Below are 57,671 nucleotides of genomic sequence, written 5' to 3' on the forward strand. Positions count from 1 at the left end.
TTCTTTAAGGTAAGGAGGTGATCCAACCGCAGGTTCCCCTACGGTTACCTTGTTACGACTTCACCCCAGTCATGAATCACAAAGTGGTAAGCGCCCTCCCGAAGGTTAAGCTACCTACTTCTTTTGCAACCCACTCCCATGGTGTGACGGGCGGTGTGTACAAGGCCCGGGAACGTATTCACCGTGGCATTCTGATCCACGATTACTAGCGATTCCGACTTCATGGAGTCGAGTTGCAGACTCCAATCCGGACTACGACATACTTTATGAGGTCCGCTTGCTCTCGCGAGGTCGCTTCTCTTTGTATATGCCATTGTAGCACGTGTGTAGCCCTACTCGTAAGGGCCATGATGACTTGACGTCATCCCCACCTTCCTCCAGTTTATCACTGGCAGTCTCCTTTGAGTTCCCGGCCGAACCGCTGGCAACAAAGGATAAGGGTTGCGCTCGTTGCGGGACTTAACCCAACATTTCACAACACGAGCTGACGACAGCCATGCAGCACCTGTCTCAGAGTTCCCGAAGGCACCAAAGCATCTCTGCTAAGTTCTCTGGATGTCAAGAGTAGGTAAGGTTCTTCGCGTTGCATCGAATTAAACCACATGCTCCACCGCTTGTGCGGGCCCCCGTCAATTCATTTGAGTTTTAACCTTGCGGCCGTACTCCCCAGGCGGTCGACTTAACGCGTTAGCTCCGGAAGCCACGCCTCAAGGGCACAACCTCCAAGTCGACATCGTTTACGGCGTGGACTACCAGGGTATCTAATCCTGTTTGCTCCCCACGCTTTCGCACCTGAGCGTCAGTCTTTGTCCAGGGGGCCGCCTTCGCCACCGGTATTCCTCCAGATCTCTACGCATTTCACCGCTACACCTGGAATTCTACCCCCCTCTACAAGACTCTAGCCTGCCAGTTTCGGATGCAGTTCCCAGGTTGAGCCCGGGGATTTCACATCCGACTTGACAGACCGCCTGCGTGCGCTTTACGCCCAGTAATTCCGATTAACGCTTGCACCCTCCGTATTACCGCGGCTGCTGGCACGGAGTTAGCCGGTGCTTCTTCTGCGAGTAACGTCAATTGCTGCGGTTATTAACCACAACACCTTCCTCCTCGCTGAAAGTACTTTACAACCCGAAGGCCTTCTTCATACACGCGGCATGGCTGCATCAGGCTTGCGCCCATTGTGCAATATTCCCCACTGCTGCCTCCCGTAGGAGTCTGGACCGTGTCTCAGTTCCAGTGTGGCTGGTCATCCTCTCAGACCAGCTAGGGATCGTCGCCTAGGTGAGCCGTTACCCCACCTACTAGCTAATCCCATCTGGGCACATCCGATGGCAAGAGGCCCGAAGGTCCCCCTCTTTGGTCTTGCGACGTTATGCGGTATTAGCTACCGTTTCCAGTAGTTATCCCCCTCCATCGGGCAGTTTCCCAGACATTACTCACCCGTCCGCCACTCGTCACCCAAGGAGCAAGCTCCTCTGTGCTACCGTTCGACTTGCATGTGTTAGGCCTGCCGCCAGCGTTCAATCTGAGCCATGATCAAACTCTTCAATTTAAGTTTGATGCTCGTGAATTAAACTTCGTAATGAATTACGTATGTTCACTCAGAGACTTGGTATTCATTTTTCGTCTTGCGACGTTAAGAATCCGTATCTTCGAGTGCCCACACAGATTGTCTGATAAATTGTTAAAGAGCAGTTGCGACGCGCTTTAGCGCTCTGTCGCGAGGTGGCGTATATTACGCTTTCCTCTTTCAGAGTCAACCCTCATTTTCAGGTTTTTCTCTTCAACCGAACCGGCTGTTTGTGTGAAGTGATTCACATCCGCCGTGTCGATGGAGGCGCATTATAGGGAGTCGACTCAGGAAGACAAGCGGAAAAATGCAATTTTGTTTCAACCGCTCACCTTTTATCCACAACGCTTACTTTTGCTGCTTTTTTATCGCCATTGGCAGGTCTGCCAGACTATTTATGACCAAATCTGCCGCATTTTCTGCTTCTGGCGTGACGGGTTTGCCCGTGCGCACCAATACCTTCGTGCCAACATTCGCTGCTGCCGCCGCCTGCATATCTTCAATTTTGTCGCCTACCATATAAGAAGCGGCCATATCGATGTGCAAGAAGTCCCGGGCGGAGATAAACATGCCTGGATGCGGTTTACGACAGTCGCAGACCTGACGATACTCTTCTACAGTACCCTGCGGGTGATGCGGGCAGTAGTAGATGCCATCCAGCTCAACGTCGCGATCGGCCAGCGACCAGTCCATCCATTCGGTCAACGTTTCAAACTGTGCCTCAGTAAATTTACCACGCGCGATACCAGACTGGTTCGTCACGATAATGAGCGCGTAACCCATCTTTTTAAGTTCACGCATGGCATCAATAACGCCGTCGATAAACTCAAACTCGTCGATCTCATGTACATAACCGTGGTCCACATTAATGGTACCGTCACGGTCGAGGAAAATTGCGGGTACAGACTTTGCCACCTTTTATAGCTCCTGAATAAGGCATGTGGCTCTAGTATCGCATGTTTCAGCGGGCAAGAAAGTGCTCATCGTGCAAAGCCCGATTGATTTAGACGTCTGGATGCCTTAACATCCATCTTGTTGACGGCTTCGACCGTACCTGACAGACGAAAATGCCACGGCTAACTTAATTACGATAATAAATAACCAATGATTAAACTTTCGAATATCACCAAAGTGTTCCAGCAGGGGACTCGCACCATTCAGGCGCTAAATAATGTCAGCCTGCATGTTCCTGCCGGGCAGATTTATGGCGTTATTGGTGCCTCCGGTGCCGGTAAAAGTACGCTCATCCGCTGCGTTAACTTACTTGAACGCCCTACTGAAGGCAGCGTTCAGGTCGGCGGTCAGGAGCTGACGACGCTTTCTGAGTCAGAACTGACTAAAGCTCGCCGTCAAATCGGCATGATTTTTCAGCACTTTAACCTGCTCTCTTCCCGTACGGTGTTCGGCAACGTCGCGCTACCGCTGGAACTGGATAACACGCCAAAAGAAGAGATCAAACGCCGCGTAACAGAACTGTTGGATTTGGTTGGTCTTGGCGACAAGCACGATAGCTACCCAGCCAACCTTTCTGGTGGACAAAAACAGCGTGTGGCGATCGCCCGAGCGCTGGCAAGTAATCCCAAAGTGTTGCTGTGCGATGAAGCCACCAGCGCACTCGATCCGGCAACGACCCGCTCGATTCTGGAATTATTGAAAGACATTAATCGTCGTCTGGGACTCACCATTCTGCTGATTACTCACGAGATGGACGTTGTAAAACGTATTTGCGACTGCGTGGCGGTCATCAGTAATGGTGAACTGATTGAGCAAGACACCGTCAGCGAAGTTTTCTCTCATCCGAAAACGCCGCTGGCACAGAAATTTATCCAGTCCACGCTGCACCTGGATATCCCGGAAGATTATCTGGAACGTTTAAAAACAGAGCCGGAAGCCGACAGCGTACCGATGCTGCGTATGGAATTCACCGGTCATTCGGTCGATGCGCCATTGCTCTCTGAGACGGCCCGTCGCTTCAATGTGAATAACAACATTATTAGCGCGCAGATGGATTACGCCGGCGGCGTGAAGTTCGGCATCATGCTGACTGAAATGCACGGCACACAGGAAGATACACAAGCAGCCATCAGTTGGTTGCAGGAACACCATGTAAAAGTAGAGGTACTGGGTTATGTCTGAGCCGATGATGTGGCTGCTGGTTCGCGGCGTATGGGAAACGCTGGCAATGACCTTTGTGTCCGGTTTTTTTGGCTTTGTGATCGGTCTGCCGGTTGGCGTGCTGCTGTACGTAACGCGTCCGGGGCAAATCATTGAGAACGCGAAGCTCTACCGTACGCTCTCTGCGCTGGTGAACATTTTCCGTTCCATCCCGTTCATCATCTTACTGGTGTGGATGATTCCGTTCACCCGCATGATCGTCGGCACCTCTATCGGACTGCAGGCAGCTATCGTTCCGCTGACCGTCGGTGCCGCGCCGTTTATCGCCCGTATGGTGGAAAACGCGCTGCTCGAAATCCCGACCGGACTGATAGAAGCCTCTCGTGCGATGGGCGCCACGCCGCTGCAAATTGTACGTAAGGTATTACTGCCAGAAGCGCTGCCAGGACTGGTTAATGCGGCCACCATCACCCTTATCACGCTGGTTGGTTACTCCGCGATGGGCGGTGCCGTCGGTGCCGGTGGTCTTGGGCAGATTGGTTATCAGTACGGCTATATTGGTTACAACGCTACCGTAATGAATACAGTACTGGTATTGCTCGTCGTTCTGGTTTATTTAATTCAGTTATCCGGCGATCGCATCGTCCGGGCTGTCACGCACAAATAACGTTGCACACAACACTAAAAACTCATTAAGAAAAGGAAATAAGCATGGCGTTCAAATTCAAAACCTTTGCGGCAGTTGGAGCCCTGATCGGTTCTCTGGCACTTGTGGGTTGCGGTCAGGATGAAAAAGATCCTAATCATATCAAAGTGGGCGTTATTGTTGGCGCAGAGCAGCAGGTTGCAGAAGTCGCGCAGAAAGTGGCGAAAGAAAAATACGGTCTGGACGTTGAGCTGGTCACTTTCAACGATTACGTCCTGCCTAACGAAGCGCTGAGCAAAGGCGATATCGATGCTAACGCCTTCCAGCACAAACCGTACCTGGACCAGCAGATCAAAGATCGCGGTTACAAGCTGGTTGCCGCAGGCAATACTTTTGTTTACCCGATTGCGGGCTATTCCAAAAAAATCAAATCACTGGATGAGCTGCAGGACGGTTCACAGGTCGCGATTCCAAACGACCCGACTAACCTTGGCCGTTCCTTGCTGCTGCTGCAAAAAGTGGGCTTAATCAAACTGAAAGACGGTGTTGGCCTGCTGCCGACCGCGCTGGACGTAATTGAAAACCCGAAAAACCTGAAGCTGGTTGAGCTGGAAGCGCCGCAGCTGCCGCGTTCCCTGGACGATGCACAAATCGCGCTGGCGGTCATCAACACCACCTACGCCAGCCAGATCGGCCTGACTCCGGCAAAAGACGGTATCTTTGTTGAAGATAAAGATTCCCCGTACGTAAACCTGATTGTGACTCGTGAAGACAATAAAGATGCTGAGAACGTGAAGAAATTCGTTGAAGCATACCAGTCTGACGAAGTGTACGAAGCAGCAAACAAAGTCTTCAACGGCGGTGCTGTTAAGGGCTGGTAATTTTAGGCTGTTTACAGAATCTGTAATATCATCAGGACGGGCGCTTGCCCGTCTTGTCATTTATGCAAGCACCTGATTCAATATCTGACGTTTAGATCATTCATTGAGGAAATATTATGCGTGCTTTACCGATCTGTTTAGTAGCACTCTTGCTGAGCGGCTGTTCTATGTTAAGCAGATCCCCTGTTGAACCCGTTCAAAGCACCGCAACCCCGCCGAAAGCGGAGCCGGAAAAACCGAAAGCACCGCGCGCAACGCCGGTAAGAATCATTACTAACGCTGAAGATTTAGTAGGCAAACCGTTCCGCGATCTCGGTGAAGTCAGCGGTGAATCCTGCCAGGCTTCAAACCAGGATTCCCCTCCGAGCATTCCAACCGCGCGCAAACGCATGCAGATTAACGCATCAAAAATGAAAGCTAATGCGGTATTGCTGCACAGTTGCGAAGTGACCAGCGGAACGCCGGGTTGCTATCGTCAGGCGGTTTGCATCGGTTCTGCACTGAACATTTCGGCGAAATGAGCCATTTTCAGTTCGAGCAAATAGGCGTTATCCGCTCACCTTATAAAGAAAAGTTCGCCGTTCCACGCCAGCCAGGTCTGGTGAAAAGCGCCAGCGGTGAACTGCATTTGCTCGCACCTTATAACCAGGCCGATGCCGTTCGCGGCCTGGAAGCCTTCAGTCATTTGTGGGTAATTTTTGTTTTTCACCAGACAATGGAAGGTGGATGGCGTCCAACCGTGCGCCCTCCCCGTCTTGGCGGCAACGCCAGAATGGGTGTCTTCGCCACGCGTTCAACGTTTCGACCTAACCCTGTTGGCATGTCGTTGGTTGAGCTGCGGGGCATCCGCTGCCATAAAGAGCACGTAATCCTCGAACTCGGCGGACTGGACCTTGTTGACGGAACGCCAGTAGTAGATATTAAGCCGTATCTGCCGTTTGCCGAATCGCTGCCTGACGCTCGCGCCAGCTATGCCCAGGATGCGCCGCAGGCCAGCGTAGAGGTGACGTTCAGTGAAGATCTCGCAGAGCAGCTACCGAAGCTCGAACAACGTTACCCGCATCTTCGTCAGTTTATTGCCGAAGTGCTGGCGCAGGATCCGCGTCCTGCCTACCGTAAAAATGAGGAAGAAGGCAAAACCTACGCCGTCTGGCTGCTGGACTTTAACGTCCGCTGGCGCGTCACGCCGTCAGGATTTGAGGTCTTTGCTCTGGAAGCCCGCTAAATTGCGTCGCGTACTCTTTTGACATCCCTTTCTCGCTGGTAAACTAAACCACTTTTGTTTTGTGCCAGGCTCGTTTTGAGCCTGTTCGATCGTTCAACTGGAACCGTAACAACATGCGTACTAGCCAATATCTGCTCTCCACTCTGAAGGAGACACCTGCCGACGCCGAAGTCATCAGCCACCAGCTGATGCTGCGCGCCGGGATGATCCGCAAGCTGGCCTCCGGGTTATATACCTGGCTGCCGACCGGCGTGCGCGTCCTGAAAAAAGTCGAAAACATCGTGCGTGAAGAGATGAACAACGCCGGTGCGATCGAGGTGTTGATGCCGGTCGTTCAGCCTTCTGAACTGTGGGAAGAGAGCGGCCGTTGGGAACAATACGGCCCTGAACTACTGCGTATTGCTGACCGTGGCGATCGTTCGTTCGTACTCGGCCCAACGCATGAAGAAGTGATCACCGACCTGATCCGTAACGAGCTGAGCTCTTACAAACAGCTGCCGCTGAACTTCTATCAGATCCAGACCAAATTCCGTGACGAAGTCCGTCCGCGCTTCGGCGTAATGCGTTCCCGCGAATTCCTGATGAAAGATGCCTACTCTTTCCACACCTCTCAGGAATCCCTGCAGGAAACCTACGACGCGATGTACGCTGCGTACAGCAAAATCTTCAGCCGTATGGGGCTGGATTTCCGTGCAGTACAAGCGGATACCGGTTCTATCGGCGGTAGCGCCTCTCACGAATTCCAGGTGCTGGCGCAGAGCGGCGAAGACGATGTGATCTTCTCCGACTCCTCTGACTATGCGGCGAACATCGAATTTGCCGAAGCCGTTGCGCCGAAAGAGCCGCGCGCGGCAGCAACCCAGGAAATGACGCTGGTAGATACGCCGAACGCTAAAACCATCGCCGAACTGGTTGAGCAGTTCAACCTGCCTATCGAGAAAACCGTGAAAACCCTGCTGGTGAAAGCGGTTGAAGGCAGCAGCTACCCGCTGGTTGCACTGCTGGTTCGCGGCGATCACGAGCTGAACGAAGTCAAAGCGGAAAAACTGCCACAGGTTGCCAGCCCGCTGACCTTTGCCACCGAAGAAGAAATTCGTGCGCTGGTGAAAGCAGGTCCTGGCTCGCTTGGTCCGGTGAATATGCCAATTCCGGTGGTTATCGACCGTACCGTTGCAGTAATGAGCGATTTCGCTGCTGGTGCCAACATCGACGGTAAACACTATTTCGGTATCAACTGGGATCGCGACGTGGCCACCCCGGAAGTTGCTGACATCCGTAACGTGGTCGCCGGCGACCCTAGCCCGGACGGCAAAGGTACGCTGATGATCAAACGCGGTATCGAAGTGGGTCACATCTTCCAGTTGGGTACCAAGTACTCTGAAGCGATGAAAGCGTCCGTTCAAGGCGAAGATGGTCGTAACCAGATCCTGACTATGGGCTGTTACGGTATCGGGGTCACTCGCGTGGTTGCCGCCGCCATTGAACAGAACTACGACGATCGTGGCATCGTATGGCCAGATGCCATTGCCCCGTTCCAGGTTGCCATTCTGCCAATGAACATGCACAAATCCTACCGTGTGCAGGAGCTGGCTGAGAAGCTGTACGCTGAGCTGCGCGCGCAGGGCATTGAAGTACTGATGGACGACCGTAAAGAACGTCCGGGCGTGATGTTTGCCGATATGGAACTGATCGGTATTCCGCACACCATCGTGCTGGGCGACCGTAACCTCGATAACGACGATATCGAATACAAATACCGTCGTAACGGCGAGAAAGAGCTAATTAAAACCGGCGACATCGTCGACTTCCTGGTCAAAGCCATTAAAGGCTAATACCAACAAAAAGGCCCTGATTATCAGGGCCTTTTTTCTATCGATTAATTACATGCTTTACCGGGGATAAATTTCGCATCTTTATCCGCCATCAACGTTTTCACTTTCTCACCCGTATCCGGGTTTGACTCCAGCGTGAAATGCGCCTCAAGCGTAAGCAGTACGGACTGTCCGTTTTCGGCACGCGCGGCTAAATAGTCACGTTCAAGCTGAGCGTTATTCGCCACCGGCATCCGTTTACCCGTTGCGCAGTCGGTAAAGATTGCCGCGTCTGCCATATAGAAATACATGCCTCGCATCGGCATTGGCGTCACCGGTAAGCTGGCGGAAACCGGCTGGAGCGTGTAGTTAAACTGTGACTCAATCGGGTTACCTTCACGATCGAGCATTTCCAGCGCCTCGCCTTTAGCCCGGTAGTACGACTTTTCACCTTTGCTGTCGGTCAGCACCAGTTTGTCGGCTGTACGCGCCCATGTACCATAAGAGGCAAACGAAGACGGTTCATCCCGCACGCCCTGATAGCGTTCGTTCATCACCCATGTACCGTCTTTTTCCAGAAACAGCGAGGTTTCAATCCCTTCGCAGTCCGCGCAAGGTAAGATGCCACGCCAGCTTTGCTGCATCGGTTTTAATTCTGCCGCCCGCGTCGGCTGTAGTACTTCAACTTCAGTACGGTTATTACAGCCGATCAAGGAAAAAAGCGTGCATGCAGCGACCACGGACAATATTGCTGTTTTCACTATCAATTCCTTATTAATTTTTATTCCCGCTCGTCAGTCTTGCGTTCGACGAACTCTCCCGCGCAGTGCTTTCACTGTGGATTTTTGCGCCTTCGATGACAACCTGCGCTCTTTCGAGGCGCGCGTAGGGCGAGTTGCCTGTCGGCTTTTTTGCACTGCGGTTAATTCTTTTATCACCGCCACCAGCCGGGAGATTGCCGCTTCCCGATTGAGTTCCTGGCTACGGTATTCCTGCGCCTTAATGATGATCACGCCATCACCGCTGATCAGATGATGGCTGGCAGCCAGCAGACGTTCCTTGTAATACTCTGGCAGGCCAGAGGCCCGAATGTCAAAGCGCAAATGGATAGCCGTCGAGGTCTTGTTAACGTGCTGACCACCCGCGCCCTGCGCCCGAATCGCCGTGATTTCCAGCTCATTATCAGGGATAGAGACGTTTCGGGAGATAACAATCATCAACGCGGCTGCCACGCAGTCAGATGAATTTCCAGATTGTTCTGAGAGTCGGACAGCCAGATAGCACCGTCCTGGATAGTTGCCTGCAACACCATTGTACGACCTGCAAAATCACTCAGTTGTGCCAGTTGTTCATCATCCAGATACCACACGGTCAGATTTTTAAACTGCGCGCACTTGTTCTGATTTTGCTGCCACCAAATCTGAGCCGCACGGCTGTTGTAAGCAAACAGGGCAACCTCACCAGACTGGGTACAGGCTTTTTTAATACGGCGCTCATCCGGGAGGCCCAGCTCAATCCAGAGATCGATACCCAGATGGTCGTTACGCAGCCATGCTTCAGGCTCGTCTTCCGCGCTCAGGCCACGCGTGAACTGCAACCGTTCATCGGCATATTTAATCCAGGCCAGCAGGCGCAGCATCATGCGCTCCTGGGTTTCAGAGGGGTGACGCGCCAGCGTCAAGGCCGCGTCAAGGAACTGGTTGCGGTCAAGATCCGCTACGTTGACGACGGCTTTATAAATTGTCGCTTTAAGCGCCATGAGAGAACTCCTTTCGAATCAGGCGCACATTGTAGCGAAAACTGCGGCAAAAGGCTGCTAACTGCTCCTCTATCAAGGCGCTGATATTGCTTGAATGAGTATGGTATAGTCACCTTGCTAAACAGAGTTTATCTTCGTAGGCTTAGACTTGCATCCACGGTTAAGTCAGAGTGCTGACAGGAGGGCATGTGGAAAAATATTGTGAGTTAATACGCAAGCGGTACGCGGAAATCGCCAGCGGAGACTTAGGGTATATCCCGGATGCGCTGGGTTGCGTATTGAAGGTGCTTAATGAAGTGGCGGCAGACAGCGCCCTTCCAGAGTCGGTCAGGGAAAAAGCGGCGTATGCTGCCGCGAACTTACTGGTGAGCGATTATGTCAATGAATGAAACGTATCAACCCATCAACTGCGATGATTACGACAATCTTGAACTCGCCTGCCAGCACCATTTGTTACTGACGCTGGCGCTAAAAGATGGCGAAGTTTTGCAGGCGAAAGCGAACGACCTGGTTTCGCGTAAAAACGTGGAATATCTGGTCGCAGATGTCGCGGGTGAAACCCGGGAGCTTCGTCTCGACAAAATTGCCAGCTTCAGCCACCCGCAAATCGGCACCGTGGTGGTCAGCGAATCTTAATCTTTCTTGCACCTTATCCGGCCTACTTTCCATGTGATGCGTAGGCCTGATAAGCGCAGCGCCATCAGGCACGCCATACCAGACTCACACCAGCCCCATCTTCCGCTATACCCTCACGCGTGACGAAAACACCCGCAGCCGCAATCAATGTTTCGCCGTAAAACAGCAGCGGTGTGGTATCTCGTCGCCAGGGCGGGATCCCCTGCTCCTGCCAGATTTTCTTTAGTTTCCGTCCACCGTTACGCCCGACAATATGCAATACTCCAGGCGCTTTAAAACGGATGCTGACGGCTTCATCCGCTTGCGGCATACGCAATTCACCCGCAGAGATTAACTGAACTGAACCCAATCCGGCAGGCAGCGCCAAAGGTGTTTTCCACTCTAACCACGGGATAACGGTTTCACTTTGCCCGTCAACCGACTTCACCCACCACAGCTGTGACTGATAACGACGGACCTCGCACTCCCCGAGGCGAAAACAGGGTGAGGCATCTTCCCGCGCCAGCGCCACTTCCTGCCAGATACGCTCCAGCCCATTACGGGAAGGCATCGGCGCATTTACCCCCGCCAGCCAGCGACGAAGCAGCGCGGCACGACGCACACCACTCATCATCATTAATGGCGCCACTAATAGTGTGCCGTGGGCTGTGATGCAATCGGCTAAATCGCTGGCCAGCAGTTCATCCAGTAAACTCTCCTGCTCAGCGCACAGCGCGGCGCTGCGGGCTACGGCTTGCGCGAAGTGCGGCCAGCGCTGTTGGAGCAACGGGTTAACACGCAATCTGAGGAAATTGCGATCGTAGGTATCATCCTGATTGCTTTCATCTTCAATCCAGCATAATTCATGTTGCCGCGCCCATGATTCAAGCGCCTCTCGCGTTTGCGCCAGCAGCGGTCGAATCAGCCGGGTTCCGGCGAACGGTGAGTTTTCGCCCATGGCAGAAAGTCCGGCAGGACCGCTGCCGCGCTTAAGCGCCAGCAGAAAGGTTTCGCACTGGTCATCGAGATGCTGGGCGGTCATCAGGACCTCGCCCGGTAGTAAGGTCTGCGCAAACGCCTGATAGCGCGCGCGTCGTGCCTGAGCTTCGATGCCCAGACCATCATCCTCAAGATGGACTCGTTCAACCACCAGCGGCACCTGCCACTGCGCACATACCGACTCACAGTGCTGCACCCAACTGTCTGCGTGTGGGCTTAATCCGTGATGAATGTGGATTGCGCGTAAAGCGACATCAGGATGCAGCGCTCGCCACAGTACCAACTGATGCAGCAATACGGTGGAATCCAGCCCGCCGCTAAAGGCGACCAGAATCGATTGAGAATTCAGCAGTGAAGTGTTCAGCGTGAGTGTTGTCATGATGGTTACTTACAATGGCATTGCCCGGCACGTTACCGGGCTAACGCCACAATGACAAGCCTTACAGCTCGTACAGTTCGAGGGGCAATCCGTCCGGATCGTTGAAAAACGTAAAGCGTTTACCGGTAAATGGATCGATACGTATGGATTCACACTTCACGTGGTGTGCTTCCAGATGCGCGATCGACTTTTCCACATCCTCCACGCTGAACGCCAGATGGCGCAAACCACAGGCTTCTGGTCGGCTCGGGCGGCAAGGTGGAAACGGGAAAGAAAAAAGCTCAATCACATACTGGCCGTTCAATGCCAAATCACCTTTCCACGAGTCACGCTCTTCCCGATAGGCTTCGCTCATCAGTGTAAAGCCAAGCACATCGCAGTAAAATGCCTTACTCGCCGTGTAGTCCGTTGCAATAATGGCAATATGGTGAACCTGTTTTAATCCCAGCATAGCGTCATCGCCTCTTTCATTTTTTCTGTCAGAACGTTACTCGTACGTCTTAGGGTCAGGCAAGTCGTTATGCCATTTTTAAGACTCTCACGCGATACACGCCATCCTCGCCCAGTTTAGCGCCATGGATATCGGTTTCAAATCCTGGGTAGCGCTGCCCCACTGAACACAGCATCAGAAGAAAATCGAGGACAGCCCGGCTTTTGGCAGTGATCATTTCCCCGGGCATCAAGAGCGGCACGCCGGGAGGATAAGGCAAGATCATATTGGCGGACACGCGTCCTACCAGTTGATCAAGCGCTACTGTTTCCACCTCACCTTTGATCTGCCGTTGCCAGGCCTGGTGCGGTGTCATTTTCATTTCCGGCAAGGTATCAAACGCTCGCAGCATCAGTCCGGAGAGATCGTGCTGGCGGATCAGCTTATGGATCCCCTGCGCCAGATCCTGAATACGCATATTACGATAGAAATCAGGATCTTCGGCATACAGATCCGGCAGCATATTTTTCACCCGTAAATTCAGATCGTACGAGCGTTTAAATTCCGTCAGGCCACGCAGCAGCCCCATCGCCCGGGTTTTATCAATGCCAATGCTGAACAGGAACAACAGGTTATACGGTCCCGTTTTCTCGACTACGACGCCGCGTTCATCAAGGAATTTCGCCACCAGCGCCGCAGGGATCCCCTCTTCGCTCATATTTCCCTGTTCATCCATCCCCGGCGTCAGAATAGTGACCTTAACCGGGTCGAGGAACATGTGATCGGCATCAGCATCAACAAATCCGTGCCAGTCTTCACCTGGCGCTACCGGCCAACATTCTGCTTCATCGACTTTTTCCGGTTGCCAGATATCAAAGAACCAGCCATCCGACTCTTCACGCAGACGCTGCACTTCTTTCCGGAAATGCAGCGCCCGCTCCACCGAACGATTGATTAACCGCTTGCCGGAATTGCCACGCAGCATTGCCGCCGCCGTTTCTATCGACGCCACAATCGGATAGCTCGGAGACGTGGAGGTGTGCATCATAAAGGCTTCGTTGAACGTGTCTTCGTCATAGTCGCCCTTAATGTGGATCAGCGAAGCCTGTGACAACGCAGCCAGCATCTTGTGGGTGGACTGGGTTTCAAAAATCACCTTTCCCGGTACCCGTTCACCGCTCATCCCGCTTTTCCCCTGATAGATCGGATGAAAATGGGTATACGGCACCCAGGCTGAATCAAAATGGATGGAGGGCACATCCAGGGTTTGCTTGATCCAGTTGGTGTTATACAGCAGTCCGTCATAGGTGGAGTTAGTGATCACCGCGTGTACCGGCCATTGCGCCTGAGTCGTCTCTTCTACCTTGTGTTCAATACTTGCGCGGGTAAATTCCCGACGGGGTATACCACCGAGGATCCCCAGCGCGTTACGCGTAGGCTTCAGCCAGATTGGCACCACATCGCTCATCATCAGCAAATGCGCCAGTGACTTATGGCAGTTGCGGTCAATCAGTAGCGTACTGCCTGCAGGCGCAGCATACATACCGACAATCTTGTTCGACGTCGAGGTGCCGTTGGTCACCATATAGCTCTGCTCTGAACCAAAAGTACGCGCGATATACTCCTCCGCTTCCAGATGCGGACCGGTATGATCAAGCAATGAGCCAAGCTCGGTCACGGAAATGGACACGTCAGCCTTCAGCGTATTGCCGCCAAAGAAATCATAGAAAAGGCAGCCGACCGGACTTTTCTGGTACGCCGTTCCCGCCATATGTCCTGGCGTACAGAAGGTATACTTCCCTTCCTTCACATAGGTAAACAGCGCTTTGGTGAAAGGGGGCGTGATGTTATCGAGGTATTCGCTGGTGTACTGGCGAATGCGGGTGGCAATGTCTTCAGACTGACCCAGCGCATACTCAAAAAACCACAGCGCCATACGCAGGTCGTGTGCGCTGACATCCATCGTCGAATGGGTATTAATAAAGGCGTAGAGCGGGAGATACTCGTTGAGCTGGTTGATGTCACTGCACAGCTCCAGACTGTATTCATCCCAGTCAAAAATGACGCCGCAAATTCGCGGGTTGTGTTCGATAAACTTCAGCAGGTCGACGCTATTCTGCGGCCAGATAATCTGAAACCCCTGCTGTTGCAGCGCACGCTCAAGTTCCTTGATGGGCTCATCTTTATAAAAGACGCCATGCGGTCCCATGATGGCAATGATATTCATGCGTTCCTCCTGGAAAAACCTTAGTTAATCATAGCCTGGCCAAACCGCAGGTAAAAAAAAGGGCCACAGCATTGTGGCCCTTTTCAGAATTAATGCAGTTTACGCGTAACCGTAGCTCATCAGACGCTGGTAACGACGGTTTTTCAAATCTTCTTTGCTTAACACGTCGAGATCGGCGAGATCGGCCAGCAATTGTGCCTTCAGGGACGCAGCCATCACTTCCGGGTTGCGGTGCGCGCCGCCCAGCGGTTCCGGGATGATAGAGTCGATAAGCTTCAGCTCTTTCAGACGCGGGGCAACAATTCCCATCGCTTCTGCGGCCAGCGGCGCTTTGTCGGCGCTTTTCCACAGAATGGAGGCACAACCTTCCGGGGAAATAACGGAATAGGTGCTGTATTGCAGCATATTCACTTTATCGCCTACGCCGATCGCCAGCGCGCCGCCGGAACCACCTTCACCGATAACAGTGCAGATTACCGGTACGCTCAGACGCGACATTTCACGCAAGTTGCGCGCGATCGCTTCAGACTGACCACGCTCTTCCGCGCCCACGCCCGGGTAAGCCCCTGGGGTATCGATGAAGGTAATGATCGGCATGTTGAAACGCTCGGCCATTTCCATCAGGCGCAGCGCTTTGCGATAGCCTTCCGGGGCTGGCATGCCGAAATTACGGCGAATTTTTTCTTTGGTCTCACGGCCTTTCTGATGACCAATGATCATCACCGGACGGCCATCCAGACGCGCGATACCGCCGACAATAGCTTTATCGTCCGCATAGGCACGATCGCCCGCCAGCTCATCAAATTCATCAAACGCCAGGCGGACATAATCCAGGGTGTACGGACGCTGTGGATGGCGCGCCAGTTGGGCTACCTGCCATGCGCCAAGATCGGCGAAGATTTTACGCGTCAGTTCTACGCTTTTTTCACGCAGGCGATGCACTTCTTCATCGATGTTAATATCCAGTTTCTCATCCTGACGGCTAACCGCAGTCAAAGAATCGATTTTTGCTTCCAGCTCTGCAATCGGCTGTTCAAAATCAAGGAAATTCAGACTCATAGTATTCCTGTATTAGTCAAACTCCAGTTCCACCTGCTCCGAACCAATAAGGCCGCGGAGATCGTTTAGCAAACGATCGCTCGGAGAGACACGCCACGTCGCGCCAAAACGCAACCGCGCACGTGCATCCGCCCTCTGATAGTAGAGATGTACTGGAATTGTCCCCGAGCGGTGGGGTTCCAGAGACTGACGGAGTCGGTTTAAAAGCTGGTCATCAATTTGCCTGTCCGTCAGCGAGATAGCAAGCCCGCGAGCATATTTTTCCCGGGCTTCGTCAATATCCATGACTTCACGGGCCATCATTTTAAGCCCGCCGCTGAAGTCATCAAAGCTGACCTGTCCGCTGACGATAAGTATGCGGTCTTTTTCCAGCAATTGCTGGTATTTATCCAGAGCATCGGTAAACAACATAACTTCCAGACGTCCGGAACGGTCATCCAGTGTACAGATGCCGATACGATTGCCGCGCTTGGTGACCATTACCCGCGCAGCAATGACGAGCCCCGCAGCCGTGGTGACTTTACCACGTTCTGTCGGATGCATGTCTTTCAGCCTGTAGCCTCCGACATAGCGCTCAATTTCTTTTAAATACTGGTTGATGGGGTGTCCCGTCAGGTAAAGCCCTAACGTTTCACGCTCACCATCTAATACCACCTGCTCCGGCCACGGTTGGCAGCTGGCATAGGATTGTTCAATTTGCTCCGGTTCTTCCGCCAGCACGCCAAACATATCGGCCTGACCAATAGCTTCGGCTTTTGCATGCTGATCGGCGGCTTTGAGCGCGTCGTTGAGCGAATTCATCAACGCCGCGCGATGCGGGCCAAGGCGATCAAACGCCCCGGACATGATTAGCTTTTCCAGCACCCGGCGGTTAAGTTTTTTGATATCCGTGCGTGCACAGAGATCAAATAGCTCGCGGAAGTAACCGCCTTCGTTACGCGCCTCAATAATAGCTTCAATTGGCCCTTCACCCACGCCTTTTATCGCGCCGATGCCATAAACAATCTCGCCATCATCATTCACGTGAAAATGATAAAGCCCGGAGTTGATATCCGGCGGCAGGATTTTGAGCCCCATACGCCAGCATTCATCTACCAGCCCGACCACTTTCTCAGTGTTATCCATATCGGCGGTCATTACCGCCGCCATAAACTCAGCAGGATAATGCGCCTTCAGCCACAGCGTCTGGTAAGAGACCAGTGCATAGGCAGCGGAGTGCGATTTGTTAAATCCATAACCGGCGAATTTCTCCACCAGGTCAAAGATTTTCATTGCCAGTTCGCCATCGACGCCGCGCTTTTTCGCCCCTTCTTCAAAGGTGCCGCGCTGCTTAGCCATCTCTTCCGGCTTTTTCTTACCCATCGCACGACGCAGCATATCCGCGCCGCCAAGGGTGTATCCGGACAGCTCCTGGGCAATCTGCATAACCTGTTCCTGATACAGGATAATGCCGTAGGTCGGCTCCAGTACCGGTTTCAGACACTCATGCTGCCATTGTACGTCCGGGTAGGAAATCTCTTCGCGACCATGCTTACGGTCGATAAAGTTATCTACCATCCCCGACTGTAGCGGACCAGGGCGGAACAGAGCCACCAGAGCGATCATGTCCTCGAAGCAGTCAGGCTGCAGACGTTTGATCAGGTCTTTCATGCCACGGGATTCAAGCTGGAAGACCGCCGTGGTCTCCGAGCGTTGCAGCATATCGAAGCTTTTCTTGTCATCCAGCGGGATAGCCGCAATATCCAGCGGTGGCTCACCGTTCTTTTCACGGCGCGCGTTGATCATTTCCAGCGCCCAGTTGATGATGGTGAGCGTACGCAGGCCGAGGAAGTCGAACTTCACAAGACCGGCATATTCCACGTCGTTCTTATCAAACTGAGTAACCGGGTGCAGCCCCTGTTCATCACAGTACAGCGGCGCAAAATCAGTAATTTTTGTCGGTGCGATAACCACACCACCGGCGTGCTTACCGGCGTTACGCGTGACGCCTTCCAGCTTACGCGCCATATCGATCAGCGCTTTAACCTCTTCATCTGCCTCATAGATTTCCGGCAGTTGGGGTTCGGCTTCAAAGGCTTTGGCCAGCGTCATGCCCGGATCGGGCGGCACCAGTTTCGAAATACGGTCAACGAAACCGTACGGATGCCCCAGCACGCGGCCCACGTCGCGGATAACCGCTTTTGCAGCCATCGTACCAAAGGTAATAATCTGCGAAACCGCATCACGACCGTACATTTCTGCTACGTGCTCGATGACCTGGTCGCGTTTCTCCATACAGAAGTCAACGTCGAAGTCGGGCATTGAGACACGTTCCGGGTTAAGGAAACGTTCGAACAGCAGGTCAAATTCCAGCGGGTCGAGATCGGTAATTTTCAGCGCATAGGCGACAAGTGAGCCTGCGCCGGAACCACGTCCCGGTCCTACCGGTACGCCGTTATCTTTCGACCACTGGATAAATTCCATAACGATCAGGAAGTAGCCCGGGAATCCCATCTGGTTGATAACTTTAAGTTCAACTTCCAGACGTTCATCGTAAGGTGGGCGCTTCTGCGCACGAACTTCAGGGTCAGGGAACAAAAATTCGAGACGTTCTTCCAGCCCTTCGCGTGATTTCGCCACGAGGAAATCCTCGGTGGTCATATCGCCGGTCGGGAACTGCGGCAGGAAGTATTCGCCCAGACGCACCGTCACGTTGCAGCGTTTGGCTATCTCGACGGTGTTTTGCAATGCTTCCGGAATATCGGAGAACAGCTCGCACATCTCATCTTCGCTACGCATGTACTGCTGCGGCGAATAGTTACGCGGGCGTTTCGGGTCATCAAGGGTGAACCCGTCGTGAATCGCTACGCGGATTTCATGCGCATCGAAATCTCCGGTTTCCAGGAAGCGGACATCGTTAGTCGCTACCACCGGTAGACCACGCGTTTCGGCCAGTGCTACGGCTGCGTGCAGATAATTTTCTTCATCTTGCCTGCCGGTGCGAATCAGTTCGAGGAAATAGCAATTGGGAAAATGTTCTTCGTAAAACGCCACGCACTCGTCAACCAGTGCGCTATTACCGCGCAGCAGGCTGCGTCCGACATCGCCCATGCGACCGCCGGAGAGCAAAATCAAACCTTCTTTTAGCTCGACCAACCAATCCCGGTCGATAACCGGTCCTTCTGCGCCATAACCGCGCTGATAGGCTTTCGAAATCAACAACGTCAGGTTCTGATAGCCGGTATTATTTGCGGCCAGCACGGTGAGCTGCGCGAGTTCATCGCCCAACAGCTCACTGCGGACATGAAAATCTGCGCCAACTATCGGCTTAATACCCGCACCGTGACCCGCTCCGTAAAACTTCACCAGACCACACAGGTTGGTAAAATCGGTGATCGCCAGCGCAGGCATGCCTAACGCGGCCGCCTTTTTCACCAGCGGCCCGGTTTTCGCCAGCCCATCGATCATGGAGTAGTCGCTGTGCACCCGTAGGTGGACGAAACGTGGTTCAGACATCTTCAGATTCCTTCGACACAAGAATCAGGACGAGAGTCCCAGTGCGCGTTTGACGGGGCCAAAGCTGCGGCGATGGTGCTCAGTCGCACCATGCAGTGCCAATTTTTCCAGATGAAATGCGGTTGGATAACCTTTGTGCTTTGCAAAACCATACTGTGGAAAAACCGTATCCAGCGCCGCCATTTCAGCGTCACGGGTCACTTTTGCCAGAATCGATGCGGCGCTAATCTCCGCCACGCGGCTATCACCTTTGACCACCGCCATTGATGGCATCGGTAATGCCGGGCAACGATTGCCGTCAATCAACACGTATTCGGGCACAATATGCAGACCCGCAACAGCACGCTGCATGGCCAGCATGGTGGCATGCAAAATGTTCAGCTCGTCGATTTCATGCGGTTCCGCCCGACCAAGGCTCCAGCTTAACGCTTTTTCTTTAATTTCATCAAACAGCGCCAGGCGACGTTTTTCTGACAGTTTTTTTGAGTCGTTAAGACCGATAATAGGGCGAGCCGGATCCAGAATGACGGCAGCAGTGACGACTGCGCCAACCAATGGGCCGCGCCCGACTTCATCCACACCCGCCACTAAATGCGTATGCGGATACACAAATTCAATCATTGCGCTAACTCCAGGACCGCATCCGCCGCCTGCTCATCGGCATTGCAACGGATCTGCTGGTGCAGTTCACGGAATGTGTCGTGCATCGCATGGCTGGTTTTACCATTCGCCAGCAACGGCAACAGCGCTTGCGACAGCGCCTGCGGTTCACACTCTTCCTGCAACAGCTCTTTAACCAGTTCTCTTCCCGCCAGCAGGTTAGGTAGCGAAACGTAATCCGTTTTCACCAGGCGCTTCGCCAGCCAAAAGGTGAAGGGTTTCATACGGTAGCCAACCACCATCGGGCATTTTGCCAGCATACATTCCAGCGCGGCGGTACCTGAAGCCAGCAGTGCGGCATCGCTGGCCACCATTGCTTCACGTCCCATCCCATTAAGCAGATGAACAGAAAGCTCCGGTGCAACTTCAGCTTTGATTCGCTCAAACTGCTCGCGACGTTTGGCATTCACCAACGGCACCACCACTTCGAGATCCGGATAATGCTGGCGTAATAGCTGCGCCGTTTTCAGAAAATCGGCACTGAGCATCTCCACTTCTGCACCACGGCTTCCTGGCAGTAGCGCCAGGCAGTGAGCGTCATGGGGAATGCCCAGAACATCACGAGCCGCATTTTTATCCGGGTCCAACGGCATGGCATCTGCCATGGTATGGCCGATAAAGCGGCACGGGACGTTAAATTTGTCATAAAACGCTTTTTCGAAAGGCAGAAAGGCCAGCACCATATTGGTGGATCTGCCTATTTTGAAAACGCGTTTCTGTCGCCACGCCCAGACGGACGGACTGACATAATGAATGGTTTTAATGCCCTGTTTTTTCAAGTTCCCTTCGAGGGTAATGTTGAAATCAGGTGCATCAATGCCGACGAAAACATCCGGCTTTAAGTCGGTGAATCGGCGAGTGAGGTCGGCACGAATATGCAGTAAACGGCGCAGGCGTCCGAGCACTTCAACAATGCCCATGACCGCCAGCTCTTCCATTTCGTACCAGGCTTCACAGCCTTCGGCCTGCATCAGCGGACCCGCCACGCCAACAAAACGCGCATTGGGAACGCGAGCCTTGAGTGCACGGATTAACCCTGCACCAAGAATATCGCCGGAGGTTTCTCCGGCGACGAGGGCAATCGTTAAAGGACGCTGTTCAGTCATTAACGAATCAGGCCACGCGTTGAGCGTTCAAAGAAGTCGCTGAAAGCCTGAACTTCGGGGTACTGTTTTGCCAGTTCCGCGATTTCTGGTTTCACTTCTTCCAGCGTTTTCCCACTACGGTACAACGCTTTGTAGGCGTTACGAATCGCAGTAATCGCTTCGCGGGTGAATCCACGACGCTTCAGACCTTCGATATTGACGCCAAACGGCGTCGCGTGGTTGCCCTGGGCGATAACGTACGGAGGCACATCCTGGGCTACACCAGAACAGCCGCCAACCATCACATGAGCACCGATGATGCAGAACTGATGCACCGCAGTCATGCCGCCGATGATAACAAAATCATCAAGCGAAACATGTCCGGCAAGCGTGGCGTTATTCGCCAGAATACAGCGGTTGCCTACCGTACAATCATGCGCGACGTGCGCATTAATCATCAGTAAGTTATCGCTGCCCACCTTCGTCACTCCACCGCCCTGCACTGTGCCACGATGAATGGTGACGCTTTCGCGGATGCGGTTGCGATCGCCAATTTCCACACGGGTCGGTTCGCCAGCATATTTAAGATCCTGGTTAACTTCACCGATGGAGGCAAACTGATAGATCTCGTTATCGCGACCAATTTTTGTATGGCCATTCACGACAACATGAGACTTCAGTACGGTACCCTCACCAATTTCAACATGGGGTCCAACAATACAAAATGGGCCAATGTGAGCATTGGCACCAATGCTGGCGCCCTCTTCTACAATGGCGGTCGGGTGAATAAAGGCGGATTTATCAATCACGTATCAGGCCTCCCGGCTACGGGCACACATCATCGTTGCTTCGCACACAACTTTACCGTCGACCAGCGCAACCCCTTTAAAACGGGTCAGGCCACGGCGCGTTTTTTCGAAAGTCACTTCCATGATCATCTGATCGCCAGGCACGACAGGACGCTTAAAGCGTGCTTCGTCAATACCCGCGAAATAATACAGTTCGCCTGGTTCCAGTTTTCCTACGCTTTTAAACGCGAGGATACCGGTCGCCTGTGCCATCGCTTCCAGAATCAATACGCCAGGGAAAATAGGTTTACCCGGGAAGTGGCCCTGAAAGAAAGGCTCGTTAACGGATACATTTTTCACTGCGCGCAGAAAACGACCTTCTTCAAAATCCAGCACGCGGTCAACCAGCAGAAACGGAAAACGGTGCGGCAGAAGTTCTAAAATCTCTTCAATATGCAGAGTATGAGTGTTAGTAGTCAAAATACTCTTCCTGTCAAAATATACTAAAAGGCAATAATAACACGGCCTGTCGCAATCGTATGAATGGGACAGGCCGAAAAGTCAGACATGCAAAAACGGTGCTTTAGTCTTGTTGATTAACCTTGCGCTCAATCGCTTTGAGGCGCTTGCTCATATCATCAATATTCATCACCAGTGCAGCTGTTTTACGCCATACCTTATTGGGTTGTAGCGGAATGCCTGAGGAATAGACGCCAGGTTCGGTGATAGGACGCATCACCATACCCATGCCAGTCACCGTGACTTTGTCGCATATTTCCATATGCCCATTGATCACGCTGGCGCCGCCAATCATGCAGTAACGGCCAATCTTCAGGCTACCCGCCATAATGACGCCACCGGCTACCGCCGTATTGTCGCCAATCACAACGTTATGCGCAATCTGGCACTGGTTATCAATGATAACACCATTACCGATCACAGTATCGTCCAGAGCACCACGGTCAATGGTGGTACAAGCGCCGATCTCGACGCGATCGCCGATAATCACGCGACCAAGCTGCGGGATCTTCACCCAGTTACCGCGATCGTTCGCGTAACCAAATCCATCAGATCCAACGACAGTGCTTGACTGGATCAGACAATTTTCACCGATCTGGATGTCGTGGTAAATCGTCACATTCGCCCACAAGCGTGAACCTGCACCGATTTTGGTATTTTTTCCGACGAAGCAGCCTGCGCCGATAACGACGTTATCACCCAGTTCTACGCCAGACTCAATGACCGCATTTGCGCCCACAGAGACATTACTACCCAGCTTCGCCGTTGCATCGATCACTGCACTCGGTGCAATGTTCTGTGCAGGCTGAGGCGTGGTATCTAAAATTTGCGCCATACGTGCATAGGTCAGGTAGGGATTCTTCACTACCAGCGCCGCACTCTTAGCAAAAGGAAGATCGTCCTGCGTCATTACTACGGCAGAAGCCTGGCATACGCCTAAATGTTCACGGTACTTAGGATTCACCATGAACGTGATATTGCCAGTTTGCGCAGATTGCATGGACGCTACGCCGGTGATGACGATATCGCCATCACCGTGTAATTCTGCATCCAACTGCTCTGCTAAATCAGCCAGTCGAATTGAAGGCATTACTTATTTAACCTGTTTCAGTACGTCAGCGGTGATGTCTTTTACATCGCTGCTGTTGTATGCAACGGTGTTTGCGTCAACGACCAGATCAATGCTCTGGCTGCTGGCGACAGATTTCACAGCTGTCTGGATACGAGTAACCAGTTTGCCACGTTCTTCGTTGGAACGACGTGCACGATCCTGCTCGAAAGCCTGAGCTTTCTGAGAGAAAGTCTGGCGCTGAGCCATAACGTCTTTTTCCAGCTTGGTACGATCGCTACCCGCTTTCATTGATTGCAGACGCTGCATTTTAGATTGCAGATCGGATTCCATACGCTGCAGTTCGCTGGCACGGCCTTTGAACTCGTTTTCCAGCGTAGCAGAAACACCCGTCTTCTGTGCAACCTGTTGGAACAGGCTACCCATATTGACGATTGCAATTTTGTCAGCAGCCTGTGCGGACGTTGCCATCGCTAAACCGAGACCTGCAGCTAATAACCACTTTTTCACAATTAACTCCTTACCATCCCATTTGCACCCGAAGGTGCAGTTCTTTGCGTGGCCAGGCGATCCCATGCAAGATCGCCTAAAGTCATCGCTACACTACCACTACATTCCTTTGCGAAGAACAGTTACCAGGTTTTACCAATGTTAAACTGGAACTGTTCCGCTTTGTCTCCATCGTACTTCTTGAACGGCTGGGCGTAGGAGAAAACCAACGGCCCCAATGGGGACATCCATTGTAACGCGATACCCGCTGACATACGGATATTGCTCGGATCACTATAGTCCGGCACATCCGACGGCGCAGATGACGGATCCCAGTTAGTATCCCAAACGGTACCCATATCCCAGAAGAAGGAAGTACGGACCGAGTTAGCATACTTATCGCTGATAAACGGCGTCGGGGTAATAAATTCCAGGCTGGCGACAGCCATGGCGTTACCACCTACCGCATCATCTGATTTACAGCCTGAATCCTGAGTACATTCTTCGTTATCGCCGTCATTCCAGTCTGTGCTAGCACCCTTTTTATAGACCGCTTTCGGACCAATGGTGTTGGACTGGAAGCCACGCACGGTACTGGAACCACCGGCGTAGAAGTTCTCGTAAAACGGCATCTCTTTGCTGCCAATGCCATCCCCATAACCTACCTTGGTACGACCCAGAACAACCCACTTGTGGTCGTCATCGATCGGCATATAGGTCGCGGTATCCATCGACAGTTTGTAGTATTCGTTGTCAGAACCCGGAATGGTGACTTTACCGTTCAGGTTGACACGCGAACCGTCTGTCGGGAAATAACCACGGTCTAACTTGTTGTATGTCCAACCGTAGTTAAAGGTGAAATCATCAGCGGCAAAACTGCTGGTATCAGCGGATTGTCCCATCGACTCAAGATAACGATCCATTGCGATCTGCGGCTGCATATTGGACAGTTTGTTATGTACATAACCCAGGCCCGCGCGCAACGTGTTGTATTCGTTGACCGGGAAGCCCAGCGTCACGTCTGTACCATAACTTTTGTTGGTATAGTCGGACAGGTCTGCATCATCCGCTTCAAAGTCGTTATAGAAGACGCGGCCACCAAGGCTCACACCATCAACGGTGAAGTACGGGTTAGTGACAGACAACTCAGTATAGGTCTGGTAATCGTTTTTGGTGCCGTTAATCCCGACAGAATAACCGGTACCTAACCAGTTATCCTGCTGAACGCCAGCCTGGAAGCTCACGCCGCTCTCGGTACCGTAACCGACGCCGAAGTTAAAGCTACCGGTGTTACGCTCTTTAACCTTGTAGACTACATCAACCTGATCCGGGCGGCCCGGAACACGCTGAGTATCAGTATCAACGGTTTCAAAGTAACCCAGACGGTTCAGACGCTCTTTACCCTGGTCGACAAGATCGCTGCCCAACCATGCGCCTTCCATCTGACGCATTTCGCGACGCAGAACGGAGTCTTTAGAAGTGTCGTTACCTTCAAAACGGATCTTACGCACATAGAAACGGTTACCCGCATCCACGTTTACACGCAATTTAACGGTTTTGTCAGCGTCGTTGATTTCAGGCTGCGACTGAACGCGCGGATAGGCATAGCCATAGCGACCCAGAAGCTTCTTGATGTCATCTTCCATTTTGGTCACTTTGGTGCCGTTATAGAGTTCACCTGGCTCGATCTTCGTCAGGGTCTCAATTTCGGCGGAGTGCCCGGCCAGGTTACCGCTTACCTGAACCCCAGAAAGCTTGTACTGCTCGCCTTCAGTGATGTTAACGGTGATGTAGATGCCTTTTTTATCCGGCGTCAGGCTGACCTGAGTGGAATCAATATTGAAGCGAGCATAACCGCGATCCAGATAGTAGCTGCGCAGGGTTTCAAGATCGCCCGCCAGCTTCTGTTTCTGGTATTTACGATCGCCTACCACGTTCCACCACGGCACTTCGTCACGCAACTGGAAGTGAGAGATAAGTTCGTCAGTTGAGAAGGCATGGTTGCCGACGATATTGATCTGTTGGATCTTCGCCGAAACACCTTCCTGGAAGACCAGCTTGAGGTCAACACGGTTACGCGGCAACGGCGTCACCACCGCTTTCACACTGGCGCTGTACTTACCGACGCTATAGTAGAAATCTTCCAGGCCCTTTTCGATATCGGCAAGCGTTGTGCGATCCAGAGACTCGCCAACACGCACGCCAGACGCCTCGAGGTTTTGCTTCAGCATGTCATCTTTCACCGATTTGTTACCGGAGAAAGTGATGCTGGCAATCGTCGGACGTTCTTTTACCTGAACCAGAAGGGTATCACCATCGCGCAGGACGCGGACATCCTCAAAGTTACCGGTGGCGAACAGAGCACGAATGGTATTACTGATGTCTTCATCATTAACCGTGTCGCCTGTGCGCACCGGCATACTGAGGAGAGCCGCACCAACGGCGACTCGCTGTAGGCCTTCGAAATGAATGTCCTTCACTACGAACCCTTCAGCACCGTATACGGTGGCGCTGCTAAACAGCAGCGACGCTATGAGCAACTTTTTCATCGCCATCGTTATTATGCGTTCTTCCTAACACTCTCTTACAACCGAGAGAAATCATTGAAAAGTGCAAGCCCCATTAACAACACCAGCAAGATAGAGCCAATGCGATAACTAAAGTCTTGAACCCGCTCGGATACCGGACCGCCCTTCAGCTTTTCAATCGCCAGGAACAGCAGATGCCCCCCGTCAAGAACGGGCAACGGAAACAGGTTGATTATCCCTAAGTTCACGCTGATAAGCGCAAGGAACATCAGGTAATAAATAATCCCGAACTCCGCTGACATCCCAGCCCCCTGGGCGATAGAAATCGGCCCACTGAGGTTGTTCAGTTTTACATCACCGGTAATCAATTTTCCCAGCATACTGACCGTCAGCTTCATCAACTGCCACGTTTTATCCGAGGCTTCGAGGATGGCGCTGAATGGCCCATACTGGCGTACAGTCTTATACTCATCAGGCAGAGGAATAACTTTAGGCACCACGCCCGCAAAACCTTCTGCCTTCCCGTTAACCTGTTTTGAATCTGGGGTTAACGTTAAAGATAAGGAACTTCCTTGCCTTTCAATATCTAGCGCTAACGGCTTATCCGGATTATCGCGCACCAGCGTCACGAACGTCATCCATTGCGTCAGCGACTGACCATTGACTTTAACGATCCTGTCGCCAGCTTGCAAACCTGCCGTACTTGCAGCGGAGTTAACCTGCACTTCTGACAGCACCGGTTCAATCTGCGGACCGCGCGGACGCATGCCCAAACTAGAGACAGGATCCTCTTTGTCTGGTTCAAATGCCCAATGGCGTAAATCCAGCGTTTTGTCCTGCCGCTGATTGCTACCAAACTGCGCCACGCTGAGGATCGTATGCTCATCGCCAATTTTGGATACCAGCTGCAATCGCACGGCATCCCAATCAGGGGTTTCGATGCCATCAACCGCTTTTAGTTCCGTACCCGGCTGAATTTGCGCCTGTGCGGCAATCGAGTTGGGTGTTATTTCACCAACAACCGGACGAACGCCAGGGACACCGATGATAAACACCAACCAGTAAGCGAAAATAGCAAAAAGGAAGTTTGCAATCGGACCTGCGGCAATGATGGCTGCGCGTTGTCCAACCGTTTTATTGTTGAAGGCGTAATGGCGCAATTCCGGTGCGACCGGTTCAGCGCGCTCATCCAGCATTTTGACGTAACCGCCGAGGGGAATCAGGGCGATGACGTATTCCGTACCCGATTTATCGGTACGCCGCCAAAGCGCTTTTCCAAAGCCAATGGAAAAGCGTTCGACGCGGACTCCGCAGCGCCGTGCAACCCAGAAATGACCAAATTCATGCACGGTGATAAGCACACCAAGTGCGATGATGAATGCAGCCAAATTCCAGAGAATACTCAGCATAAGACCATCCGTTAGAGCGTCCTGAATACCAGTAACAACAGGCAGGCAAAGACCGGTACCGCAGCCGTCAGGCTATCAATACGATCCAGAATACCGCCGTGTCCTGGAATTAAGTGACCACTGTCCTTAATACCTGCTTCACGCTTAAACATACTCTCGGTCAGGTCACCCAGCACGGAGGCCAGGGCTGCAACGATGGAGCAAATGAGCAAGGTGACAGGCGCAACTTCAAGATTCGCCCACATGCCATAACCCCATGAGATCACGGCCGCAGTGGCGAGTCCGCCAATAAAACCCTGCCAGGTTTTACCAGGAGAAACCTTCGGTGCCAGCTTATGTTTGCCAAACAGCTTACCAAACATATACGCACCTGAATCCGCTCCCCAAACGAGGATCATGACATACAGCAGCCATAGCGCGCCACTATAATGATTCTCATCATAGTGCCATGCACGTAGCGCCAGCATTCCCCAAAAGAACGGGACAATGGTTAACACGCCGAAAATTATGCGTAATGTTTTGGAATTACGCCAGACCGACGCAGAACCTGGATAAAACAATACCAGTAACAGCGCCACGATCCACCAGCCCAGCGACGCCCACAGCGATACTTCAACCAACGGTTGATGGATATTGCGATGGTATTCTGGCAGTAAAAATAGCATCAGTGCCAGCAATAGCCCGCACAAAACCGCCAGCCAGACTCGCTGCGTACGCGTGGTAAAACCGCTTAACTGTCCCCATTCCCAAGCGGCCAACATACAGACGACCAACGTAACAATGGCGAACCCCACCGGCGGCAGCAAAAACAGCGCCGCGATGACAACGGGTATTAAAACAAAAGCAGAAATCAGGCGATACTTCAGCAAAAGCGACCCCCATCAGGCTTTTTCATCACCGGGCTCGGTGCCGCCGAAACGACGCTCACGATTAGCAAAGGCATGCAGCGCACCTTCAAAGTCTTGTTCATCGAAATCGGGCCAGAGAACATCGGTAAAGTAAAGTTCGGCATAGGCAATTTGCCACAACAGAAAATTACTAATTCGGTGCTCTCCCCCAGTCCTTATCACTAAATCCACAGGAGCCAGTTCATGCATACAAATTTGCTGTCCGAGCATCTCTTCATCGATTTGCTCAGGATGCAGCACACCGTCCTGCACCTGTTGTGCCAGTTGCCTGACTCCCTGGACAATATCCCACCGTCCACCGTAATTCGCTGCAATATTCAGCGTCAACCCGGTATTCTGGGCGGTAATCGCTTCTGATTTGCGAATCCGTTCTTGCAAACGTGAGTTAAATCGACTGATATCCCCGATAATACGCAGACGTACGTTATGGCGATGTAGGTTTTTCACTTCGCTATCAAGTGCCCACACAAACAGTTCCATTAACGCACTTACTTCCTGCGCAGGTCGGTTCCAGTTCTCACTGCTAAAGGCATACAGCGTTAACGCATCAATACCGTTATTGGCAGCAAAGGAGACAGCCCGGCGGACGGATTTTGCTCCGGCCTTATGCCCAAAGGCGCGAATCTTCCCTTGCTTTTTCGCCCAGCGGCCATTGCCATCCATGATAATTGCGACATGGCGACAACCATGTGCTGGCAAATTTTCGCTTAATGGTTTAGTTGCAGACAACATAACGCGTTATTAGTCCCTGAAAGGATTTACGGTACTCAGGAATACTGAAGCCCATCCACAAAAAAGCCGTGTCAAACCACGGCTTACCCGACCGAAAAAAAGCAAATACCCGCGATCGAGTGGCGCAGACTATATCACCGAAGCCCAACGCTAACAAATAGCACGATTCTCCGTAGAGGGATTATCATCAGCTTGAGAGTCGCATCACTTCTTTTCGGGCGACGTCCCGCGCGAGAGCATCAACCTTCAGCACGTCATCAACGCTCTGCGGCTCCTGCAAATCCATCTTATCCAGCACGGATAAATTCAGGTCAGCAATATCGGTAAATCGGATCTGCTGCGCCAGGAATGCGGCAACGGTAATTTCATTCGCGGCATTGAGTGCGGTCGTTGCCGCCTGCCCTTGCTCAAACGCGTCCATCGCCAGTTTCAGGCATGGATAACGCTGGTAATCAGGTGCGGAAAACGTCAACGCACTGAGTTTGCAAAAGTCGACAGGCTTAACACCGGACGTCACTCGTTCTGGCCATGCCATGGTATGGGCAATAGGTGTACGCATATCAGGTTCACCCAACTGTGCCAGAACACTACCATCCTGATAACGAACCATCGAATGAATAACCGACTGCGGGTGAATCAGCACTTCCATCTGGCTTGCACTGGCATTAAATAACCAACGCGCTTCAATGTATTCCAGACCTTTGTTCATCATGGTGGCGGAATCGACAGAGATTTTTCGTCCCATCGACCAATTCGGATGACGACATGCCTGATCGGGGGTCATAGAGACCAGATCGCGCAATGGCGTCTCACGGAATGGGCCACCAGACCCGGTAAGCAGAACTGACATGACGCCGTTTTGCTCAAGGTCAGCGTATCCCAGATTGTGTTGGATAGGTTGCGGTAAACTCTGAAAAATCGCGTTATGCTCGCTATCTACCGGCAAAAGCTGCGCTTTATGGCGTTTCACGTCGTCCATAAACAGACGACCGCAGGTCACCAGAGATTCTTTATTTGCCAGCAAAATGCTTTTGCTCGCACGAATTGCCGCCAGCGTCGGCAGCAAGCCCGCTGCGCCGACAATCGCCGCCATGACCTGATCAACATCATCCAGCGCAGCCATATCACAGGCAGCCTGCTGCCCGCTCATAACCTCGGTACGGCTACCCTGTGCCAAAAGAGCGGCTTTTACCTGTGCCGCGCTTTTTTCATCGTCCATTACCGCATAGCGAGGCACAAACTCCAGGCATTGCTCTACCATACGGGCAACATTTTTACCCGCCACCAACGCAGCAACACGAAATTTTTCCGGGTTATGGCGTACTACATCCAGCGTACTGCAACCAATAGAACCGGTTGATCCCAGGATGGTTAATTGCTTCATCGGACATCCAGAAGAATTTTACTCGTCATACTTCAAGTTGCATGTACGTTGGCTTTACTCGGCCTTTGGCGTCGCCGCCTTCCTGCAACTTGAATTATTTAGAGTATGTAGACAGAAAAAAGCAAAACGCCGCCATCCAGCCTTCTCAGGCCTTCTAAGCGGCGTTTTTAGCGTACAGGCGAATCAGAACTGCATCAGTTCCGCTTCTTTCTCTGCCAGCGCCGCATCAACTTTCTTGATTGCAGCATCAGTCAGTTTCTGTACGTCGTCCTGAGAACGGCGATCGTCATCTTCGCTGATCTCTTTTTCTTTCAACAACGCTTTCACTTTGTCGTTTGCATCGCGGCGTACGTTACGTACGGCAACACGCGCGCCTTCAGCTTCGCCACGCACGATCTTGGTCAGATCTTTACGACGTTCTTCGGTCAGCGGCGGCAGCGGAACGCGGATGTCGGAACCCGCAGAGCTTGGATTCAGACCGAGGTCGGAAGCCATGATTGCTTTCTCAACGGCTGGCCCCATAGAACGGTCAAACACGTTGATTTTCAGGGTACGGGAATCTTCAACCGTTACGCTTGCCAGCTGGCGCAGCGGAGTCGGTGTGCCGTAATATTCCACGACAATACCATCCAGCAGGCTAGGAGAAGCACGGCCCGTGCGAATTTTGCTGATTTGGTTTTTGAACGCTTCGACGCATTTGTCCATGCGTACTTCAGCATCTTTTCTGATATCGTTGATCACGTTACGAATCCTTGAAAGCTTGTTTCAGTCAGACCATACCCGCCACGCAAGATGTGACAAGTATAGTCTTGATTAATTTTGAGGGACGTATCCCGCGACATTAAAGCGGAATATTACCTGCATTTAGCCGCAACGGGAATTATTCCGTGATTAACGTGCCTTCTTTTTCACCCATAACAACACGGCGCAGTGCACCTGGTTTGTTCATGTTAAAGACACGAATCGGTAATTTGTGGTCACGAGCCAGCGTGAACGCGGCAAGATCCATGACTTTCAGCTCTTTATCCAGCACTTCAGTGTAGGTCAACTGTTCGTACATGGTCGCCGTTGGATCTTTAGCCGGGTCGGCAGTAAATACGCCATCGACTTTGGTGGCTTTCAGAACCACATCCGCTTCAATTTCAATACCGCGCAGGCAGGCTGCAGAGTCGGTGGTGAAGAACGGATTGCCGGTACCCGCAGACAAAATAACAACGCGGTTGTTACGCAGCAGGCTGATAGCTTCAGCCCAGCTGTAGTTATCACACACGCCGTTCAGAGGAATTGCGGACATCAAGCGAGCGTTCACATAGGCGCGGTGAAGCGCATCGCGCATCGCCAGACCGTTCATTACGGTGGCTAACATGCCCATGTGGTCGCCCACAACGCGGTTCATCCCTGCTTTCGCCAGACCAGCGCCACGGAACAGGTTACCACCACCAATCACTACGCCAACCTGAATACCCAGCTCAACCAGCTCTTTAATTTCCTGAGCCATGCGGTCAAGGATGCTTGCATCAATACCGAAGCCTTCTGAACCTTGCAGAGCTTCGCCACTTAACTTAAGCAGAATACGTTTGTAGACGGGTTTTGCATTGGTAGCCATGTTTCTTTCCTGAGACTGTCAACGAATGAGATGAGTTAATTCCGGCGACATTGTATGTCGCTTTTCAGCATGACCACTATAGCGGTTCGCTGAATTTACAAGCCAGACACAAAAAGAAGCCGCCCTCAGGCGGCTCCTTTAAAAATTAAGACTGCTTGGACATCGCAGCAACTTCTGCTGCAAAGTCAGTCTCAACTTTCTCGATGCCTTCACCCACTTCAAAGCGGATGAAACCAGTTACGTCAGCGTTATGCTCTTTCAGCAGCTGACCAACAGATTTGCTCGGTTCCATGACGAAAGGCTGACCGGTCAGAGAAACTTCGCCGGTGAATTTCTTCATGCGGCCTTCAACCATTTTCTCTGCGATTTCTTTCGGCTTGCCAGACTGCATAGCGATGTCCAGCTGAACCTGGTATTCTTTTTCTACCACTTCAGCGGAAACGTCTTCCGGCTTAACGAATTCTGGTTTGCTTGCAGCAACGTGCATTGCCAGCTGTTTAACCAGTTCTTCGTCAGCGCCAGTTGCAGCAACCAGAACACCGATACGAGCACCGTGCTGGTAGTTACCCAGAACTTCGCCTTCCAGGGAAGCAACGCGACGGATGTTGATGTTCTCACCGATTTTAGCAACCAGAGCAACACGTTCTTCTTCGAACTGTGCTTTCAGAACTTCAACGTCAGTGATTTTGCCAGCAACGGCAGCGTCCAGTACTTTGTCAGCAAATGCCTGGAAACCAGCATCTTTAGCAACGAAGTCAGTCTGGCAGTTAACTTCCAGAATGAAAGCAATGTTGCCGTCGATTTTGGTTTTGATTACGCCGTCAGCAGCAACGTTGCCTGCTTTTTTCGCTGCTTTGATTGCACCGGACTTACGCATGTTTTCGATTGCCAGCTCGATGTCGCCATTAGCTTCAGTCAGTGCTTTTTTGCAATCCATCATGCCTGCGCCAGTACGCTCACGCAGCTCTTTTACCAGGGATGCGGTAATTTCAGCCATTCTAAAATCCTCGGAAGATTTGATCTGCCCGGCATGAAACCGCACAGATTTAAAAGTGAAAAAGGGGGCCATATACAGGCCCCCTAACCAAACGTGATACTACCTGGTCTATAAGGGCTCTAACGAGCGTGCCTTATTATTCAGCTTCTACGAAGCTTTCTTCCGCCTGGGAAGCCAGATCCTGAGAACGGCCTTCACGAACGGTAGTAGCTACAGCGCCCAGGTACAGGGTCACAGCACGGATTGCGTCGTCGTTACCCGGGATAACGAAGTCAACACCGTCCGGATCAGAGTTGGTATCAACGATAGCAAATACTGGGATACCCAGGTTGTTTGCTTCTTTGATAGCAATGTGCTCGTGGTCAGCATCGATTACGAACAGAGCGTCCGGCAGACCGCCCATGTCTTTGATACCGCCCAGGCTGTTTTCCAGTTTCTCAAGCTCACGAGTACGCATCAGCGCTTCTTTCTTGGTCAGCTTTTCGAAAGTACCGTCCTGAGACTGAGTTTCCAGATCTTTCAGACGTTTGATGGACTGACGAACGGTTTTCCAGTTAGTCAGCATACCGCCCAACCAGCGATGGTTCACGAAGAACTGGTCGCAGTTGTTAGCAGCTTCTTTCACCGCTTCGCTTGCAGCGCGTTTAGTACCAACGAAAAGGATTTTACCTTTACGAGCAGAGATCTTGTTCAGTTCAGCCAGAGCTTCGTTGAACATCGGTACAGTTTTCTCAAGGTTGATGATGTGAACTTTGTTACGCGCACCGAAGATGAACGGCTTCATTTTCGGGTTCCAGTAACGGGTCTGGTGACCAAAGTGAACACCAGCCTTGAGCATGTCGCGCATGGAAACAGTTGCCATGATTAAAACCTCTATATATAAAAGTTGGGGTTAAGCCTCCACGCATCCCATATTACCGACCCCAAAGGGCACCCCGGAATATGTGCCGATACGTGTGTGTTGTTACACAAAGTGAGATTTGTCGCTCCCGTCCATCGTGTGTAGTCTTCGAATGGATCGGAAGTCCGGCGCGCTTTATACCACAAATACGCCACCGACACCAATAATTGTTGGCGGTCTGTGCTGTATTGAACAATGAATTTCGTGTTACAGACAGGCGGCAAATTTTTGAATCCCCGGGAGCTTACGGCCAGTAAGTGACTGGGGTGAAAAAATGTAGCCAACGCATCTGTGGCACGAAAGGCGAAGTTCAGAATGATTCTCAATTTGGCAGGGTACACCCCAGACTGATACCATTGGCAACACTTAAACAATTATTGCCGATATCATCGGCACTGATGGACAGAATTCATGGCTATCTCAATCAAGACCCCTGAAGAAATCGAAAAAATGCGCGTCGCTGGCCGCCTGGCCGCTGATGTACTGGAAATGATCGAACCGTTTGTTAAACCGGGCGTCAGCACCGGTGAGCTGGATCGCATCTGTAATGACTATATCGTGAATGAGCAACACGCCATTTCCGCCTGCCTGGGTTACCACGGCTATCCGAAATCCGTGTGTATCTCTATTAATGAAGTGGTGTGCCACGGGATCCCGGACGACGCCAAACTTCTGAAAGACGGCGATATCGTCAACATCGACGTAACCGTGATTAAAGACGAGTACCACGGTGACACCTCGAAAATGTTTATCGTCGGCAAACCTACTATTCTGGGCGAGCGTCTGTGCCGCGTCACGCAGGAAAGCCTGTATCTGGCGCTGCGGATGGTGAAACCGGGCATTCGCCTGCGCACGCTGGGCGCTGCAATTCAGAAATACGCGGAAGGTGAAGGTTTCTCTGTCGTTCGTGAATACTGCGGTCACGGTATCGGTCGCGGCTTCCATGAAGAGCCGCAGGTTCTGCACTACGATGCAGACGACGGCGGTGTGGTACTGCAGCCGGGTATGACGTTCACCGTAGAACCGATGCTGAATGCCGGTGATTACCGCATCCGCACCATGAAAGACGGTTGGACGGTGAAGACCAAAGACCGGAGCTTGTCTGCACAGTACGAGCATACTATTGTAGTGACGGAAAACGGCTGTGAAATTCTGACGTTACGCAAGGATGACACCATCCCGGCGATCATCATACACGGCGAATAATGTTTTGCCTGATGGCGATGCATTCGCATCTTATCAGGCCTACAAATTGTACTACTTAGTAGGCCGGGTAAGGCGTTCACGCCATCATCCGGCTTTTTAATGGGTGGCGCATAATGAATACTCTTCCTGAACAGCACGCAAATACTGCCCTCCCCACCCTGCCTGGCCAACCGCAAAACCCAGGGACATGGCCACAGCAAGATCTCAACTGCTCCGGTATTAAAGCGCATATTGACACCTTCCAGAGCTGGTTAGGCGAAGCGTTTGACAGTGGAATTTCCGCAGAACAGCTCATTGAGGCCCGCACTGAATTTATTGACCAACTGCTACAGCGTTTGTGGATAGAAGCTGGGTTCGGGCAAATAGCCGATCTGGCGCTGGTTGCCGTTGGCGGCTACGGGCGGGGCGAACTGCATCCGCTTTCCGATATTGACCTGCTGATCCTCAGTCGAAAAAAGCTACCTGACGCGCAGGCCGAAAAAGTTGGTGAGCTGTTAACGCTGCTATGGGACGTGAGGCTGGAGGTTGGGCACAGCGTGCGTACGCTGGAAGAGTGTCTGCTGGAAGGATTATCAGATTTAACCGTCGCCACTAACCTGATTGAAACACGCCTGCTGATCGGCGATGTGGCGCTGTTTCTTGAGCTGCAAAAGCATATTTTTAGCGAAGGTTTCTGGCCATCCGATAAGTTTTACGCTGCCAAAGTGGAAGAGCAGAATCAGCGCCACCAGCGTTATCACGGCACCAGCTACAACCTGGAGCCGGATATCAAAAGCAGTCCCGGCGGCCTGCGCGATATCCATACTCTGCAATGGGTCGCCCGCCGCCATTTTGGCGCCACGTCATTGGATGAAATGGTCGGCTTCGGCTTTTTGACGCTGGCTGAACGCGCCGAACTGAATGAATGTTTGCATATCCTGTGGCGGATTCGCTTCGCCCTGCATCTGGTCGTTAGTCGTTACGACAACCGCCTGCTGTTTGACCGCCAGCTCAGCGTGGCGCAACGGCTAAACTACGGCGGTGAAGGCAACGAACCTATCGAGCGGATGATGAAAGACTATTTCCGCGTCACCCGCCGGGTCAGCGAACTGAATCACATGCTGCTGCAACTGTTCGACGAGGCGATCCTCGCCATGCCCGCCGATGAAAAACCGCGCCCGATTGATGACGACTTTCAACTGCGCGGCACGTTGATCGATCTGCGCGATGACGATCTGTTTATCCGCAAACCCGAAGCGATACTGCGGATGTTTTACATCATGGTGCGTAACAGCGCGATCAGCGGGATTTACTCCACCACGCTGCGCCATCTGCGTCATGCCCGCCGTCATTTAACGCAGCCGCTGTGCTACATCCCGGAAGCGCGATCCCTGTTTCTCAGTATGTTGCGCCATCCGGGTGCGGTGAGCCGCGGTCTGCTACCGATGCATCGCCACAGCGTGTTGTGGGCCTATATGCCGCAATGGTCGCATATTGTCGGCCAAATGCAGTTTGACCTGTTTCATGCTTACACGGTGGATGAACACACCATCCGCGTAATGCTCAAGCTGGAAAGTTTTGCCAACGAAGAGACCCGCCAGCGCCATCCGCTGTGTGTGGATCTATGGCCGCGTCTGCGACAGCCGGAGCTGATTCTAATTGCCGCGCTGTTCCACGATATCGCCAAAGGCCGCGGCGGTGATCACTCGGTGCTCGGCGCTCAGGACGTGCTCAAGTTCGCCGAACTGCACGGCCTGAATTCCCGCGAAACGCAGCTGATCGTGTGGCTGGTGCGCCAGCATTTGCTGATGTCGGTAACCGCTCAGCGCCGCGATATTCAGGATCCCGAAGTGATCAAGCAATTCGCCGAAGAGGTACAAACGGAACACCGTCTGCGCTTTTTGGTGTGTCTGACCGTCGCGGATATTTGCGCCACCAACGAAACGCTGTGGAATAGCTGGAAGCAAAGCCTGCTGCGCGAGCTGTACTTCGCGACGGAAAAACAACTGCGTCGTGGCATGCAAAATACGCCGGATATGCGCGAGCGCGTACGCCATCATCAGCTTCAGGCGCTGGCGCTACTGCGCATGGACAACATTGATGAAGAAGCATTGCACCACATCTGGTCACGCTGTCGCGCCAACTACTTCGTGCGTCACAGCCCAAATCAGCTGGCCTGGCATGCGCGTCATCTGCTGCAACACGATCTCAGCAAGCCGCTGATCCTGCTCAGCCCACAGGCCACGCGTGGCGGGACAGAAATTTTCATCTGGAGCCCTGACCGCCCTTACCTGTTTGCCGCCGTCTGCGCCGAACTGGACAGGCGTAATCTTAGCGTCCACGATGCGCAGATTTTCACTACCCGCGATGGGATGGCGATGGATACGTTCATCGTGCTGGAGCCGGACGGCAGCCCGCTGTCTTCAGACCGACACGAAGCGATCCGTTTTGGACTGGAACAGGCCATCACGCAGCGCAGCTGGCAGCCACCACAACCGCGTCGCCAGCCGGCAAAATTACGCCACTTTACTGTCGATACTGAAGTTACCTTTTTGCCGACCCATACCGACCGAAAATCGTTCCTGGAGCTTATCGCTCTCGACCAGCCCGGCCTGCTGGCGCGGGTCGGGCAGATTTTTGCCGATCTGGGAATTTCGCTGCATGGCGCCCGAATTACAACCATTGGCGAGCGAGTAGAAGATTTATTCATAATCGCCACCGCCGACCGGCGCGCCCTTAATAATGAGCTGCAGCAGGAAGTGCATCAACGGTTGACAGAGGCCCTCAATCCAAACGATAAAGGGTAATGTTTTTATTTATTATGGAAAGAGTTTAACAATGCAGCAGTTACAGAACGTTATTGAGTCCGCTTTCGAGCGCCGTGCCGACATTACTCCGGCAAATGTGGATACCGTAACCCGCGAAGCGGTGAATCAGGTTATTTCTTTACTGGATTCCGGTGCACTGCGCGTCGCAGAGAAGATTGAGGGTCAGTGGGTCACGCATCAGTGGCTGAAAAAGGCGGTCCTGCTCTCTTTCCGTATTAACGATAATCAGGTCATCGAAGGTGCGGAAAGCCGTTACTTCGATAAAGTACCGATGAAATTCGCCAACTACGACGAAGCGCGCTTCCAGAAGGAAGGTTTCCGCGTGGTTCCGCCTGCGGCCGTGCGTCAGGGTGCGTTTATCGCCCGTAACACCGTGCTGATGCCATCTTACGTAAACATCGGTGCTTATGTTGATGAAGGTACGATGGTTGATACATGGGCAACAGTCGGTTCCTGTGCGCAAATCGGTAAAAACGTACACCTGTCCGGCGGCGTTGGCATCGGCGGCGTACTGGAGCCGTTACAGGCTAACCCGACCATCATCGAAGACAACTGCTTCATCGGCGCGCGCTCTGAAGTGGTTGAAGGCGTGATCGTCGAAGAAGGTTCTGTTATCTCCATGGGCGTGTACATCGGTCAGAGCACCCGTATTTACGATCGCGAAACTGGCGAAGTGCATTATGGTCGCGTTCCGGCAGGCTCCGTGGTTGTCTCCGGCAACCTGCCGTCGAAAGATGGCAAATACAGCCTGTACTGCGCGGTGATTGTGAAGAAAGTCGATGCCAAAACGCGTGGCAAAGTGGGAATCAACGAACTGTTACGCACCATCGACTAACAGCGATTTGAAAAAGCGGGCTTAGCCCGCTTTTTTTACATCTGCGAGTGGCATAAACAAGGCTTTTCGTTAATTATTCAATGGTTATAGTGAGCTTAAGGGTACCGCTATGTATGACAATCTGAAAAGTCTGGGCATTACTAATCCTGAAGAGATCGATCGTTACAGCCTGCGGCAAGAAGCCAACAACGATATCCTGAAAATCTATTTCCAGAAGGATAAAGGCGAGTTTTTTGCCAAGAGCGTGAAGTTCAAATATCCCCGTCAGCGTAAAACGGTTGTCGCCGATGGCGTCGGCCAGGGTTACAAAGAAGTGCAGGAGATCAGTCCCAACCTGCGCTATGTGATCGACGAACTGGATCAGATCTGCCAGCGCGATCGCAGCGAAGTCGATCTTAAACGCAAGATCCTTGATGATTTACGTCATCTGGAAAGCGTCGTGACCAACAAGATCAGCGAAATTGAAGCCGATCTGGAAAAACTGACGCGTAAATAACCGCGAGTGAATGTATTCGTAGGCCGGGTAAGGCGAAGTTGCCACCCGGCATTTTTCCTGATAGCGCAACGCCCATCAGGCAATTAATCAATGCTGCTCATCCAGTTGTAACGCCACATACAGCAGCAATCTGTCGTCGAAGTTCCCCAGATCCAGCCCGGTCAGTTCTGAAATACGATTCAGGCGATATTCCAGCGTATTACGATGAATAAACAGTGCCTTTGAGGTCGCCAGCGGCTGGACGTTATGACGAAACCATGCCGCCAATGTCCGACGCAGCAATCCGTTGTTATCCATCGCCTTCAGCCTCACCAACGGACGCGCCAGCTCATTGGCCTGCCAGCCGCCGCGCAGGCTGTCCAGCAGCACTGGCAACATCAAATCCTGATAGAAATAGCTACGGCTTTCCGGCATCCGCTGTTTACCGACCATCATGGTAGTGCGCGCCGTACGATACGAACGGGCAATGCTACCAGGCCCGGTAAAATAGTTGCCCAGCGACACGCGAAAACGCAGCTGTCCGTTCTCTTTCATACGGGCAATAAGCTGCTCAACGCGCTTACGATGATCTTCAGCGTCCCAGCGGCCAAACTGATTGAGCGCCGGTTTCAGCACCACCATCTCGGTCAGAGAAACAATCGCAATCAGATTATTACGTTCGGGCGTGGTCAACGCATTCTGCAATTGCTGTAGTTCCGCCATCGCACTGTCAACACCAAGCTGACCGCTGTCGACCTCCACTACCGCCACCACGCGCGGCTGGTTCAAATCAATGCCTAAACGCTGGGCCCATTCCATCAACGCTGGCGTATTCTCTTCCGCCTGAATCAGGTTCATCACCAGCTCTTCACGCAGACGGCTATCCTGCGCTAACAAATGCATCAGGCGCGACTGTTCCAGCATCATTTCGGCGGTCATACACACTAACTCGCCGTATTTGCGCAGATGTTCCGGTTCGCCGGTAAGGCCGATAACGCCAACGATTTCGCCTTCCAGACGCAGCGGCAGGTTTATCCCCTGACGCACACCGTGTAAATGCCGGGCCACCGCATCGTCAATATCGACCACCCGCCCCTGCGAAAGTACCAGCAACGCCCCTTCGTGCAATTCACCAATACGTTCGCGATCGCCGCTGCCGATTATCCGCCCACGGGCATCCATTACGTTGATATTGGTATCAATGATGCGCATGGTGCGCGCCACGATATCCTGCGCCATTTTGGTATCAAGATGCCAGCCAGCCATAAACCCCTCCTGTGAGCAGAGCTCAAGCATAGGGAAGATAATAAGCGGCGGCATTGTGCAAATGCACAAAGCGGAAGGGAGAAGTATGGAGTTGTGGGAAGTATCACAAAAAGAAACCCCTTCCTGTGCAGGAAGGGGTTGAGGGAGATTACTGCATCAACAGATAGATTGAGCTGTCACCGCGCTGAATGTTCAGCGCCAGTACAGCCGGTTTGCTGTCGAGGATTTTGCGCAGTTCAGCGATGTTTTTCACCGGCTGCTGGTTCGCACCGATAATCACATCCCCTTTCTTCAGGCCAATCTGTGCAGCCGGAGAACTCGGTTTCACGTCGCTTACCACGACCCCTTTGTCCTGGCCCTTGTTGCTCATATCGGCACCTTCAATGCCTTTAAAGATAGAGCTGGAGTCAACCTGAGTCTGGCTGCTCTGCTGCAATTCCAGGTTCACGGTGACCGGCTTACCGTCACGCAGCAGACCCAGGGTGATCTTGCTGCCGACCGGCATCGTACCCACCTGCGCACGCAGGGCGGCGAAGCTGCTGATAGGTTTGCCGTTCAGCGAGGTAATCACGTCCCCGGCTTTAATACCGGCTTTCGCTGCGGAAGAGTTCGGCATTACCTGGCTGACGAATGCGCCACGCTGGGCGTCAACTTTCATCGCTTTCGCCAGCTCCGAGCTCAGTTCGGTCCCCATAATACCCAGCTCACCGCGTTTAACCTGGCCGAACTCAACCATCTGCGAAGTCAGGTTTTTCACCATGTTGCTCGGGATTGCAAAACCGATACCGATGTTACCGCCGTCCGGCGCGAGGATCGCGGTGTTAATACCGATCAGCTCACCATTCAGGTTGACCAGTGCACCACCGGAGTTACCCCGGTTGATAGCTGCATCCGTCTGGATAAAGTTCTCGTAGTTTTCCGCATTCAGGCCGCTACGACCCAGCGCAGAAACGATACCGGAAGTCACCGTTTCACCGAGGCCAAACGGGTTACCGATTGCCACGGTATAATCACCCACGCGCAGCGCGTCGGAATCTGCCAGCTTAATCGCCGTCAGGTTTTTCGGATCCTGAATTTGGATCAGCGCGATATCGGAGCGCGGATCTTTACCCACGATCTTCGCATCAAATTTACGACCATCGCTCAACTGAACTTTAATCACCGTGGCATTATCCACCACGTGGTTATTGGTCACGACATACCCTTTCGCGGCATCAATAATTACGCCGGAACCGAGCGCCATAAATTTCTGCTGCTGGCCACCGCCGTTACCAGCGCCCGGTGCGCCGCCCTGGCAGAACGGCGAACTCTGGAACGGAGAACCGTCCTGACAGAACGGTGAATTATCACCGAAGAATTGCTGGAAATTACGCGGCATGCGCGGCGTATTTACCGTCGTGCTCCCCTCGACGTTAATACTTACCACCGATGGCATCACTTTTTCGAGCATCGGGGCCAGGCTTGGCATCTGTTGGGCGGTCATTGCTGAAGACGACGTCTCAGCCGCTGTGGCAGACAGGGGGGACAACGCCAAACCTAAACTCAGAGCCAGTGCACTCATTGCTAATGTGGTTTTTTTCATGTGTTTCGTTCTCGATTAACAGGTAACGCAAAATTGCTGTATACGTCAGAGTCGTTTTATAGCGCTAAGTTCCAGAATCAAGTTTAAGGAAAAAGTAAAATTTTATGGGCCGTCTTTACAAATGAGTATTTATTGTTCTACGGCCATCAAGCGACGATATTCATCCCAGGCATACAAATCCGTCATCCCGCTGATATAATCCTGGATCAACCGGCAGCGATAATAATATTCCAGAACCGAATACTCTGCGCACCCCACCGATATTTTACTAACCGCCTCAACATACGCAAGACGATGGCGGGTAGACAACTTCTGAAATAAACGGGACTCGATAGGAAAACGTTTTACTCTTTCATTATCGACCAGTTCAGAAAAATCTGACTGAGACATTTTCAATAACGGTTGATAGATCTCCAGCAACCCGCTGATCACCCGATAGCCCTGTAACTCCAGCTGTTCAACATCCGGATGACTAAATACATGTTTCACCGCCACATTTTTATAAACACCCAGTAGCTGGCTGAAGCTGCTGGCATCTTCTAACAGCGCATGATTAAAGCTGCCTTCATAAATCTGCGGCAAATTATCAATAAACCTCTGGGCCGCATACGGCACCAGTTTATTCAGCGTATTGACGCGTAAATACATAAAGAACTGATCTTCGGTACTCCGGCTTAATGTATTTGAACGTGATTTCTCCCAGGCGTTCTCAACAACCTGGCTAAACAGGGAACCTTTTTCATGGTGCCCCCACGCCTCATACAGGTGGTGATAAAGTTGCTCGACGCTAAAGATTCTTTTCTCAACGGCATCTTCCAGATCCGCTACGCAATAAGAGATATCATCGGCAGCCTCCATAATCCAGGTTAATGGAAAACGACTGTAAGGCGCTAATGATAATTCTTTACGCAACCGCTCAATATACGGTTCTTCAGAAAGGTAATAACCCGGCTTCTTCATTAAATAGTTGTGCGTCTCGGGTGCACTGCCGCGCCACCACGCCGGACGGGTATATTTTAAAATACCGCCAACCTGCGCCCAGGTAAGGTTCATACGCATCAACGTATGCACAAGGCGAATTCCCTGCGCATTGCCTTCAAAATGGCACAGGTCCTGGCGCACCTTGCGACGAATATCATTCAGCGACTCCTCGCCTTCACGCAATCGTAATGCCGTCACCTGGCAGCGGTCATCACTCAAGGGCTGACTTTCCGCGTCTGCGGGATACAGCCGCTGGCGGAACCAGTCATTAATTGCCGCCTCCCCGAAATGGCCAAACGGCGGATTACCAATGTCATGCATCAGGCAGGACATTTCGACAATACTCTCAAAGGGTCCCGTCAGTTCATCCAGACCATACTGCTCCAGCAGCTTTAGTTCTTTCAGTCGGCTGAGGATCTCTTTCGCGATATAGCGCCCAACCTGCTGAACTTCCATCGAGTGCGTCAGGCGCGTACGGACCGCCGCATTGCGCTCCAGCGGAAAGACCTGCGTTTTTTGTTGCAGTCGGCGAATGGCCGGAGAATTGATAATACGTCCGCGATCGCTTTCGAAAATACGCAGGATCTCATGCTCAGTCTTCACGCCCTGCGGCGAACGGTAACGACGATGCCAGTTTATTTTTTTTCGGAAATCGATCTGTGCCATGTCCTCTCCCGCCTGAGAAATGCGCTACCCCTTAAGCGCATGATAGACTATGCCCTCAAATCTGGCTTATCGCGAGTAAATCTATGAAAATCGGCATCATTGGTGCAATGGAAGAAGAAGTTACGCTGCTGCGTGACAAAATCGAAAACCGTCAGACCATCGCGCTCGGCGGTTGTGAAATTTACACCGGCCAGCTGAACGGTACAGAGGTTGCGCTGCTGAAATCGGGTATCGGTAAAGTGGCTGCGGCACTGGGTGCTACGCTGCTGCTTGAACGCTGCAAGCCGGACGCCATCATTAATACCGGTTCTGCGGGTGGCCTGGCTTCTACGCTGAAAGTCGGGGATATCGTAGTTTCTGACGAAGCGCGCTATCACGACGCCGACGTCACTGCCTTTGGCTATGAATTTGGTCAGCTACCGGGCTGCCCGGCTGGTTTTAAAGCCGATCCTGCGTTGATTGCTGCCGCAGAATCTTGCATCGCCGAACTCAATCTGAACGCCGTTCGCGGACTTATCGTCAGCGGTGATGCATTCATTAACGGTTCCGTGGGGCTGGCGAAAATTCAGCACAACTTCCCGCAGGCGATTGCCGTTGAGATGGAAGCGACCGCAATTGCGCACGTTTGCCACAACTTTAACGTGCCATTCGTCGTGGTTCGCGCTATCTCTGACGTTGCCGATCAGCAATCCCATCTCAGCTTTGACGAATTCCTGGTGGTTGCCGCGAAGCAGTCAAGTCTGATGGTTGAAACGCTGGTACAGAAACTGGCGCATGGCTAAATTACTCTCCAGGGCGCTGGTCGCCCTGCTTTTCACTCTCCCGGCGTTCCTATACGCCGCACCGCGTGTTGTGACGCTTTCTCCTGCCAATACCGAACTCGCTTTTGCCGCAGGCATTACCCCCGTTGGCGTCAGCAGCTACTCAAACTACCCGCCAGAAGCCAAAAATATTGAGGAAGTCTCAACCTGGCAAGGGATGAATCTTGAACGTATTGTGGCGCTGAAACCTGATTTGGTCGTCGCCTGGCGCGGGGGAAATGCTGAGCGGCAGGTGAATCAACTGACCTCTCTGGGAATTAAGGTCATCTGGGTGGATGCCGTTACCATTGAGCAGGTTGCCGATGCGCTACGCCAGTTGGCAGCATGGAGCCCCAAGCCTGAACAAGCTAAACAGGCGGCGCAAACCATGCTTGATGACTATGCTTTACTTAAATCTCAGTATGCCAACAAACCGAAAAAACGTGTGTTTCTCCAGTTTGGTGCCAATCCTCTGTTTACCAGTGGAAAAGGTTCTATTCAGCACGAAGTTCTTGAGGTATGCGGCGGAGAAAACATCTTTGCCGGTAGTCGGGTTCCCTGGCCGCAGGTTAGCCGTGAGCAGGTCCTGGCACGAGCCCCCCAGGCTATTGTTGCAACTGGCGGTCCGGGCGAAACTCTGAAAATTGAGCAATACTGGGGAAACCAGCTAAAAATACCCGTTATTACACTTAATAGTGACTGGTTCGAACGCGCGAGCCCGCGTATTATCCTCGCCGCAAAACAACTCTGTAATGCGCTTTCACAGATAAATTAGCGCCTGCCCCCACCAGGTCTGTTGTGAGGATTTAAAAATGCTCGTCTATTGGCTTGATATTGTCGGCACCGCGGTATTTGCAATCTCTGGCGTATTACTGGCCGGAAAATTACGTATGGATCCGTTTGGCGTCCTGGTACTCGGCGTGGTTACCGCCGTTGGCGGCGGTACGATCCGCGATATGGCGCTGGATAATGGACCGGTTTTTTGGGTTAAGGATCCAACCGATCTGGTGGTGGCGATGATCACCAGCATGCTGACGATCCTGTTGGTACGTCAACCAAGACGCATACCGAAATGGATTCTTCCGGTGCTGGATGCCGTTGGCCTGGCGGTGTTCGTGGGTATTGGCGTCAACAAGGCATTTCTCGCAGGAACAGGGCCGTTGGTGGCGATTTGTATGGGGGTGATTACCGGCGTTGGCGGTGGGATCATTCGCGATGTGTTAGCGCGTGAAGTCCCGATGATTTTGCGCACCGAGATCTACGCCACGGCGTGTATTATCGGCGGGATCGTGCATGCGACGGCGTTTTATACCTTTGATGTTTCACTGGAAAACGCCAGTATGATGGGGATGATTGTCACCCTGCTGATTCGGCTTGCCGCCATTCGCTGGCATCTGAAATTGCCGACGTTTGCACTGGATGATAACGGGCGTTGATATTGTTTTGCCCGATGGCGCTACGCTTATCGGGCCTGGAACATCTTTCCTGTAGGCCGGATAAGACACTAGCGTCACTATCCGGCATAACGAACAGCAATCAGATGCTGAAAGAAGAACCACACCCGCAGGTGCTTTTCGCATTCGGGTTAGTCACAACGAAGCGGGAACCTTCCAGACCTTCGGTATAGTCAACCGCGCCGCCCACCAGATATTGCAGACTCATCGGATCAACGACCAGACCAACACCTTGTTTCTCAATGGTCATATCACCTTCATTGACCTGATCATCAAAGGTGAAACCGTACTGGAAACCGCTGCAACCACCGCCAGTGATATACACGCGTAATTTCAGATTCGGGTTATCTTCGTCAGCGATCAGGCTTTTTACTTTATTGGCTGCTGCTTCAGTAAATTGCAGTGGCAGCGCTACGTCATCACTCATATTTTGCTCCAAACGACATCGGCAATTGGGTAAATTTCAACCCAATATTTTGGGCCATTATCTAATACCCTGGTATTTCGTTCAAGTATTCTCGCCAGCGGCAGTCCCCTGGCTTTTTGCCGCCTGCTCCGCTTCCTGTTTTGCCAGCGTACGAGCAAGGATAGTCGAGTATAGCGGCTTTCCGCCCATAAATTGGGCTAATAGTGTTGCGCCAAGACAGGTAATAATCATTGGCAAAATGAGCTGATAGTTATCGGTCATCTCCAGCACCAGCACAATACCCGTTAGCGGCGCACGTACCGAAGCCGCCAACAAAGCCCCCATTCCGGCGATGGCAAAGGTTCCGGCCTCCAGGTGATACTGCGGAAATGAGGCCGCTGCAGCCATACCGAACGCCGTACCCAGCAACGTGCCCAACGCCAGCATCGGAGCAAAGATCCCACCGGGCGCGCCGGATGAGAAGCACAGCAGCGAGGTGATCACCCTGGTGATAAATATAAACAGCAGCAGACCGACACTAAAATTGCCTGCTGCGGCAATCGGGATCAGGTTAAAACCACCGCCTGCCGCTTCCGGTTGAATTAATCCCAGGATCCCGCACAGGCCACCGATCGCGCCGCCCATCAGCACCCATTTTTTAATTTCACCACCGTGAAAGCGCTGGAACATATCCTGGGTACGCAACACCATAGTGTTGAACAAGGGCCCGACACAGCCAAAAATAAGTCCGAGCACAAGGTACAGCCACAGCGTATTCACCGGCGCATTAGACAGTTTCCCGACTTCAATTATCGGGGCTTCACCGTTGAAAATACGAAACACGATGCTCGACATAATAACGCCGGTAAACACGGCTTTGATCGACACGAGGTTATAGCGAAACTGCGGGCGCATCTCTTCAATAATGAACAGGATCCCCGCCAGCGGAGCGTTAAACGCCGCCGAAAGGCCCGCTGCCGCACCGGTAGCCAATAAGGTATGCCGCGCTTCGGCGCTACGCATGCGGAAAATATCCAGCACCATGCGCCCGAGGTTACCACCAATCTGCACGGTCGGACCTTCCCGCCCAAGCACCATGCCAGCACCCAGCGTGCCCATGCCGCCAATAAATTTCACCGGCAGGACACGCCACCAGCGCACAGGTCGCAGCTCTTCCAGCGCACCTTCAATCTCTGGGATCCCCGAACCACCAGCTTCCGGCGCAAACTTACGCACCAGGAAATAGCCGACCATCGCCAGCAACGCCGAAAGAATAAACGCCAACGGCCACAGCAGAATGGCATGGTCCGCAACCTGAGCCAGCGCGCCAATGCGCTGATTCTGCACCCAGGTCACCGCTTTCTCAAATGCCACGCCAACAAGCCCTGTCACTGTACCTACTACGGCAGCCATCAACAGGATCGCCAACGGCGTTTTGTCTCGTTCCAGGAGACGACGAATTTGATCCCTGCGGCGTAAACGCACAATTTGCTGTGCTTCAAAAGAGGGAGTGTCTGTCTTCATCAGATGATCATTAATTGGTAATACAAATACGGAATCGGCATTCTACTCGCACATTTCACGAAAATCCCCTGCAAATCGTATTGTTTCAAATGCGTAAAACTTTCATAACCTTCTCTGAATAACTAGAATAGCGGGCATTTACTTTTTCTACGAACCAGGACCCCATCCATGAGTAAGTCTGAAAATCTCTACAGCGCAGCACGCGAACTTATCCCAGGCGGCGTTAACTCCCCCGTTCGCGCCTTTACTGGCGTGGGTGGTACTCCGCTGTTTATCGAAAAAGCCGACGGCGCGTATCTGTACGATGTCGATGGTAAAGCCTATGTCGATTACGTCGGTTCCTGGGGACCGATGGTACTGGGTCACAACCACCCGGCAATCCGTAATGCGGTGATTGAAGCTGCGGAGCGCGGTTTAAGCTTCGGCGCACCGACCGAGATGGAAGTGAAAATGGCGGAGCTGGTCACTGAACTCGTGCCGACCATGGACATGGTGCGCATGGTGAACTCCGGTACGGAAGCGACAATGAGCGCAATCCGCCTGGCACGCGGTTTCACCGGTCGCGATAAAATCATCAAATTTGAAGGCTGCTACCACGGCCACGCCGATTGCCTGCTGGTTAAGGCCGGTTCCGGCGCATTAACGCTGGGCCAGCCGAACTCCCCAGGCGTTCCGGCCGATTTCGCGAAACACACCCTGACCTGCACCTATAACGATCTTGCTTCAGTACGTGCAGCATTTGAACAGTACCCGCAGGAGATCGCCTGCATCATCGTTGAGCCGGTCGCCGGCAACATGAACTGCATCCCGCCGCTGCCGGAATTCCTGCCGGGCCTGCGTGCGCTGTGCGATGAGTTTGGCGCACTATTGATCATTGATGAAGTAATGACCGGTTTCCGCGTGGCGTTGGCCGGAGCGCAGGATTATTACGGCGTCGTGCCGGATCTGACCTGCCTCGGTAAAATCATCGGTGGCGGAATGCCCGTTGGCGCATTCGGTGGCCGCCGCGATGTGATGGACGCGCTGGCGCCGACCGGTCCGGTTTACCAGGCGGGGACGCTTTCCGGTAACCCAATCGCGATGGCGGCAGGTTATGCCTGTCTGACCGAAGTAGCCCAACCGGGTATTCATGAAACGCTGAACGAACTGACGACGCGTCTGGCGGAAGGTCTGCTGGAAGCTGCTGAAGAAGCGAATATTCCGCTGGTGGTTAACCATGTGGGCGGGATGTTCGGGATTTTCTTCACCGATGCAGAAACCGTAACCTGCTATCAGGATGTGATGGCATGTGACGTTGAACGCTTCAAGCGTTTCTTCCACATGATGCTGGATGAAGGAATTTATCTGGCGCCGTCCGCGTTCGAAGCAGGCTTTATGTCCGTGGCGCACAGTGAAGAAGATATCAATAACACCATCGACGCCGCGCGCCGGGTGTTTGCGAAATTGTAAAAAAGAGAACGTGCAGAAATGTAGGCCGGGTAAGGCGAAGCCGCCACCCGGCTTTTTTTATTGCCGGATGTCGACGCAAAGCGTCTTATCCGGCCTACATGAAAGGGGTCAGCCTCAGCGGCTCTGCTTTCTCAGCAGATAGATAAAGTACGGCGCACCAATAAACGTCGACAATAACCCAGCGGGGATCTGATACGGAAACAGCACCATCCTGCCGCACCAGTCAGCAAAAACCAGCAACACGCCTCCCGCCAACGCCGAAATCAGCATATGCGGCATCGCCCGACGAAAACCCATCATACGGGCAATATGCGGCGCCATCAGTCCGACAAAGCTCAACGGTCCAATGGTCATGGTGGCTGTCGCCGTCAATCCTGCCGCCAGCAGCAGTAACCCCACGCGCGACGGCGTGATTGCCATGCCGACAGCCCGCGCCGTATCGCCGCCGAGCGGTAAAATTGTCAGCCAACGGCGGCACAGCGGCGTCAGCGCCAGTAGAATCACCATCACAATCCCGGTACGCAGTACCTGCTCTCCGCTCGCGTTATAGGTTGAACCGGAGATCCAGGTCAGCACGCCCGCCATGCGCGGATCGCCGCTGGCCTGCAGCATCATCAGCAGCATAGTAAACGCCGTACTGAGCGCCATCCCTGCCAGCAGCATGCGATGCGGCGAAAACCCACCGCGTCCGGCAGCAATCATAATGATAAGCAAGGTGACCGCAGCCCCAAGACTTCCGGCGGGCAGCAGCCAGCCAAAAGCATTTCCGGGGACCAGAAATAACATGAGCACCACGCCAAATGCCGCACCGGAGCTAATACCCAGCACTTCCGGGCTGGCCATCGGGTTGCCAGTCAGACGCTGAATAATACAGCCCGCTACCGCCAGCATCACCCCGGCAATCAGGGCCGCCAGAATGCGAGGCCAGCGCCAGGGCATCAGTTCATCCAGCATCGCGCCGCTGGCCCAAGTCCAGCCATGTGCATCGCGGCCAAACGACAGCGCCACCACCAGAGTCAACAACAAGATTGCACCACCTGCCAGCGCAAACATCAGCACATTCTGACGCTCAGCGGCGATGCGATTACTGGCATTCATATCCGGGGCGCTCATACTCCTTAAGCGCGGTAACAACCACAGCAGCAATGGCGCGCCAATCAGCGCCGTCACCGAACCGGTAGAGACTTCCATCCACACGCGGGTCAGCCACAGAATGATTTGGTCGGATAGCCAGAGGATCAACGCACCAATCAGCGGGGCCAGCACCAGACGTGCCAACAAGCGACGCGCACCGAGCATTTTCGCCAGCAGCGGTGCAAACAGGCCAATAAAGCCGATAATCCCTACCGCGTTAACCAGCAAGGCGCTGATAACAATGGCCAACGATAACGCCGCCAGACGTGCCAGCGACAGCGCCAGACCGAGGTTACGTGCCACGCCGTCATCCAGTCCCATCAGCGTCATTGGGCGTAATAACAACAGAGTCAGCATCACGCCGCCCAGCAGCTGCGGCCACAGACGTTGTACGCCGCTCCAGTCGGTTTGCGTTAGCGTGCCGCTGCTCCATAAAAACATGCTTTGCAGCTGATCGTGATGGAAGATAACCATCAACTGGTTAATCGCCCCGCAGTACAGGCTGACCACCAGCCCGGCAAGGATTAACGTCACCGGAGAAAGACGTTTGCCCCAGGCAACGCCAAACACCAGCGCCCCAACGACACATGCTCCCGCCAGCGCCGCAAATTGCGTGGTCAGCGCACCTGGAATAGCCCACAGCGTGGTAACCGTAATGCCCAACTGCGCCCCGGTCGCTACGCCCAGCGTGGTTGGCTCCGCCAGCGGGTTACGCAACACCTGCTGAAACAAGACGCCAACCAGGCCCAGCCCGGCGCCGACCAGCAGCGAAATCGCCAGCCTCGGCAACAGGCTATAGTGAAAAACCATCTGCTCAATGATGTCGATATCCGGTGACCAGATAGCCTGTTGCCACTGGCTGCGCGGTAGCGCAACGGAGAAGTTAACCCATGTCAGCCAGCAGGCAGCAACAAACAGAACAACCAGCAGAAGAGTTGGGAACAGCGCAATACGTTTACTCACGCTTTGCCTCCCAACGCATTATCCAGAATGCGGGCAAAATGCATCGCGGACAGCGTTGCGCCATAAAACCAAACGGCAGGAACACGTTGAAAACGTCCGCTACGGACAAACGGCATCGCCTGCCATAATGGCGTAGACATCAGCGCAGCCATCTCTTTATCGTTGCCGTGATCAAAGCACAGCACATCGACATCCTTATAAGCAGCCAGACGATCAATACTCACGGCAGTGCTGCCCCAAAAGTTGGTTTCTCCCTGCCAGGCGTTGGGGATCCCATAATCGTCCAGTACGTCCTGGAACAGGCTGTTTGGGCCAAACACCAGCATATGTCGCGAATCAAGCAGGGAAGTAAGAAGTACAGGGCGCGCGCCGCGTTGAATGAAGCGCGGTTTCAGGCTGGCGATAAAACGATCATACTCGGCAAGATGGCGTTCAGCAGAGGCTTGCAAATTGAACAATTGCGCCATTTCCTGCAGCGATTGTCGCGCAACCGCCAGCGGCTTTTTGCCGTCGCTGAAATTAAATCCCCGACCAGGCGCAATCCGCGCCAGCTTTTCAGGTGAAGGACCATATCCTGCCGACCAGAGCAGAAACGAGGGTTTCATTTCGGTCAGCAGTTCGAGATTAGGCTCAGTGCGTAGCCCGACGTCAATTACCGAGTCCGGCAGCGGGGGCTCACTGACCCACAGCTTGTAGTTAGGGATATCTGCGATGCCGTACGGCGTAATCCCCAGCGCCAGCAACAGCTCAACCGGCAGCCATTCCAGCGCCACAATACGCTGCGGATCAACCGCCGCGGCGTGCGCCGTATTCATCCGCCACAGCAGAGGCGACAGCGCCATCGCCGTAAGCAATCGCCGACGGGTAATATGATGTAATCCGATCATTAATAGACAAAACTCACGGGTGCGGCACCGGCCGGATGCGGCAAAATGCCCATCGGGATACCGTAAATTTGTTCCAGAGTTTCACTGCGCATCAGTTCAGCTGGCGTTCCTTGAGAAATCATCTCACCACCGCGCAGCGCAACGAGGTAATCGCAGTAGCGGGCCGCCATGTTGATATCGTGTAGCACCGCAACCACCGTCAGCCCGCGCTGCTGGCTTAAGCGGTGCACCAGCGCCAGCACGTCAACCTGATGGGCGATATCCAGCGCGGAAGTCGGTTCATCAAGCAGCAGGCAGCGGCTGTCCTGTGCCACCAGCATGGCAATCCACGCGCGCTGGCGTTCACCACCGGACAGGCTATCGACCAGACGATGCGCCAGCGGTTTTAAACCGACCAGCGAAATCGCTTCTTCCACTTTCTCTCTGTCGGCTACGCCAAAACGCCCCAGCGCCCCGTGCCACGGATAACGACCAATCGCCACCAGTTCACGCACCGTCATCCCCTCCGCCTGCGGCAACTGCTGCGGCAGATAGGCGACCTTGCGGGCAAACGCTTTGCTGCTCCAGCTCTCCAGCGGCTGTTCATCGAGCAGGATTTCACCTTCTGATGGCGGCTGATGACGTCCCAGCATTTTCAATAACGTCGATTTACCGGAACCGTTGTGGCCGATAAGACCAGTCACTTTTCCCACAGGAAAAGTTAATGAGAGAGGATGCAATAGCGTGCGGCCAGGCACACGAAAGGAGACATTACGCAACGCAAAAGTGGTGTCGGGATGGGATCTGTTTTCCTGCATAGCAGCCAACTTGTAAAACGGGCACGCAAAGCGTGCCCAAAGAGAAATTAGAAACGGAAGGTTGCAGTTGCAACGACCTGACGTTCTGCGCCCCAGAAGCAGCCATAAGTATCGAAGCAGCTGGCAACATATTCACGGTCAAACAGGTTTGTAACGTTAACGGCAACACTAGAACCTGCCATACCCAGGCGCGCGAGATCGTATTTAACGACTGCATCCATCACGGTTGAGCTACCCACTTTGAAGGTGTTCTTCGGATCGCCATAGCTAGAGCCAACATAACGACCGCCTGTGCCCAACGTTAACCCTGACAGCGGGCCTTCGTAGAAGGTATAATCCCCCCACAGAGAAGCCATGTTTTTTGGTACTTGCACAGGTGTTTTACCTTTAAGCGTCGTGTCTTCTGTATATTCCGCATCGGTATACGTATAAGACGCTGTCAGGTTAATGTTCGCATTCACTGCGGCTTTTGCTTCTAATTCAACGCCACGAGAACGGATTTCACCCGCCGGAACCTGCGCATACGGATTAAGCGGGTCGGTAGTCAGGTTATTCGTTTTCGTCAGCTCATATACCGCTGCAGTAACAACAACGGGCAGATCTTTTGGAACATATTTTACGCCAGCTTCATATTGCTTACCTTTTGACGGTGCATAAGCAACGTTGTCGGCAGGTGTTGCTGCCCATGCTTTAGAAGGATTCGGCTCGAACGATTCGCTGTAGCTAAAGTATGGCGTAATACCATTGTCAAAGAGATAGTTTATCCCACCGCGCCAGGTGAACTGCTCATCGTTACGTTCAACTTTCTGATTACTGGAACGAATAGTTGTTGCCTGCTGAGACCAGTCATAGCGGCCTCCCAGCGTTGCAACCCATTTATTCCATTCCAGTTGGTCCTGTACATACACACCAGTTTGGTGCTGCGTGTTAAGCTGGAACGGTTTCGCGTCAGGGAAATCAACATCTTCATACACCGGATTATTCATATCTAAAGGCGGTGCACTACCGTAGGCGTTATCGATATCGTTTCGCAGACGTGAATAGTCAACACCGGTAAGCAGAGTGTGCTCAACATCTCCCGTTGCAAACTTACTTTCCAATTGAGTATCTACGCCAAAATCATTATAGCGTTCATCGGCGACGATAATCTGACGGGTCAATTGATTCCCCACTGCGCCGAAGCCGTACACACTCTGTTGAGATGTTTTGATTTGGCTATAACGCAAATTTTGTCGCACAGTGAAGGTGTCATCAAAACTGTGTTCAAAGCTGTAACCAACCATCCGCTCATAACGCGAATAGGTATTATTCGGCGCATAATCCGTAAAGCTCACAGGTAAACGGGAACCATCAGGTAATGGCTCAACCGTACCTTCTTTCGGCAGCCAGCCGTAATAACCTGTTGAAGGCTCATTCTGAATGTTTGCTCGCAGAGTCAGGTTGGTTCGGTCATCAGGCTTCCAGCTAAACACGGGAGCAATGGCATAACGCTTCTGCTTCGCAAAATCTTGTTGTTCGTCATTAGAACGTGCCAACCCTGTCAGGCGGTATGAGTACACGCCGTCGTCATCCAGGGAATCGCTGAAATCAAAACCGGTTTGGAACAGATTATCCGAACCCATTTTGAATTGAATTTCTTTTAACGGCTCTGATGTCGGGCTTTTGCTAACCATGGAGATCAAGCCACCCGGATTACTTTTCCCGTAAAGAACAGATGTTGGCCCGCGCATAAGCTCGACGCGTTCAAGCATGTAAGGATCAACAACGGCAGAGCTGTAGTAATCCCCCTGTAACTTGACGCCATCAAGGTAATTGTTTGGTGTTGGGCCTGGCGTGTAGAAGCCACGAATAATAACGAAATCATAAGTGCTGGAAGCGCCACGCGTAGAAACGGCAGCACCAGGGGTATAGGCTAAAGCCTCTTTTACCGACCCAGGTTGATGCATATCCATCTCTTCACGCGTCACAACCGAAACAGACTGTGGGGTCTTTTCGATAGGCGTATCAGTCTTTGTGGCAGTGGCGGAACGTTTCGCGGCAATCGTCGGCGAAGGCCCCCATGCGCTTTCCTGCGGAGCAGGTGCAGCAGTTACGGTGATGGTTTCTTCTTTCGGGTCAACCGCCGCCTGTGCATAGACAGACATGCCGCTAACCGCTGTGGCTACCACTACTGCGATTTTACGCAGCGATGAACTTGGCTGAGCAGTTTTAAGACGCGCCATTGGTATTTCTCTGATGAAAGTGAATGATAACGTAAACGAGAATTATTATTATAACGGCAGCATAATATTCGAAACTCTGGCGAGATAGCAAGCAATACGCGTCCCTACTAAAACTGAGGGGTTAAGAAATAACCAGATGAAAAGAAAGGGTTAATAAATTAGGCTAAAATGTTTTAACGAAGAACGTACCGGATGGCTGCCTTAATTCCGTAGGCCTGATAAGCGCAGCACCATCAGGCAAGGCAAACTAAAACCATATAGCGCAAAAAAGAAAAACCCGCCGAAGCGGGTTTTTAGGCTGGCGTTAGTTACCGCCAAACATCTCTTTAATCCAACCAGCTACCCCGTCACCGTCCTTCTTCTCCTGCTGCGCTGGTTGCTGCTGTTGAGGCTGCTGTTGCTGCGGCTGTTGTGAAGATTGATCGAACGGATTACCCGACTGCTGCAACATCTCACCTTGTTGGCACAGTGAATCCGGATCGGTGGTCCATACCGGAAGCGTGCGCATACCCCCGCTGCAAACGAAGTTACCGTCGTAGTCTACGCCCATATCCACCACATCCTCCGGTGGCGTCAGCACCAGCGGTGTTGGCGTCTGGTTGGCCAGATAACGCTGGTAAATCGACATCGCGCCGCTGGCACCGTACAGCTTGGTTGGCTGGTTGTTATCGCGGCCCACCCAGGTGATGGTCACCTGGCTGCCGTCGATCCCGGCAAACCAGGTATCCACGTTGTTGTTGGTGGTCCCGGTTTTCCCTGCCAGATGCAAGCCAGGATATTTCGCACCAAGCTGACGACCCGTACCACGCTGAACCACCTGCTGCATGGTCCACAGCGTCATATACGCCGCCTGCGCCGGAACAGCGCGCTCAGCCTGCGGGAAGCTCTGGTACAGCACGGTACCATCTTCGGCAATCACCGAACGCAGCGCCGACAGCGGCGCACGGTTCCCGCCGCTGGCGATTGTCTGAAATGCCTGTGCTACTTCGATTGGCGTCAGGTTCAACGCCCCCAGCAGCATGGCCGGAACCGGGTTAAGCTGATCTTTTGGTGCGCCCAGCTTCAACCAGGTATCGGTTACCGCAGGCAGGCCCAGCGCCATCCCCAGATTTACCGTTGGCACGTTCATTGAACGCGTTAACGCATCCACCAGCATCACTTTCCCGCTTTCGCTATAGCGACGGTCATCGTTCTGCGGCGACCACACCTGGCCGTTCGGCTGACGCAGTGCAATTGGGGCGTCGGCAATCCAGGTATTGAGGCGGTACAGTTTCGGCTGGCTGAGCGCGGTCAGATAGGTCGCAGGCTTGGCCAAAGAACCAATTGAACGACGCGCCTGCATCGCACGGTTATAGCCCGCAAACTGCGGTTCGGCTCCCCCGACCATGGCGCGAACTTCACCACTAAAGCGGTCAACGACCACAATTGCCGTTTCCAGATCGCTCAGCTTACGCTGTTTCTTCAGCACCGGAATGCCTTCCACCGCCGCTTTTTCTGCAGCGTCCTGCGCCACGGAATCAAAGGTGGTGAAAATCTTCACGCCAGAGAGATCTTTAACTTTATCGCCCAGCTTCGCCTGAAGCTCCTGACGCACCATCTGCATAAAGGCTGGCTGCGGGGAGATCACTCCACCACGCGGCTGTACGCCTAACGGACGCGCGCTCAGCATGTCATACAGATCCTGGTCGATAATCTGCTGCTGTTGCAGAAGGCGCAGAACCAGATTACGACGCTCCAGCGCCAGTTTCGGGTTACGCCACGGGTTGTAGATCGACGCCCCTTTAACCATCCCCACCAGCAGCGCCTGCTGGTCGAGGCTCAGCTCTTCTACCGGACGGCCGAAATAATAGAGGCTCGCCAGCGGGAAACCGCGAATCTCGTTATCGCCGCTTTGGCCGAGATAAACTTCGTTCATGTACAGCTCAAGAATG

The 57,671-nt window shown here is 52.9% G+C and carries 51 protein-coding genes and 1 rRNA gene (1 of these 52 running past the window's edge); 16 read left to right on the forward strand and 36 right to left on the reverse strand.

All coding sequences use genetic code 11. The annotated features are described in order from the left end of the window. Positions 1-10 precede the first annotated feature (10 nt). Positions 11-1,552, reverse strand: a 16S ribosomal RNA gene (locus OGY83_RS15020). Positions 1,553-1,918: 366 nt separating this feature from the next. After that, complete coding sequence (gene gmhB / locus OGY83_RS15025) at positions 1,919-2,485, reverse strand: D-glycero-beta-D-manno-heptose 1,7-bisphosphate 7-phosphatase (RefSeq protein WP_003829138.1); 567 nt, start codon at positions 2,483-2,485, stop codon at positions 1,919-1,921. A 189-nt stretch (positions 2,486-2,674) separates the two neighbouring features. Between gmhB and metN the strand changes: the two genes are divergently transcribed. From metN to proS, 6 genes are all read left to right on the forward strand, one after another. Beyond that, on the forward strand, positions 2,675-3,706 hold the full coding sequence (gene metN, locus OGY83_RS15030; RefSeq protein ID WP_079937022.1) for a methionine ABC transporter ATP-binding protein MetN: 1,032 nt from the start codon (positions 2,675-2,677) through the stop codon (positions 3,704-3,706). Further along, complete coding sequence (locus OGY83_RS15035; RefSeq protein WP_003018471.1) at positions 3,699-4,352, forward strand: methionine ABC transporter permease MetI; 654 nt, start codon at positions 3,699-3,701, stop codon at positions 4,350-4,352. Before metN ends, OGY83_RS15035 begins: the two co-directional genes overlap by 8 nt. 44 nt (positions 4,353-4,396) lie before the next feature. Next, entirely contained in the window at positions 4,397-5,212 is an 816-nt protein-coding gene (metQ, locus tag OGY83_RS15040; RefSeq protein ID WP_079937023.1) for a methionine ABC transporter substrate-binding lipoprotein MetQ, read from the forward strand. Between the two features lie 116 nt (positions 5,213-5,328). After that, on the forward strand, positions 5,329-5,733 hold the full coding sequence (gene rcsF, locus OGY83_RS15045) for an envelope stress sensor lipoprotein RcsF (RefSeq protein WP_003018477.1): 405 nt from the start codon (positions 5,329-5,331) through the stop codon (positions 5,731-5,733). Continuing rightward, the gene (gene tsaA, locus OGY83_RS15050; protein ID WP_079937024.1) at positions 5,730-6,437 is read left to right on the forward strand and encodes a tRNA (N6-threonylcarbamoyladenosine(37)-N6)-methyltransferase TrmO; all 708 of its coding nucleotides are present in this window, start codon (positions 5,730-5,732) and stop codon (positions 6,435-6,437) included. The genes rcsF and tsaA overlap by 4 nt, the downstream gene beginning before the upstream one ends. Before the next feature lie 113 nt (positions 6,438-6,550). Beyond that, positions 6,551-8,269 carry a proline--tRNA ligase gene (gene proS, locus OGY83_RS15055; RefSeq protein ID WP_286636213.1) on the forward strand — a complete coding sequence of 573 codons (1,719 nt, stop codon included), beginning with the start codon at positions 6,551-6,553 and terminating at the stop codon, positions 8,267-8,269. Positions 8,270-8,313: 44 nt separating this feature from the next. Here proS and nlpE read toward each other — a convergent pair whose 3' ends face one another. Genes nlpE through OGY83_RS15070 form a run of 3 tightly spaced genes read right to left on the reverse strand, consistent with a single transcriptional unit; the run spans position 8,314 to position 10,007 of the window. Further along, positions 8,314-9,012, reverse strand: coding sequence for an envelope stress response activation lipoprotein NlpE (nlpE, locus tag OGY83_RS15060; protein WP_085951559.1), 699 nt, complete (start codon positions 9,010-9,012; stop codon positions 8,314-8,316). A 30-nt stretch (positions 9,013-9,042) separates the two neighbouring features. Continuing rightward, a complete protein-coding gene (arfB, locus tag OGY83_RS15065) occupies positions 9,043-9,465 on the reverse strand; it encodes an alternative ribosome rescue aminoacyl-tRNA hydrolase ArfB (RefSeq protein WP_003018489.1) in 423 nt (140 codons plus the stop codon). Further along, a complete protein-coding gene (locus tag OGY83_RS15070) occupies positions 9,465-10,007 on the reverse strand; it encodes a YaeQ family protein (protein ID WP_191213370.1) in 543 nt (180 codons plus the stop codon). The genes arfB and OGY83_RS15070 overlap by 1 nt, the downstream gene beginning before the upstream one ends. Positions 10,008-10,195: 188 nt before the next feature. Here OGY83_RS15070 and OGY83_RS15075 point away from each other — a divergent pair, with 188 nt between their 5' ends. Further along, positions 10,196-10,396, forward strand: a complete 201-nt coding sequence (locus tag OGY83_RS15075) for a YaeP family protein (protein WP_003018499.1) — start codon at positions 10,196-10,198, stop codon at positions 10,394-10,396. Next, positions 10,383-10,643, forward strand: coding sequence for a Rho-binding antiterminator (gene rof, locus OGY83_RS15080; protein ID WP_003018503.1), 261 nt, complete (start codon positions 10,383-10,385; stop codon positions 10,641-10,643). Before OGY83_RS15075 ends, rof begins: the two co-directional genes overlap by 14 nt. A 64-nt stretch (positions 10,644-10,707) precedes the next feature. Here rof and tilS read toward each other — a convergent pair whose 3' ends face one another. The 20 genes from tilS to rpsB form a co-directional block, all read right to left on the reverse strand. Continuing rightward, complete coding sequence (gene tilS / locus OGY83_RS15085) at positions 10,708-12,000, reverse strand: tRNA lysidine(34) synthetase TilS (RefSeq protein ID WP_286636214.1); 1,293 nt, start codon at positions 11,998-12,000, stop codon at positions 10,708-10,710. Positions 12,001-12,061: 61 nt separating this feature from the next. Continuing rightward, a complete protein-coding gene (locus OGY83_RS15090; RefSeq protein WP_286636216.1) occupies positions 12,062-12,451 on the reverse strand; it encodes a VOC family protein in 390 nt (129 codons plus the stop codon). 67 nt (positions 12,452-12,518) lie between these two features. After that, positions 12,519-14,657, reverse strand: a complete 2,139-nt coding sequence (gene ldcC, locus OGY83_RS15095; RefSeq protein ID WP_286636217.1) for a lysine decarboxylase LdcC — start codon at positions 14,655-14,657, stop codon at positions 12,519-12,521. A 99-nt stretch (positions 14,658-14,756) separates the two neighbouring features. After that, a complete protein-coding gene (gene accA, locus OGY83_RS15100) occupies positions 14,757-15,716 on the reverse strand; it encodes an acetyl-CoA carboxylase carboxyl transferase subunit alpha (RefSeq protein ID WP_079937029.1) in 960 nt (319 codons plus the stop codon). Positions 15,717-15,728: 12 nt separating this feature from the next. Beyond that, positions 15,729-19,211, reverse strand: coding sequence for a DNA polymerase III subunit alpha (dnaE, locus tag OGY83_RS15105; RefSeq protein WP_275398600.1), 3,483 nt, complete (start codon positions 19,209-19,211; stop codon positions 15,729-15,731). Between the two features lie 24 nt (positions 19,212-19,235). After that, positions 19,236-19,832: a ribonuclease HII gene (gene rnhB / locus OGY83_RS15110; RefSeq protein WP_286636219.1), complete on the reverse strand. Its 597-nt coding sequence runs from the start codon at positions 19,830-19,832 to the stop codon at positions 19,236-19,238. Continuing rightward, the gene (gene lpxB / locus OGY83_RS15115; RefSeq protein WP_003829168.1) at positions 19,829-20,977 is read right to left on the reverse strand and encodes a lipid-A-disaccharide synthase; all 1,149 of its coding nucleotides are present in this window, start codon (positions 20,975-20,977) and stop codon (positions 19,829-19,831) included. Before lpxB ends, rnhB begins: the two co-directional genes overlap by 4 nt. Further along, positions 20,977-21,765 (reverse strand): acyl-ACP--UDP-N-acetylglucosamine O-acyltransferase, encoded by a 789-nt coding sequence (lpxA, locus tag OGY83_RS15120; RefSeq protein WP_003018525.1) that lies wholly within the window; start codon positions 21,763-21,765, stop codon positions 20,977-20,979. The genes lpxB and lpxA overlap by 1 nt, the downstream gene beginning before the upstream one ends. 3 nt (positions 21,766-21,768) lie before the next feature. Further along, complete coding sequence (fabZ, locus tag OGY83_RS15125) at positions 21,769-22,224, reverse strand: 3-hydroxyacyl-ACP dehydratase FabZ (protein ID WP_003018528.1); 456 nt, start codon at positions 22,222-22,224, stop codon at positions 21,769-21,771. Between the two features lie 103 nt (positions 22,225-22,327). Beyond that, positions 22,328-23,353 (reverse strand): UDP-3-O-(3-hydroxymyristoyl)glucosamine N-acyltransferase, encoded by a 1,026-nt coding sequence (gene lpxD, locus OGY83_RS15130; protein WP_016149581.1) that lies wholly within the window; start codon positions 23,351-23,353, stop codon positions 22,328-22,330. Positions 23,354-23,356: 3 nt separating this feature from the next. After that, positions 23,357-23,842 carry a molecular chaperone Skp gene (gene skp, locus OGY83_RS15135; protein WP_003018533.1) on the reverse strand — a complete coding sequence of 162 codons (486 nt, stop codon included), beginning with the start codon at positions 23,840-23,842 and terminating at the stop codon, positions 23,357-23,359. A 122-nt stretch (positions 23,843-23,964) separates the two neighbouring features. Then, positions 23,965-26,376 carry an outer membrane protein assembly factor BamA gene (bamA, locus tag OGY83_RS15140; protein ID WP_003829172.1) on the reverse strand — a complete coding sequence of 804 codons (2,412 nt, stop codon included), beginning with the start codon at positions 26,374-26,376 and terminating at the stop codon, positions 23,965-23,967. Positions 26,377-26,405: 29 nt separating this feature from the next. Beyond that, on the reverse strand, positions 26,406-27,758 hold the full coding sequence (rseP, locus tag OGY83_RS15145; RefSeq protein WP_286636222.1) for a sigma E protease regulator RseP: 1,353 nt from the start codon (positions 27,756-27,758) through the stop codon (positions 26,406-26,408). A gap of 11 nt (positions 27,759-27,769) precedes the next feature. Continuing rightward, entirely contained in the window at positions 27,770-28,627 is an 858-nt protein-coding gene (gene cdsA / locus OGY83_RS15150) for a phosphatidate cytidylyltransferase (protein WP_038637406.1), read from the reverse strand. Positions 28,628-28,639: 12 nt separating this feature from the next. Then, entirely contained in the window at positions 28,640-29,398 is a 759-nt protein-coding gene (ispU, locus tag OGY83_RS15155; RefSeq protein WP_008786266.1) for a (2E,6E)-farnesyl-diphosphate-specific ditrans,polycis-undecaprenyl-diphosphate synthase, read from the reverse strand. Between the two features lie 187 nt (positions 29,399-29,585). Beyond that, positions 29,586-30,782 (reverse strand): 1-deoxy-D-xylulose-5-phosphate reductoisomerase, encoded by a 1,197-nt coding sequence (gene ispC / locus OGY83_RS15160; RefSeq protein WP_286636224.1) that lies wholly within the window; start codon positions 30,780-30,782, stop codon positions 29,586-29,588. Between the two features lie 183 nt (positions 30,783-30,965). Continuing rightward, positions 30,966-31,523 carry a ribosome recycling factor gene (frr, locus tag OGY83_RS15165; protein WP_003018547.1) on the reverse strand — a complete coding sequence of 186 codons (558 nt, stop codon included), beginning with the start codon at positions 31,521-31,523 and terminating at the stop codon, positions 30,966-30,968. A 139-nt stretch (positions 31,524-31,662) separates the two neighbouring features. Further along, positions 31,663-32,388 carry a UMP kinase gene (gene pyrH, locus OGY83_RS15170; RefSeq protein ID WP_003018549.1) on the reverse strand — a complete coding sequence of 242 codons (726 nt, stop codon included), beginning with the start codon at positions 32,386-32,388 and terminating at the stop codon, positions 31,663-31,665. A 145-nt stretch (positions 32,389-32,533) separates the two neighbouring features. Beyond that, positions 32,534-33,385, reverse strand: coding sequence for a translation elongation factor Ts (tsf, locus tag OGY83_RS15175; RefSeq protein WP_003018551.1), 852 nt, complete (start codon positions 33,383-33,385; stop codon positions 32,534-32,536). A 136-nt stretch (positions 33,386-33,521) separates the two neighbouring features. Next, on the reverse strand, positions 33,522-34,247 hold the full coding sequence (gene rpsB, locus OGY83_RS15180; RefSeq protein ID WP_016151758.1) for a 30S ribosomal protein S2: 726 nt from the start codon (positions 34,245-34,247) through the stop codon (positions 33,522-33,524). A 450-nt stretch (positions 34,248-34,697) separates the two neighbouring features. Here rpsB and map point away from each other — a divergent pair, with 450 nt between their 5' ends. The 4 genes from map (at position 34,698) to OGY83_RS15200 (ending at position 39,630) form a co-directional block, all read left to right on the forward strand. Continuing rightward, on the forward strand, positions 34,698-35,492 hold the full coding sequence (map, locus tag OGY83_RS15185; protein WP_286636225.1) for a type I methionyl aminopeptidase: 795 nt from the start codon (positions 34,698-34,700) through the stop codon (positions 35,490-35,492). A gap of 113 nt (positions 35,493-35,605) precedes the next feature. Continuing rightward, entirely contained in the window at positions 35,606-38,278 is a 2,673-nt protein-coding gene (gene glnD, locus OGY83_RS15190; protein WP_079937035.1) for a bifunctional uridylyltransferase/uridylyl-removing protein GlnD, read from the forward strand. Positions 38,279-38,309: 31 nt separating this feature from the next. Beyond that, positions 38,310-39,134, forward strand: coding sequence for a 2,3,4,5-tetrahydropyridine-2,6-dicarboxylate N-succinyltransferase (dapD, locus tag OGY83_RS15195; RefSeq protein WP_003829186.1), 825 nt, complete (start codon positions 38,310-38,312; stop codon positions 39,132-39,134). Positions 39,135-39,243: 109 nt separating this feature from the next. Then, the gene (locus tag OGY83_RS15200; RefSeq protein ID WP_003018562.1) at positions 39,244-39,630 is read left to right on the forward strand and encodes a DUF3461 family protein; all 387 of its coding nucleotides are present in this window, start codon (positions 39,244-39,246) and stop codon (positions 39,628-39,630) included. Positions 39,631-39,717: 87 nt separating this feature from the next. Here OGY83_RS15200 and cdaR read toward each other — a convergent pair whose 3' ends face one another. The 3 genes from cdaR to dgt all read right to left on the reverse strand — a co-directional run bounded on the left by cdaR (position 39,718) and on the right by dgt (position 44,104). Beyond that, positions 39,718-40,875 carry a DNA-binding transcriptional regulator CdaR gene (gene cdaR, locus OGY83_RS15205; RefSeq protein ID WP_003018564.1) on the reverse strand — a complete coding sequence of 386 codons (1,158 nt, stop codon included), beginning with the start codon at positions 40,873-40,875 and terminating at the stop codon, positions 39,718-39,720. Between the two features lie 148 nt (positions 40,876-41,023). Continuing rightward, complete coding sequence (gene degP, locus OGY83_RS15210) at positions 41,024-42,457, reverse strand: serine endoprotease DegP (RefSeq protein ID WP_079937036.1); 1,434 nt, start codon at positions 42,455-42,457, stop codon at positions 41,024-41,026. Positions 42,458-42,586: 129 nt separating this feature from the next. Next, on the reverse strand, positions 42,587-44,104 hold the full coding sequence (gene dgt, locus OGY83_RS15215; protein WP_079937037.1) for a dGTPase: 1,518 nt from the start codon (positions 44,102-44,104) through the stop codon (positions 42,587-42,589). Positions 44,105-44,187: 83 nt separating this feature from the next. Between dgt and mtnN the strand changes: the two genes are divergently transcribed. Genes mtnN through OGY83_RS15230 form a run of 3 tightly spaced genes read left to right on the forward strand, consistent with a single transcriptional unit; the run spans position 44,188 to position 46,340 of the window. After that, the gene (gene mtnN, locus OGY83_RS15220) at positions 44,188-44,886 is read left to right on the forward strand and encodes a 5'-methylthioadenosine/S-adenosylhomocysteine nucleosidase (protein WP_123268747.1); all 699 of its coding nucleotides are present in this window, start codon (positions 44,188-44,190) and stop codon (positions 44,884-44,886) included. Then, entirely contained in the window at positions 44,879-45,679 is an 801-nt protein-coding gene (btuF, locus tag OGY83_RS15225; RefSeq protein WP_079937039.1) for a vitamin B12 ABC transporter substrate-binding protein BtuF, read from the forward strand. Before mtnN ends, btuF begins: the two co-directional genes overlap by 8 nt. 37 nt (positions 45,680-45,716) lie before the next feature. After that, positions 45,717-46,340 carry a TRIC cation channel family protein gene (locus OGY83_RS15230; RefSeq protein ID WP_003829199.1) on the forward strand — a complete coding sequence of 208 codons (624 nt, stop codon included), beginning with the start codon at positions 45,717-45,719 and terminating at the stop codon, positions 46,338-46,340. A 100-nt stretch (positions 46,341-46,440) separates the two neighbouring features. Here the strand turns inward: OGY83_RS15230 and erpA are convergent, their stop codons facing one another. From erpA to clcA, 3 genes are read right to left on the reverse strand one after another with little or no spacing between them, the layout of a single operon-like run. Further along, entirely contained in the window at positions 46,441-46,785 is a 345-nt protein-coding gene (erpA, locus tag OGY83_RS15235) for an iron-sulfur cluster insertion protein ErpA (protein ID WP_008786260.1), read from the reverse strand. After that, positions 46,778-46,843: a small protein YadW gene (yadW, locus tag OGY83_RS15240; protein ID WP_122973801.1), complete on the reverse strand. Its 66-nt coding sequence runs from the start codon at positions 46,841-46,843 to the stop codon at positions 46,778-46,780. Before yadW ends, erpA begins: the two co-directional genes overlap by 8 nt. A gap of 23 nt (positions 46,844-46,866) precedes the next feature. Continuing rightward, a complete protein-coding gene (gene clcA, locus OGY83_RS15245; RefSeq protein ID WP_286636229.1) occupies positions 46,867-48,288 on the reverse strand; it encodes a H(+)/Cl(-) exchange transporter ClcA in 1,422 nt (473 codons plus the stop codon). 168 nt (positions 48,289-48,456) lie between these two features. Here clcA and hemL point away from each other — a divergent pair, with 168 nt between their 5' ends. Next, the gene (gene hemL / locus OGY83_RS15250) at positions 48,457-49,737 is read left to right on the forward strand and encodes a glutamate-1-semialdehyde 2,1-aminomutase (RefSeq protein ID WP_003837523.1); all 1,281 of its coding nucleotides are present in this window, start codon (positions 48,457-48,459) and stop codon (positions 49,735-49,737) included. Positions 49,738-49,851: 114 nt separating this feature from the next. Here the strand turns inward: hemL and fhuB are convergent, their stop codons facing one another. The 5 genes from fhuB to mrcB form a co-directional block, all read right to left on the reverse strand. After that, positions 49,852-51,834 (reverse strand): Fe(3+)-hydroxamate ABC transporter permease FhuB, encoded by a 1,983-nt coding sequence (fhuB, locus tag OGY83_RS15255; protein WP_194211817.1) that lies wholly within the window; start codon positions 51,832-51,834, stop codon positions 49,852-49,854. After that, positions 51,831-52,721, reverse strand: coding sequence for a Fe(3+)-hydroxamate ABC transporter substrate-binding protein FhuD (gene fhuD, locus OGY83_RS15260; RefSeq protein WP_194211815.1), 891 nt, complete (start codon positions 52,719-52,721; stop codon positions 51,831-51,833). Before fhuD ends, fhuB begins: the two co-directional genes overlap by 4 nt. Then, the gene (gene fhuC, locus OGY83_RS15265) at positions 52,721-53,518 is read right to left on the reverse strand and encodes a Fe3+-hydroxamate ABC transporter ATP-binding protein FhuC (protein WP_003829206.1); all 798 of its coding nucleotides are present in this window, start codon (positions 53,516-53,518) and stop codon (positions 52,721-52,723) included. The genes fhuD and fhuC overlap by 1 nt, the downstream gene beginning before the upstream one ends. A 47-nt stretch (positions 53,519-53,565) precedes the next feature. Then, on the reverse strand, positions 53,566-55,740 hold the full coding sequence (gene fhuA / locus OGY83_RS15270; protein ID WP_286636231.1) for a ferrichrome porin FhuA: 2,175 nt from the start codon (positions 55,738-55,740) through the stop codon (positions 53,566-53,568). A gap of 304 nt (positions 55,741-56,044) precedes the next feature. Next, positions 56,045-57,671 carry the 3' portion of a bifunctional glycosyl transferase/transpeptidase gene (gene mrcB / locus OGY83_RS15275; RefSeq protein WP_079937048.1) on the reverse strand. It continues 914 nt past the right edge of the window, so only the last 1,627 of its 2,541 coding nucleotides appear in the window; its start codon lies beyond the right edge, outside the window — the gene reads right to left on this strand; the stop codon is at positions 56,045-56,047.

The sequence above is a fragment of the Citrobacter sp. Cpo090 genome (assembly GCF_030332665.1).
GTDB classification, from domain to species: domain Bacteria; phylum Pseudomonadota; class Gammaproteobacteria; order Enterobacterales; family Enterobacteriaceae; genus Citrobacter; species Citrobacter portucalensis.

Bases quoted from the DNA above. Each gene is read 5' to 3' on its own strand.
- metN (WP_079937022.1), top strand. From the start codon at position 2,675: ATGATTAAACTTTCGAATATCACCAAAGTGTTCCAGCAGGGGACTCGC.
- OGY83_RS15035 (WP_003018471.1), top strand. From the start codon at position 3,699: ATGTCTGAGCCGATGATGTGGCTGCTGGTTCGCGGCGTATGGGAAACG.
- metQ (WP_079937023.1), top strand. From the start codon at position 4,397: ATGGCGTTCAAATTCAAAACCTTTGCGGCAGTTGGAGCCCTGATCGGT.
- rcsF (WP_003018477.1), top strand. From the start codon at position 5,329: ATGCGTGCTTTACCGATCTGTTTAGTAGCACTCTTGCTGAGCGGCTGT.
- tsaA (WP_079937024.1), top strand. From the start codon at position 5,730: ATGAGCCATTTTCAGTTCGAGCAAATAGGCGTTATCCGCTCACCTTAT.
- proS (WP_286636213.1), top strand. From the start codon at position 6,551: ATGCGTACTAGCCAATATCTGCTCTCCACTCTGAAGGAGACACCTGCC.
- arfB (WP_003018489.1), bottom strand. From the start codon at position 9,465: ATGATTGTTATCTCCCGAAACGTCTCTATCCCTGATAATGAGCTGGAA.
- OGY83_RS15070 (WP_191213370.1), bottom strand. From the start codon at position 10,007: ATGGCGCTTAAAGCGACAATTTATAAAGCCGTCGTCAACGTAGCGGAT.
- rof (WP_003018503.1), top strand. From the start codon at position 10,383: ATGTCAATGAATGAAACGTATCAACCCATCAACTGCGATGATTACGAC.
- tilS (WP_286636214.1), bottom strand. From the start codon at position 12,000: ATGACAACACTCACGCTGAACACTTCACTGCTGAATTCTCAATCGATT.
- OGY83_RS15090 (WP_286636216.1), bottom strand. From the start codon at position 12,451: ATGCTGGGATTAAAACAGGTTCACCATATTGCCATTATTGCAACGGAC.
- ldcC (WP_286636217.1), bottom strand. From the start codon at position 14,657: ATGAATATCATTGCCATCATGGGACCGCATGGCGTCTTTTATAAAGAT.
- accA (WP_079937029.1), bottom strand. From the start codon at position 15,716: ATGAGTCTGAATTTCCTTGATTTTGAACAGCCGATTGCAGAGCTGGAA.
- dnaE (WP_275398600.1), bottom strand. From the start codon at position 19,211: ATGTCTGAACCACGTTTCGTCCACCTACGGGTGCACAGCGACTACTCC.
- rnhB (WP_286636219.1), bottom strand. From the start codon at position 19,832: ATGATTGAATTTGTGTATCCGCATACGCATTTAGTGGCGGGTGTGGAT.
- lpxB (WP_003829168.1), bottom strand. From the start codon at position 20,977: ATGACTGAACAGCGTCCTTTAACGATTGCCCTCGTCGCCGGAGAAACC.
- lpxD (WP_016149581.1), bottom strand. From the start codon at position 23,353: ATGCCTTCAATTCGACTGGCTGATTTAGCAGAGCAGTTGGATGCAGAA.
- bamA (WP_003829172.1), bottom strand. From the start codon at position 26,376: ATGGCGATGAAAAAGTTGCTCATAGCGTCGCTGCTGTTTAGCAGCGCC.
- rseP (WP_286636222.1), bottom strand. From the start codon at position 27,758: ATGCTGAGTATTCTCTGGAATTTGGCTGCATTCATCATCGCACTTGGT.
- ispU (WP_008786266.1), bottom strand. From the start codon at position 29,398: ATGTTGTCTGCAACTAAACCATTAAGCGAAAATTTGCCAGCACATGGT.
- ispC (WP_286636224.1), bottom strand. From the start codon at position 30,782: ATGAAGCAATTAACCATCCTGGGATCAACCGGTTCTATTGGTTGCAGT.
- pyrH (WP_003018549.1), bottom strand. From the start codon at position 32,388: ATGGCTACCAATGCAAAACCCGTCTACAAACGTATTCTGCTTAAGTTA.
- tsf (WP_003018551.1), bottom strand. From the start codon at position 33,385: ATGGCTGAAATTACCGCATCCCTGGTAAAAGAGCTGCGTGAGCGTACT.
- rpsB (WP_016151758.1), bottom strand. From the start codon at position 34,247: ATGGCAACTGTTTCCATGCGCGACATGCTCAAGGCTGGTGTTCACTTT.
- map (WP_286636225.1), top strand. From the start codon at position 34,698: ATGGCTATCTCAATCAAGACCCCTGAAGAAATCGAAAAAATGCGCGTC.
- glnD (WP_079937035.1), top strand. From the start codon at position 35,606: ATGAATACTCTTCCTGAACAGCACGCAAATACTGCCCTCCCCACCCTG.
- dapD (WP_003829186.1), top strand. From the start codon at position 38,310: ATGCAGCAGTTACAGAACGTTATTGAGTCCGCTTTCGAGCGCCGTGCC.
- OGY83_RS15200 (WP_003018562.1), top strand. From the start codon at position 39,244: ATGTATGACAATCTGAAAAGTCTGGGCATTACTAATCCTGAAGAGATC.
- cdaR (WP_003018564.1), bottom strand. From the start codon at position 40,875: ATGGCTGGCTGGCATCTTGATACCAAAATGGCGCAGGATATCGTGGCG.
- degP (WP_079937036.1), bottom strand. From the start codon at position 42,457: ATGAAAAAAACCACATTAGCAATGAGTGCACTGGCTCTGAGTTTAGGT.
- dgt (WP_079937037.1), bottom strand. From the start codon at position 44,104: ATGGCACAGATCGATTTCCGAAAAAAAATAAACTGGCATCGTCGTTAC.
- mtnN (WP_123268747.1), top strand. From the start codon at position 44,188: ATGAAAATCGGCATCATTGGTGCAATGGAAGAAGAAGTTACGCTGCTG.
- btuF (WP_079937039.1), top strand. From the start codon at position 44,879: ATGGCTAAATTACTCTCCAGGGCGCTGGTCGCCCTGCTTTTCACTCTC.
- OGY83_RS15230 (WP_003829199.1), top strand. From the start codon at position 45,717: ATGCTCGTCTATTGGCTTGATATTGTCGGCACCGCGGTATTTGCAATC.
- erpA (WP_008786260.1), bottom strand. From the start codon at position 46,785: ATGAGTGATGACGTAGCGCTGCCACTGCAATTTACTGAAGCAGCAGCC.
- clcA (WP_286636229.1), bottom strand. From the start codon at position 48,288: ATGAAGACAGACACTCCCTCTTTTGAAGCACAGCAAATTGTGCGTTTA.
- hemL (WP_003837523.1), top strand. From the start codon at position 48,457: ATGAGTAAGTCTGAAAATCTCTACAGCGCAGCACGCGAACTTATCCCA.
- fhuD (WP_194211815.1), bottom strand. From the start codon at position 52,721: ATGATCGGATTACATCATATTACCCGTCGGCGATTGCTTACGGCGATG.
- fhuC (WP_003829206.1), bottom strand. From the start codon at position 53,518: ATGCAGGAAAACAGATCCCATCCCGACACCACTTTTGCGTTGCGTAAT.
- fhuA (WP_286636231.1), bottom strand. From the start codon at position 55,740: ATGGCGCGTCTTAAAACTGCTCAGCCAAGTTCATCGCTGCGTAAAATC.